Below are 55,860 nucleotides of genomic sequence, written 5' to 3' on the forward strand. Positions count from 1 at the left end.
CGGCCGCCGAGGAGAGCGCCGAGGCCAGCGCGGAAGCCAGCGCGGAGGCGTCGGCCGAGGCGACCGCTTCGGCGCACGCCGAGGCCACCACCGAGGCGACGCTCGAGGCCGCGGAGAGCACCGATCCGGACGCGGCCGATTCGGCCGAGCAGACCACCCACGAGACCGAGGAACTGCCGATCACCGGGTCCGACCTGCAGATCCCGCTGGTGGCCGGCAGCGGGGCCGCGCTCGCGGTCGCCGGGCTCGCGCTGATGCGCGTCGCGCGGCGCCGGGCCGCGGCCGCGGCCGCCGCCGGGGTGCAGCTCACCGCGGTCGAGGCGCTCTGGCTGTACCTGGAGGAGACCCGCCGCCGTCCCGACGACGGCCCGGAGCCCCGGCACCTCTCCCCCACCGACCAGACCGCCCGCCTGCGACGCGTGGCCGAACAGGCGGAGCGACGCCGCTAGGGTGTCCGCATGGCCGATGCGGACGACGTGCGGGTGCTCGCGCTGGGGCTGGCCGACGTCGTCGAGATCGAGAGCGACGGCTTCGACTTCCGGGTCGACGGCAAGGGGTTCGTCTGGTCGTACCCCGAGCGGGTCCCCGGGCAGCGCCGCCGGCTGCGCACCGACGTCGCGGTGCTCTACGTGGGCGACGAGGCCGAGAAGCAGGCGCTGGTGCTCGGCGAACCCGACCTGTTCTTCACCACGCCCGCGTACGACGGGCTGCCGCTGGTGATGTGCCGCCTGGAGCGGGTCGACGTGGCGCGCCTGACCGAGCTGATCACCGACGCCTGGGCGATGCGCGCTCAGTCGAAGTCGGCCGGCTCGGCCTGATCGCGGGCGTGGACGAGCGCGCGGCGCAGCTGGTGCGCCGTGGTGCGCGTGGTCGACAGCTCGGGCAGCCCGTCGAGGGCGAAGAACGCGACGTCGCTGGTCTCGCCGTCGAGGCCGGCCACCGGAGCGGCGTCGTCGAGCCGTTCCATCACGAAGAACAGCTTGTAGATGTGCCACGGTCCGGCCGGCGAGTGGCCGTTGTGCACGCTGCCGTCGTAGGCGGCCGCGAGTTTGGTGGCCCGCACGGCCAGCCCGGCCTCCTCGGCGAACTCGCGCTCGGCCGCGCGCGACGGCCGGTCGAGCGCGTCGGCCCAGCCGCCGGGTAGCGTCCAGCGTCCGTCCCGGGCCTCGCGGACCAGCAGCACCCGGTCCTCGTCGTCGAAGAGCGCGCCGCGGACGTCGACCTTCGGCGTGGCGTGGCCGGCCTCCAGCGCCAGCACGGCCTCCACGTCGGCCGGCTCGGCGTCGGTGATCAGGCCCATCAGCTCGGCGGAGAACGCGCGCATGCGGGTGTACCGGTCGACGTCGTAGCGGTCGGTGCTGTAGGTGAGCCCGTTCTGGGCCATCGCGGCGAGCTCGATGGCCATGCGGTGCAGGGTGGGGGCGAGCGGTGTGACCATGCCCCCATCCTGCCCACTGCGGCCGCCCGCTCACGTCAGGAAGGCCTCGACGTGGTCGGCGGCGCGGCCGGCGCCGCCCTCGGCCCGCACCTGGGCGCGCAACTCCGCGCTGCGCGCCCGCACCGCCGGGGTGGTCAGCTCCCGCAGCGCGGCGCGGAGTTCGTCCGCGGTGACCGTCGCGAGGTCGACCACCCGCCCGACGCCGAGCGCGGCCAGCTGCTCGGCGTTGGTGAACTGGTCCGCGGCCTGCGGTGCCGCGATCATCGGCGTCGCGCAGTAGAGCCCTTCGCTGCTCCCGCCCATGCCGGCGTGGGTGAGGAACGCGTCGGCCCGCTCGAGCACCGCGAGTTGCGGCACCCAGGGGTGCACCGAGACGGATCGCGGGACCTCGCCCAGCTCGGCCACCGCGACGTCCCGCCCGATCTGCAGCACCGTGTGCCAGCCCGGCAGCGACCCGAACGCGGCCACGCACCGCCGGTAGAAGTCGGGGTGCCGGGTGAACGCCGACCCCAGCGACACCAGCAGCACGTTCTCCGCGTCGGGCCGCTCCCACGTCCCCCGGTCACCGACGGCCGGGCCGACGAACGTGTAGACGGCCGGATCGACCCGGTCCGCGTGCGGCTGCAGCGCCCGCGGGATGAGCGCCAGCGACCGCGCCGGGCGCCCCTGGAAGGCCAGGCTGTCGGTCACCGACGAGCCTTCCGCCTCGAGCCACGCGGTGAACCGCCGGTGGTAGTCGGCGCCGCGCGGATCGGCGCGCAGGGCGTCGATCAGGGGTTTCGTGTCTTCCTCGTACCCGTCCCAGGCCACGAACGTCGACGAGAGCTGCAGGGAGGGGATGCCCCACCGCTCGCCGAGCAGCCGGGCCGGCGCGCCCGCGATGTCGTAGACGAACAGGTCCGGACGGTCGTGGTCGTACGCGGCGACGAGCTGCGGCAGCATCGCGATCGCGTCGTCGAGGAACACGGTGAGCTGCTCGATCGGATCCTCGGACCAGACGCCGGGCAGCGTCGAGCCGTACGGCTTGAGCTCGGCGCCGATCGCGCCGACCGCCTCGGCGAACGACGGGTCGTTGGCGTAGGTCACCCGGTGCCCGCGGGCGACGAGCGTGCGCAGCAGGTCCGCGCTCGGGTTGACGTGGCCGTGAGCCGGGATGCTCACCATCGCGATGTGCGCCATCGGTCGCTCCTCGTGTCAAGACGAGACGGTTCGTCTCGTTACTACTCAAGACGAGCCGTCTCGTCTTGTCAACGCGTTAGGATCGCGCCGTGCCCTCCCCCGATCCCGGCCGCCGCAACGAGCGCTCCCGGCGCGCGATCCTGGCCGCCGCGCTGGAGCTCCTCGGCGAGACGACGTACGCCGAGCTCACGGTCGAGGCGATCGCCGCACGCGCCGGCGTCGGCAAACAGACGATCTACCGCTGGTGGCGGGGCAAGGGCGCGGTGATCCTCGACGCGCTCTCCGAGACCGCGGCCACCGACGTCGCGCTCCCGGACACCGGTGACCTGCGCGCCGACCTGCGCGCCGTCATCCGTGCCACGGTCGCGGAGTTCGCCGACCCCCGGCTGTCGGCCACCACGCGCGCGCTCACGATCGAGACGCTCTCCGACGACGCGCTGGCCGAGCAGGTCCGCGACCGCCTGCTCCGCCCACAGCTCGACGCGGTGAAGGCGCGGTTGCGCGCCGCACCGGAGGTCCGCCCCGGCGTGGACATCGACCAGGCCGTCGAGCTGCTGTTCGGGCCGATCTACCATCGCTGGATGCTGCGCACCGGGCCGCTGACCGAGTCCTACGCCGACGGGTTGGTCGAGCTCGCGCTGGCCGCGCTGAGATGAGGTGGATCCCGGGCCTCCACGCGGCACGTACCTACCGCGCCGCCTGGCTCCCCCGGGACGTCGTCGCCGGCCTGGTGCTGACGGCACTGCTGGTGCCGCAGGGCATGGCCTACGCCGAACTGGCCGGGCTGCCGCCGATCACCGGGCTGTACACGACCGTGTTCTGCCTGTTGGCGTACGCGGTGTTCGGGCCGTCCCGGGTGCTGGTGCTCGGGCCCGACTCGTCGCTCGGCCCGATGATCGCCGCGGTGCTCGTCGGCACGCTGGGCTCGGACGGCGACCCGGCCCGCGCGGTGGCGCTCGCGTCCGGCCTGGCGCTGCTCACCGGTCTGATGCTGACGCTCGCCGGGTTCGCGAAGCTGGGCTTCCTCGCCGACCTGCTCTCCCGCCCCACCCAGATCGGTTACCTCAACGGGCTCGCGCTCACGATCCTGATCGGCCAGCTGCCGAAGCTGTTCGGGTTCTCGGTCGACGCCGACGACCTGCCCGGTGACGCGCTCGGTTTCGTGACCGGCCTCGGCGGCACCGTGCCGGCCGCGCTCCTGGTCGGCGCGGGCGGGCTCGCGCTCATCCTGGCGCTGCAGCGGTGGGCGCCCCGGGTGCCCGGCGTGCTGGTCGTGGTGGTGGCCGCGATCGTCGCCACCCGCACCCTCGACCTCGACGTGCGGGTGGTCGGGCCGCTCCCGGCCGGTTTCCCGCCCCTGCAGCTGCCGTCGCTGGTCTGGTCGGACCTGGCGCTGCTGCTCGGCGGCGCGTTCGGGATCACGCTGGTCTCGCTGGCCGACACGATCTCGACGTCGTCGGCGTTCGCGGCGCGCACCGGCCAGGAGGTGCGCGGCAGCCAGGAGATGGTCGGGATCGGCGCGGCGAACCTCACCGTCGCGCTGTTCCAGGGCTTCCCGGTGAGCACCAGCGGCTCGCGTACCGCGGTCGCGCTGCAGGCCGGGGCCAGGTCGCAGCTCACCGGGGTGGTCGGCGCCCTGGTCATCACGCTGATGCTGGTCGCGGCGCCGGGGCTGCTGCGTGACCTGCCGCAGGCGATCCTGGCCGCGGTCGTCGTCGCGGCGTCGTTCTCGCTGGCCGACCTGCCCGGCCTGGTACGGCTGTGGCGGCAGCGGCGGGTCGAGTTCGCGCTGGCGGTCGCCGCGTTCCTCGGCGTCGCGCTGCTGGACGTGCTGGCCGGTATCGCGATCGCGGTGGCGCTCTCGGTCGCCAACGTGTTCCGCCGGGTCTGGTGGCCGTACCAGGCGGTGCTCGGCCGGGTCGACGGCATCGCCGGGTACCACGACACGACCGTGCACCCGGAGGCCGCGCACCTGCCCGGACTGGTGCTGTTCCGGTTCGACGCGCCGCTGATCTTCGCGAACGCCCGCACGTTCCGCCACCAGGTCCGCGCCCTCGCCCGGAGCGGCCCGACCTGGATCGTGATCGCCGCCGAACCGATCACCGACGTGGACACGACCGCCGCCGACACGCTCGCCGACCTCGACGAGGAGCTGGACGCCCGCGGGATCACGCTGGTGTTCGCCGAGCTGAAGACCCCGGTCCGGTCGAAGATCGACCGGTACGGGCTGACCCGCACGATCGACCCGGCGCACTTCTTCCCGACGCTGGAGGACGCCGTCGCCGCCTACCGCGCCCGCACCGACACCGACTGGGAGCGCGGAGGGACGGCCTAGCCGGGGATCGGGCCCGGCCAGTGCGGCACCAGTCCCGGGGTGGCGTCCCGGGCCGAGCCCGGGAACTTCGGCGGACGCTTCTCCAGGAACGAGGCGACCCCCTCGAGGGGCTCCGGCCCGGCGCCCAGCGTGGCGATCACGTGCGAGTCGAGCCGGTGGGCGTCCCACGGCGAGGACGCGCCGAGCATCGACCACAGCATCCGCCGCGAGGCCGCCACCGAGAGCGCGGACGTGTTCTCCACGATCTCGGCGGCGATTCCCCGGGCCACCGGCAGCAGCTCGGAGTCCGGCACGACCCGCGAGACCAGCCGTCCGGCCAGCGCCTCCGACGCTCCGAACACCCGGCCCGTCGCCACCCACTCCATCGCCTGGGAGATCCCCACCACCCGGGGCAGGAACCAGCTCGACGCCGCCTCCGGCACCAGGCCCCGCCGCGCGAACACGAAGCCGAACCGCGCCGACTCCGCCGCGATCCGCACGTCCATCGGCAACGTCATCGTCGCCCCCACCCCGACGGCCGGGCCGTTGATCGCCCCGATCACCGGCTTGGTCGACGCCGCGATCCGCAGCGACGCCACGCCGCCGAGGTCCCGGGGCGCGCCGCCGATCAGGTCGCGGTCGGCGCGTTCTGGGCGTTGCGGGTCGAACGTGCCGGGCCCGCCGGAGAGGTCGGCGCCGGCGCAGAACCCCCGGCCGGCGCCGGTCACGACGACCACCCGGACCGCGTCGTCGGCGTCGGTCTCGTCGAACGCCGCCACGATCTCCCGCGCCATCGCCGGGGTGAACGCGTTCAGCTTCGCGGGCCGATCCAGCGTGATCGTGGCGATCCCAGCAGTGATGTCCAGCGCGATCGAATCCACGGCGACCCTCCCGACGGCGGTGTAATGCTCGTTAACTTATTCCTTGATCCCGATGTGCTCCACCGGTGGCGTCCGCAGCAGGCGCCCGACCGGCAGCACGGTGGTGGCCAGCGCCAGCAGCGTCGCGCCCCCCACCACGGCGGCGATGCCGAGCGGGGGCACGTACGGCACCGGGCTGCCGGTGAGCGCACGCACCACCGACGCCAGCGTCCACGCCGCGACGACCCCGCCGATCACCAGCGCCGTCCCGAGCAGGCCGACCTGCTCGGCGTGCACCATCCGCTTCACCTGGCGCGCGGTCAGGCCCACCAGGCGCAGCACCGCGAGCTCGCGCCGCCGGGCCAGCGCCGCCACGACCATCGTGTTCGCCGCGGCCAGCGCCGCGTACCCGACCAGCACACCGATCAGCAGCTTGTTCGCCCACGCGCTGATCGCCAGGTCGTCGGCCAGGCCGGCGGTGAGGTCGTCCCGGCCGACCACCCTGCTCCCGGGATGGCGCGCCGCCACCGCGGCCAGGTCGGTGCCGGGATCGGACCGGACGAGGATCTGGTCGTCCAGGCCGGTCGCGGTGTGCCCGGCGACCGTCGCCGTCGCCATCGTGACGTCGCCGAACCCGAGGCCCCGCCGGTAGATCGCGACCACCTCGAGCGTCACCGGGGTGCCGTCGGCCAGGGTGATACCGGCCTCGTCGCCGATCGTCCAGTTCGACGACGCGGCGCGCAGCGTCGACACGGCCACGGTGTGCTCGCCGAGGTGCGCGAGCGAGCCCTCGGTGACGTCCAGGTCGACGGTCCTGGTCAGCGTCGCGGGGTCGACGGCCTGCGCTCCGGCCGGTTCGATCCCGTCGAACGCCGGGACGACGACGGTCGTGGTCCGCACCGGGGTGGCGGCCGTGACGCCGGGCACCGCGCGGACGTCGGCCAGCGCCGCGGCGGGCAGCCCGGCCCCGGACACCAGCGCGTGCTGCGCCAGCGTGCCGTCGTGGCGCTGGTCCACAGTGGTGCGCTCGAGGTCGTCCTGGAGGAACCAGACCGACCCGCCGAGCCCCACGGCCAGCACCAGCGCGGTCAGCACGGTGGCCGCGCCCCGGGCGTTGGCGCGCAGGTTGGCCGCGGCCAGGTAGCCGCTGGAACCCCACACCACCCGCAGGACCGGGTCGAGCACGCGGGCGGCGAACCGGTTGATCCACGGCGCGAGCAGCCCGATCGCGATCACGAACAGGTACAGCATGCCGGTGGCGGTCGCGACCGCGACCAGGCCGCCGGTGCCCAGCGTCGTCGTGCTCAGCGTGGCCGCCCCGGCCAGCGTCACCAGGCCGGAGACCAGCCGCGCCCGGCTGCCGCGCCCGGTCTCCACCGCGGCCTCGCCGAGCGCCTCGGTGGGCCGGATCGCGGTGACCCGGCGGGACGCGGCCAGCGTGGCCAGCACCGCGACGAGCGTCGTCAGCAGCACCGCGGCCGGCGCGGCGAGCGCACCGGGCACGAGCGGGAACGAGTCCGGCACGAACCGGTGGCCGACGAGCTGACCGTGCACCCAGCGGGTGGCCAGCACACCGAGCGGCACCCCGAGGGCCGCGCCGACGCCGCTGAGCAGGACGGCTTCCACCAGCAGCAGCCGGCGCACCTGGCCCGGGGTGGCGGCGATCGCCCGGAGCAGCGCCAGGTCGCGGCGGCGGTGACGCACCGAGAGCCCCACCGTGCCGGCGACGACGAACCCGACGAGCAGCACCACGTACCCGCCGAACGCCCCGCAGAGCTGGATCAGCAGGTCGCGGGCGTCGAGCTCGGGCGACGGTTCGGCACGGCCCTTCGCGTCGCCGGCGAAGACGTGCGCCCCGGACGCGTCGGCGAGCCGGGTGACGGTGGCCACCGCCGACGGATCGGCGCGCAGCGCGATCGCCGGTACGCGGCCCGGGGTCGGGCTCAGCGCGGCCGCCCGTGCGTCGGTGAAGTAGACCGCCGTGGTGCCGTCGACGACGCCGCTGACCGTGAACCGCCGCGGCACGCCGCCGACGACGAGGTCGACGGTGCTTCCCGGGGTTCCCGCACCGCGCCCGACGACGACCTGGTCGTCCGTGGTGGGCGCGGCGCCGGCCACCAGGCGGTCGCCGGCGAAGTCCGCGCTGCTCCAGCCGTGCCCGGTGGCGTCGGAGTTCCCGAGCGGAACCGGGACGTCGGCCACGGCCCGGCGCACGCCGGGCACCCGCGCGAGCTCGTCGGCCAGCGACGAGGGCACCGCGCCGCCGTCCGGTAACCGCACGGTGGTGGTCGTGGTGTCCCCGTCGAACCCCTTGACCGTGCGCGACACCTCCGGGCGGGCCACGACGAGGTCGGCTCCGGCGTAGCGGTGGGGTTCGGCGCGGTAGCGCAGCCCGGACTCGACGAGCGTCCCCATGCCGGTCAGGATCGCGACGCCGGCGGCGAGCGCGACGAGCGTCGCGACGGCCGTTCCCCAGCGGTGGCGCAACAGCCTCCCGGCGAGCGCGGTCACGCCGTCACCACCCGGCGACGACCCAGCGACGCGAGCATCTCGGCGATCCTCGCCGCGCCCGGTTGCGGCAGGTCCTGCACGACGTGTCCGTCGGCCAGCACCAGCACCCGGTCGGCGTAGGAGGCGGCCACCGGGTCGTGCGTCACCATGACGACGGTCTGCGCCTGCTCGTCGACCAGCGCGCGCAGCAGCGTGAGCACGTCGGCCGCGGTCCGGGTGTCGAGCGCGCCGGTCGGCTCGTCGCAGAAGATCACGTCCGGGCGGGTGGCCAGCGCGCGGGCGATCGCCACCCGCTGCTGCTGGCCACCGGACAGTTCGGACGGACGGTGCCGCAGCCGGTCGTCGAGCCCGACCCGGTGGACGACCTCGGCGAACCAGGCCCGGTCCGGCCGCGCGCCGGACAGCCGCGACGGCAGCAGGACGTTCTCCTCGACGGTGAGCGCGCCGAGCAGGTTGAACGCCTGGAACACGAAGCCGATGCGGTCGCGGCGCAGCGTCGTCAGCGCGGTCTCCGACAGCCCGGACAGTTCGGTCTCGCCCAGCCACACCCGGCCCGACGTGGGCCGGTCGAGACCGGCGGCGGTCTGCAGCAGCGTGCTCTTGCCCGACCCGGACGGGCCCATGACCGCGGTGAACGTGCCGCGCCCGAAGGCCGCGTCGACACCGGCCAGCGCCGTCACCGGCTGCCGCGGCGACCCGTAGACCCGGGTGAGTTCCTCGACCCGCACGGCGGGCTCTCGTCGGTGTTCTGAAGGCATGACCCGACGCTAGAAGCGCGGCCGCCCGCCGACGATGAAGCCTACGGGCGGACCGGGGTAGCGCAGGCACTACCCCGATCCACTAGAACCTGTTCTAGAATTCGCCCATGAAGTGGACTCTCGCAGCGGCGCTGCTGCCCGCCCAGCATCTGGTCGATGTCGCTCGCACCGCGGAGGAGAGCGGCTACCACTCGGTCGCCCTGCCCGACTCGGTGTTCTATCCCGAGAAGGTCTCGGCGAAATATCCCTACACCAAGGACGGCAGCCGGTTCTGGCCACCGGAGACCGAGTTCGTCGACCCGTTCGTCGCGATCCCGGCGATGGCCGCGGTCACCTCGCGGCTCGAGTTCCACACCAACGTCTGCAAGCTGCCCCTGCGTGATCCGCTGCTCACCGCCAAGCAGGTCGCGTCGATCGCCGTGCTGTCGGACAACCGGTTCGCGTTCGGGGTGGGCCTGTCGTGGATCCCGGAGGAGTTCACGTTCACCCGCACCGACATGCGCACGCGAGGCGCCCGGGTGGACGAGGCCATCGAGATCCTGAAGCTCGTGTGCGCGGGCAACGGCCCGGAGTGGGTGGAGTACCACGGCACCCACTACGACTTCGACCGGCTGATGATCTCCCCGGCCCCGTCGGCGCCGGTGAAGATCCTGGTCGGCGGCCACAGCGAGCCCGCGTTGAAGCGCACCGCGCGGGTGGCCGACGGCTGGATCTCGGTGAACACCACGCCCGGCGCGATCATCGAGGCGTGCGCCCGGCTGCACGAGCTGCGGGCCGAGTACGGCCGGGCCGACGAGCCGTTCGAGATCATCGCCGGGCCGGTGGGCAACGTCAGCCGGGACGACTACCGCCGCCTGGAGGAGGCCGGGGTCACCGAGTGCCAGGCCGCCCCGTGGTGGCAGTACGGCGTCGACTTCCGGGACAAGGCGGCGCTGATCGAGTCGGCCCGCCGCTTCGCCGGCGAGGTCATCGAGACGTACTAGAGCACCGCGGTGGCTTCGATCTCGATCAGCAGGTCGGGCTCGGCGAGCGCGGCGACGCCGATCAGCGTCACCGCGGGCACCGGGGCGGCACCGAGCGTCGCGAACGCGCGGCCGACACCCTCGAGGAACAGCGGCATCTTCTCGGGCGCCCAGTCGACGACGTAGATCGTCACCTTCGCGACGTCGTTCAGGGTGGCGCCGGCGGCCCCGAGCGCCGTGGACAGGTTCAGGTAGGCCTGCTCGGTCTGGGCGGCGAGATCGTTCTCGCCGACTCTGGCGCCGTCGGCGTCCCGGGCGACCTGGCCGGAGACGAAGACGTGCGTGGCGCCGGTCGCGACCGCGACCTGGTGGTAGACGTCGGACTTCGGGAGGCCGTCGGGGTTCAGCAGGGTGATCGTCATGCTGAGAACTATAGCATTGCAATGCTATGGTTGAGCAATGGCGAGGACGAAGGACCCGGCGGTGCGGACGTTGCTGCTCGAGCGGGCCGGGCAGATGCTGCGGACGCGGGAGCCGATCACGTTGCGCTCGCTCGTGGCCGGCACCGGCGTCTCGACGATGGCCGTCTACACCTACTTCGGCGGCATGGACGGGCTCTGGAAAGCGCTCCGGCAGGAGGGCTTCACCCGCCTGGACACCCGCCTCGCACGGGTCCGGCCGACCGACGACCCGGTGCGCGACCTCGCGGCACTGGCCGCCGGGTACGTCGCGAACGCGCTCGAGGGTCCCGACCTGTACCGGGTGATGTTCGACGCCACGTTCGACCTGGAGGACGCCGAAGCCGCCGACTCGACGCTCGAACGGCTGGTGCGCGCGGCCCGGCGGGCGGCCGAGGCGGGCCGGTTCGACCCGGGCACCGACCCGCTGGACCTCGCGGTGCGGGTCTGGGCGGTGGGCCACGGCGTCGTCTCGCTGGTGGCCACCGGGCCGTTGCCGGCCGAGGCGCTGGGGCACTGCGTCCCGCTGCTCACCGCGGTGCTCACCGCCGCCGGCGACGAGCCGGCCCGCTGCCGGGCGTCGGTGGCGGCGGGCTGGAGCCTCGGCTGAGGGTCAGAGCGCGGCCTCGACCTCCGCCCGGGTGCGTGCCGGGTCCGGCGTGCCGGGGCGGGTGGAGGTCACCGGCGCGGTCACGCCGGCCGCCACCCGCGCCCGCGCCTCGTCGAACTCGCGCAGCGGCGAATCGGCGCCGTTCACCACCGCGCGCAACGCGGCCCGCCGTAAGCGCAGCCGCACCGGGTTCGGCCGCTGGTACAGCGCGAGCTTCTGCGCCCACCCGGGCAGCATGTCGCGCACCGCCCAGTCCAGGAACTCGCTGCCGGGTTCCCAGGCCTTGCGCCCGTTGCCGCGCAGGTTCGGGCCGGTGGCGAACGCCTTGATCGGCGTCATCGCGAGTTTGGGCAGGTAGGACTCGAGGCAGTCGAGCGTGTCCTGCTTGGTGGCGGGCAGGTCGGTGCCGCCGAGCGCCTCCCCGACACGCACGAACTCGCCGTAGTAGCGGTCGATGTCGGCCAGCGGCGCGCGGTGGTACCGCTCGTGCGCGGTGGCCAGCCCCCACACCACCGTCGCGTAGTTCCAGCGCAGCCACTCCGGCGAGTCGGCGTCGTAGGGCAGGCCGTCCGGACGGACCCCCTTCACCGTGTGGTGCATCGCCCGCACCGTGCGGGCCAGGTTCTCGGCGGTCCTCGTCGACCCGTACGCCGTTCCGATGAAGAACGCGACCGAGTGCCCGAGCCGGACCTTGCCGCCCTCCTCGTCGATCGCCCCGGTCGGCACCCCGTCCCGGCGCTCGACCAGGCGGGAGTGGTCGTACCCCATCCAGCTGATGCTCGGATCCAGCCCCTCGATGTAGGAGGCCGCGACCAGGCCGAGGATCACCGCGGGCGTGTGCGAGTGGACGTACCAGACCGCGCTGCCGGGCCCGAACCAGCCCGGGTCGCCGGCGGGAGAGCGGAAGTCCATCCCGCGGAAGAACCGCGACCGGGTGTCGGCGTCGAACGACTGCTGGAAGCGGGCGGCGAGGACGTTCGGCATGGGAGCCTCCAAGTCTGGCTACGACCGTATCCAGACTAGGCGTCTGGCAACGCCCGTGTCCAGACTTGTACGGTGGGCGCATGACCCGATGGGCAGGCGTCTCCGCGCGCGACCGGCGGGCCGAGCGCCGCGAGATGCTCGTCCGCGCCGGATACCGGCTGTTCGGCGTGGAGGCCGACCTCTCGGTGCGCGCGGTCTGCCGCGAGGCCGCGCTGCACACCCGCTACTTCTACGAGAACTTCGCCGACGTCGGCGAGTTGCTGTCCGCCGTCCACGACGGCCAGGCCACGGCACTGGGCGACGCCCTGCAGCGCGCGGTCGCGGCCGCCGGGCCCGGCGCGCGGGCCCGGACGCGCGCCGGCGTGCGCGCCGTACTGGAGTTCCTGCGCGACGACCCCCGCCGCGGCCGCCTGCTGTTCGGCAGCGACGTACCGGCCAGCCGCCGCCGCGCCACCGAGACCGAGCTGCTCGAAGGCCTGATCGCGATGAGCGGAACGGCGAGCACCCCGGTGCTGGTGGCCGCGACGATGTTCACCGGCGCGATGGCCGAGCTGGCCCGCCAGTGGGCGGACGGCCGCCTCGGCGACGACCTCGACACGGTGGTGGACAGCGCGGTGGCCCTGGCCACAGCCCTGCAGGCGGCCGCCGCTCCGATCACGTGACCCCGCGATCGGCAGCGTGGAGGCTCCGCAGTGTCCCCGTGGTAGCCGGGACCCACTGTCGCCGAACGCGCCAAAAGGCGGGCTGGCGCGCGGCGCGCCGGCCGCACACCGGGCCGGAGCTGCCTACGCCGACCGCGGGCCGGGCCGGAGCTGAACACGGTGGTGACGGCAGCGTCCGGCCGCGGCGGCCCGATGCTCCACGTGCGGACGGACGGCCATCTCCCCCCGCGCACTCGACCCGGGCGGGATCGAAGCTACGGAGACAGCCTTCTCCGGCGGGTGGCACTGGGCCGGAGCAGGGCCGCATCTTCGGGCGCGGTCTCGGCGGCGCGGGGCGGCGGCTGCGCTAGCCGGCGCTTCCGGGGGGCGTCACCGCGGGAGCCACTCCCCCAGTGCGGCCAGTGCCGGGGCGGCGATCGTGTGGCCGACCGGGTCGCGGCGGGCGGTCAGGGTGGCCCCGGACTCGTCGTGGAGGTAGGTCCAGGTGCGGTCGAGCAGGTCACGGGGGATGACCTGGTCGTGATCGCCCTGGGCGACGAGGATGGAGCGGCCGGTCAGCCGGCCGGGGGTGACCGGCACGCCGGCGTCGAAGGGCAGCGTGCCGTAGAGCAGGGCGGCGCCGTCGAAGCGGGCCGGGTCGTCGAGGATGAGGCCACCGGCGAACGCGGTGCCGCCGGAGAACCCGACCAGGTGGACGGGCCGGCCGGCCGGGGCGAAATCGTCCAGCCAGGTGCGGAACCAGTCCATCGTGGTGCGCAGCGACCCGGCCACCGGCCGGCCGATTCCCCGGTTCGCGAACCAGGCGTAGCCGCCGCCCTCGGCGATCGGCGCGCGCACCGCCGCGTACGCCGGCCCGACCGGCAGGTGCTCGACCAGCGAGAGGATCTCCCGCTCGTGCGAGCCCCGTCCGTGCAGCAGGACCACCAGCGGCGCGTCCGGGTCGGTGGAGCCACTCGTGGCCACGACCGGAACCGTCACGACCGCACCCCGGCCCCGGCCACGGCCCCGAACTCGGCCCCGGCCACGGCCCCAGCCCCGCCCACGGGCACGGCCACGGCCACGGCCACGGCCACGGCCACGGCCACGGCCCGAGAATCGGACTCGGACTCGGACTCGGACCTGGACCCGGCCACGGCCCCGGGCTTGGACCCGGCCACGGCCCCGGACTTGGACCTGGACCCGTCCACGGCCCCGGACTCGGACCTGGACCCGTCCACGGCCACGGGCCGAGACCCGGACACGAGGCGGCCCGCGGTCGGGACGCCGGACCACGTGTTCCGCTCGGCCTCGAGGTCCAGCCGGTCGATCGGCGCCGTGTGCTCGTAGGCGCCCCAGGCCTCGCGGGGCAGCATCCACATGAGTTCGAACTCGTTGCCGTCCGGGTCGGCGCCGTAGACGCTCTTCGTCGCGCCGTGGCTCGACTCCCCGGTGTACGCGCCGGCCGCGGTGAGCGTGTCCCGCGCGGCCGCGAGCTCGTCGATCGTGTCCAGCTGCCAGGCCAGGTGGTAGAGCCCGATCCCGCCCCGGCGTTTCGGCGGCGCGGACCCGCCGACCCCGAACAACCCCAGGTCGTGGTGGTTGCCGGAGCGCGGGAGCCGGAGGAACGCGGCGTCGGCACGGGGCTCGCGCGCGGCGACCTCCATCCCGAACACCTCGGTGTAGAACCGTTCCGCCCGGGCCAGGTCGGCCACGAACAACACGGCGTGATTCAGACGTACCGGACCGATGCCCATATCACCCTCCCTCACGGAACGAGCGCGAAGCCGCCGGTCCACGAGATCGTCTCGCTCGCGGCCAACGTGATCTGCAGGAACCCCAGCGCCTCGAGCTCGCGGGCGCGCGCCAGGCGGCCCGCGTCGACGGCACGCACCCCGGCGCCGGCCAGCGCTCCGGCCAGCAGCTCCTTGGCGTCGTCGTGGTCGCTCGCCAGCAGCACGGCCGTGGCGTGGTCGCCGACGACGCCCGACGCCAGCGTCGCGCCGAAGTTGGTGTTGAACGCCTTGACGACCCGCGCGGACGGCACCGCGGCGGCGAACTCGGCGGCCGCGGACGAGTCGGCGGGCACGGTCAGGCCGTCGAAGGTCTCGAAGTTCACCGGGTTGGAGATGTCGACGACGACCTTGCCGGCCAGCTCGTCGCCGCGGGTGGCCGCGATCGGGGCCAGCGACGCGTAGGGCACCGCGAGGATCACGATGTCGCCGGTGACGGCCTCGTCGGTGTCGGTGCGGCCGAGGCTCTGGACGTGGTGGCCGCCCTTGGCGAGCAGGCCGGCGAGCGCCCGGCCCATGGTGCCGGTGCCGAGGATGCTGATGTGCGCCATGCTTCTCCGTCCGCCGTAATGGTTGTTGCTTCAACTATTGCCGACCTTGAAGGTTGTCGCAACAACTATTCTCGTGGGACGCTGTGAGCATGGACACGCGGTGGTTGAGTCAGCCGGAGCTGGCGGCGTGGGTGCGGCTGGCCGCGATCCTCGAGCTGTTGCCCGCCGCGCTCGACACGCAGCTGCGACGCGACGCGCAGCTCACGCACTTCGACTACTACGTGCTGGCGATGCTGTCCGAGGCGCCCGACCGGACGCTCCGGATGACGGCGCTGGCCGAGCGCACCACCGCGACGCTGGCCCGGCTCTCGCACGTCGTCCAGCGCCTGGAGGCGCGCGGGCTGCTGGAGCGTTTCCCCTGCCCGGAGGACCGCCGCGCCACCAACGCGCGGCTCACCGACGCGGGCCGGGACACCGTCGTGGAGGCCGCGCCGGGCCACGTCGCGCTCGTCCGGGAGCGGGTGCTCGACGCGCTCACCCCCGAGCAGGTGGGCCAGCTCGCGACGATCACCGACGCGATCCTCCGCCGCCTCGACCCCGACGCCCGCCGCACCGCGATCTACGAGCGCTACGACCGCTGACGCTCAGCGGCAGGCCGAAGCCTCACGACCGCGGACGCGCGGCGGCGGTCCGGAGCGCCCACGACCGCTGACCCCGCCGCGGGCCGGAGCACCCACGACCGCTGACGCTCAGCGGCGGCCGAGCAGCGACTTCGGGCCACCGATCAGCGCGGCGACACCCAGCGCGGTGCGCGGGTCGAACGGCTGGCGCCACAGGCCGCCGTGCGCGGCGTCGACGAAGACGCTCTCGGGGTGGGCGTCCGCGGACGCGAGCGGGCGGTGCACGTCGGCGACCAGCTTCGCCGCGGCGAGCGCCCGGGCGGTGTCGGGCGCGAAGATCTCGACACCGAACGCGCCCGCGCCCGCGTAGACCGAGTTGAGCACCCGGTTCTTCGTCACCGACCGGGTCCACGACGCCGGCGCCACCGTGCTGGAGATCCGGCGGCCCGCGGAGTGCTGCAGCACCGCACGCCACCGCTGCAGCCGCTTGGCCAGCGCGTAGTTCGGCCCCTGGATCGGCACCAGCGTGTCCGAGAGGCCCCAGGCCCGGCCGGTGTCGTCGGCGTAGGTCTCCGGGTACGCGGGCCGGAACAGCCGCCGGCCGCTGACCAGCGCCGCCGCCCGGTGCGCCGGGGAGTTCCACCGCCGGGACCGCCCGCGTTCACGTGCCTCGGCGACCGCGTCCGACGGCACCAGGAAACTGTCGGTGGGGGTGTGCAGATAGGACAGCACGGCGTCGGGCCTGGCGGTGGTGAGCGCGTGGGCCAGCACGTCGGCGGCCAGGTTCACCTCCACGTGCGCGGCCCCGTCGGCGTACGCGTGGCTGCCCAGGACCGGCACCGCGTCCCCGGCCCAGCGCCCGGCGAGCCACCCGGCCAGCGCCGGCAGGTCCGAGCCGATGTCGACGCCCGGGACGTCGTCGAGCAGCGGTAACGTGAGCGTGCCGGCGGACGGGAGCGCGCGCAGTCGGTCCCAGATCGCCGGGTTCGGCACGTCCACCGCCACCACGCGCGCACCCCAGCGCAGCAGCGGCTCGATCGGGCCCATCTCGGCTCCGGCGCCGAGCAGGACCACCTCGTACCCGTCGAGCGCGAGCCGCCCCGGTTCCTCCACCACGGTCTGCACCGCGTCGGCGAAGCCCTGTTCGACGATGCCGCGGCGCACCCACTCACGCAGCTGCCGCTCGAGCGCGACGCCGTGCAGCACCTGACCCCGGTACGGCACCTCGACCCGGGTGAGCGGCTCGTCGGTGCCCTCGATCCGCGTGGTCGTGAGCCGGTCGTCGGCCGGAAGGTCACGCGCCCACGTGGTGATCGGCGTCTGGGTGCCGTCGGCCGCGCGGAACACGAGCCGGTCCCAGGCCGACTGCAGCCCGTACTCCGCGATCGCCACCGAGTCCTTCGCGAGCGCGCTCACCCGGGTGGAGGCGGCGAAGTACTCGGCGTAGTCCTTGCGCCACTCGGCCGCCTGCCGGGCCTGGCCGGCCAGCCGGCCGTCCACCCGCACGAGCGAGTCGGCCACGATGTCGGCACCGGTCCGCGAGGAACTCCGCTTGCCGTCGACGTCGGGAAAACGAACCCCATGGCGCTCGGCGGCCATCGAACCTCCTCGTTCGGCTGCGCCGGCCCGGTGGCCGTGCAGCCTCAACTTCTACCGCAGCGAGGGAAGGATCGTGCCCGCGGGCCGGTAGGACTCCTCCAGGAGCCGCCCGATCGCCCGCGCCGCCGAGGATCCGGACGGTACCCGGCCTGATCGGCCGGACGGCGTCACGTGACCGTGTTCGCCGCGGGTCGCATCACCCGCCTCCGGGTCGTGCGTGACCCGGAGCAGCTCCGCCGCCGGTGACGAACTACCGGCGCTGTTCGACGTGGATCCGGACGCCGCCGGAGGCGTCGACCCAGCCCTTCCGGGTGGCGTAGTCGATCATCTGGTCGAACCCGTCGCGCCACCCGGCCTCGTCGGCCACCGGGCCGGCCAGCGCGACGAGTGTCGACGCCGGCAGCACCAGGTGGTCGGCGTCGGTCCAGGTGCCGACGCGGCCGGCCGCCTCCTCGGCGGCCGGCCCACCCTCCACGATCAGCGAGAGCGTGGTGAAGTCCCGCGGAGCATCCAGCGACACTCCGCGAGCGGTAGCGCGAACGAGCACGGTTCTTACCCCTCCAAGACCGACGTGTCGGAGAAGTATGTCAGTAGGAGAAACGTCCGTTCGCGCGACCCGGCTCAGTACTTGCAGCGCAGCACCGCCACGCTGTGGGGCTCGATCGTCACCCCGCCGCCCGCTTTGAGGTTGCCCGCGGTCTCCGACGGCGCGAGCAGCAGCGGGTCCGCGGTGTCGACCACGACCTCCCACGCCCGCCCGTACTCCGCCTCCGGCAGCGTGCACTCCACCGCCTCGCCGGCCGGGTTGAAGACCAGCAGGAACGAGTCGTCGACGATCGCCTCGCCGAGCGCGTCGGACTCGGGGATCCCCTGGCCGTTGAGGAACACGACGATGGCCTGCGCGCCGTCGGCGGTCCAGTCCGACGGCTCCATCGGCCGGCCGTCCGGGCGCAGCCACGCGATGTCCTCGACGCCGCTGTCGCCGACCGGCTCGCCGCGGAAGAACCGGCGGCGGCGGAACAGCGGGTGATCGGCGCGCAGCCGGATCAGCGCCGCCGCGAACCGGGTCAGCACCTCGTGGTCGCGCGCGGACTCCCAGTCGACCCAGGACAGCTCGTTGTCCTGGCAGTACACGTTGTTGTTGCCCTGCTGGGTGCGCCCCAGCTCGTCGCCGTGCGCGATCATCGGCACGCCCTGGGACAGCAGCAGCGTCGCGAGGAAGTTGCGTTTCTGCTGTTCACGGAGGGCGAGGATCTCCGGCGAGTCGGTCGGGCCCTCGACGCCGGTGTTCCAGGACCGGTTGTGGCTCTCGCCGTCGTTGTTGTCCTCGCCGTTGGCGTCGTTGTGCTTCTCGTTGTACGAGACGAGGTCGGTCAGCGTGAACCCGTCGTGGGCGACGACGAAGTTGATCGACGCGATCGGCCGCCTGCCGTCGACCTCGTACAGGTCGGACGACCCGGCGAACCGGGACGCGAACTCGCCGAGCGTGCCCGGCTCACCGCGCCAGAAGTCACGCACGGTGTCGCGGTACTTGCCGTTCCACTCGGTCCAGAGGGGCGGGAACCCGCCGACCTGGTACCCGCCGTCACCGACGTCCCAGGGCTCGGCGATGAGCTTCACCTGGCTGACGATCGGGTCCTGATTGACCAGGTCGAAGAACGCGGCGAGCCGGTCCACCGAGTGGAACTCGCGGGCCAGCGACGCGGCCAGGTCGAACCGGAACCCGTCGACGTGCATCTCGGTGACCCAGTAGCGCAGCGAGTCCATGATCAGCCGCAGCGACTCGTGGTGGCGCACGTTGAGGCTGTTCCCGGTGCCGGTCGTGTCGTAGTAGTACTGCTTGTCGTCGTCGACCAGCCGGTAGTACGCCGCGTTGTCGATACCGCGGAAGCTCAGCGTCGGCCCGAGGTGGTTGCCCTCGGCGGTGTGGTTGTAGACGACGTCGAGAATGACCTCCATGCCGGCCCGGTGCAGAGCCTTCACCATCGATTTGAATTCCTGCACCTGGGAGCCGTGCCCCTGGAACGACGCGTAGCCGTTGTGCGGCGCGAAGAAACCGATCGTGTTGTAACCCCAGTAATTGCGCAGACCCTTTTCCAGCAGTCCGGAGTCGTGCACGAACTGGTGGACCGGCATCAGCTCGACCGCCGTCACCCCGAGCTTCTTGAAGTAGTCGATCATCACCGGGTGCGCGAGGCCGGAATAGGTGCCGCGCACGTCCTCGGGAATGTCGGGGTGCCGTTCGGTGATGCCTTTCACGTGGGTCTCGTAAATGACCGACTCGTGGTACGGGATCCGCAGCGGCCGGTCGTTGGCCCAGTCGAAGAACGGGTTGATGACGACCGAGCGCGCCGCGTTCGGGGCCGAGTCGGCGTCGTTGAACGAGCCCGGGTCACCGAAATTGTACGAGAACAGCTCCTGACCCCAGGTGTACTCCCCGTCGATCGCCTTGGCGTACGGGTCGAGCAGGAGCTTGTTGGGGTTGCAGCGCAGCCCGGCGCCCGGGTCGTAGGGGCCGTGCACCCGGTAGCCGTAGCGCTGCCCGGGCACGATCCGGGGCAGGTAGCCGTGCCAGACCAGGGCCTCCCGCTCGGGCAGGTCGATCCGCGTCTCGGTGCCGTCCTCGTCGAACAGGCACAGCTCGACCCGTTCGGCGACCTCCGAGAACAACGCGAAGTTGGTGCCCCCACCGTCGTAGGTGGCACCCAGTGGGTACGGCGAACCTGGCCAGATCGTCGACATCGCTCCCCTGTCTCAACTTGCTCGATCACGCTCCGGAGGGCTTTCCACCGCGGCCGACCGGCAAACGGTCAGCGCAGCAGCGCCGTGGCGAGCACGATCACCACCGGCGCGAACACGGTCGTGAGCAGCACCGATTCGCGCGCCAGCCGGGGTGCGGCCGAGTAGTGCCCGGCCCAGACGGCGACGTTCTGCGCCACCGGCAGCGCGCTGAGCACGACCGCGGCGTAGACGGTGGCCGCGGGCGCGCCGAGGACCGGGCCGGCGAGCACCCAGGCGGCGACCGGCCGTACCAGCGCGGAGCAGACGACCACGAACCCCAGCGCGGCCCGGTCGCCGCCGCGCCCGGGCAGCGGGCTGCCGACCAGCGAGAGACCGAACGCCAGCAGCACCGACGGCACCGCCACCTGGGACAGGATGCGCACCGGCTCCGCGACCACCCAGGGCACGGGCAGGCCGGCGAACGCCACGACCAGCGCCAGCGCGGTGGCGATCAGCACCGGGTTGGCCAGCGCGCGGCGCACCGCACCGCCGGTCTCCCCGGCCCCGCGCAGCTCCAGCGTCGTCATCGCGATCGGCGACTGCACGGCCAGCTGGAACAGGATCAGGGGCGCGACCAGGGCCGCGTCCCCCAGCACGTAGGACGCGACCGGGATCCCGAGGTTGCCGAGGTTGGGGAAGCCGGCGGCGATCGTCGTCATCACCCGCACCTCGCCGCGCCAGCGTCGGACGGCCCCGGCGACGACGGCGAGCACCATCGCCAGCAGGCAGGTCAGCAGCGGTACGACCGAGGTCGGCGCGGTCAGCGACGACGGGTCGGCCGACGTGACGGTGGTGAAGAGCAGGCAGGGCGTGGCGACGGTGAGCGAGAGCCGGGCGAGCACCGCGCGCGCGTCCGGGCCGAGCGTGCCGCGGCGGCCGAGGACGTAGCCGATCGCGATCAGGATGCCGATCGCGGCGAACCCGGAGAGGGCACCGCTCACCGAATCGCTCGTCCGCGCACTCCGAGGACGTTATCCGGCACTTCCCATCTGACCAGCGCGAAGAGATCGAGTTCACGTCGTTTGACCAAGCGCTAGCATGGTGCATGGAACTGACGAGCGGCGATTTCTGGGGCGGCGATCCGCACACCGCGCTCACCTGGCTCCGCGCGAACGACCCGGTCCACTGGGACGAGGCCGGCGGCGTCTGGGGCCTCACCCGCTACGCCGACGTCAAAGCGGCGTCACTGCACCCGGAGCTGTTCTCCAACGCCGGCGGCATCCGCCCGGAGACCCCGGCCACCCCGATGATGATCGACCAGGACGATCCCGCCCACCTGCTCCGGCGGCGGCTGATCAGCAAGGGCTTCACCCCGCGGCGCATCGCCGACCTGCGCCCGCGTATCGAGGAGGTCAGCCACGGGCTGATCGACCGGGTCGCCGAGCGCGGTTCGTGCGACTTCGTGCGTGACATCGCGGCCTGGCTGCCGCTGATCGTCATCGGTGACCTGCTCGGCGCCCGGCCCGAGCACTACGACGCCCTGCTGCGCTGGTCCGACGACATGATGGCGGTGCAGGGCCAGCGCGCGGACCCGGTGCGCACGGCCCGGATGGCCACCGCGCTGGCCGAGTACCGCGAGTACTTCACCGCGGTGCTCGCCGACCGGCGCGCGAACGCGACCGACGACCTGATCGGCGTGCTCGTGCGCGCGGAGGTCGACGGGGCCCGGCTGGACGACGAGACGCTGTACTTCGATTCGCTGCTGCTGCTCATCGGCGGCGACGAGACGACCAGGCACGTGCTCAGCGGTGGCCTCTACCAGCTGCTGGCCGACCGGTCGCGCTGGGAGCGGCTGCGTGCCGACCGGAGCCTGCTGCCGGGGGCGATCGAGGAGTCGCTGCGCTGGGCCAGCCCCATCCGGAACATGGCGCGAACGCTCACCCGGGACCACGTCCTGCACGGCACCGTGCTGAAAGCGGGCCAGAAGGCATTACTTCTCTATCCCTCGGCGAACCGTGACGAACAAGTATTTCCGAACCCCTTCGAGTTCGACGTCACGCGCGCTCCGAATCCGCACCTGGCCTTCGGAATCGGAACGCACTTCTGTCTCGGTAGCTCGCTGGCCCGGCTCGAACTCGAGGTGCTGTTCACCGCGTTGCTCGATCGGTTCCCCGCGCTGCGCCTGGCGTCGGGGACCGAGCCCGCACTGCGGCCCGCGATGTTCGTCAGCGGATACGAGCAGTTGCCGTTGCGGTTTGACTGAACCGTCGAGATTGGAGACTCTACCGGCGCATACGTGGACATTAGCGCGGAGGCCGACAGTGTCGTCATTGTCCGTGGCTGTACGGGGCACGATCACGATCGCCCGCGAAATGGCGCGGTGCGGAATCAGCCGGGCCGTGCCCGGGCGATTACCGGATCGGGCCGACCGGGTCAGCGCGGAGTGGCTCTCCTCGGCGCTCGGGCGGCCGGTGCGCAGCGTGTCGGTGCTCAGCCAGGACTCCGGCACCGCGGCCAGGGCCCGGATCGCGCTGGACGCCGAACCCGGCCGGGTCTTCGTCAAGCTGACACCGCGCGACGTCCGGCAGCAGGTGCTGATGAACGTCGTCGGGCTGGGGCACCGGGAGGTGCTGTTCTACCGCGCGGTGGGCGCGGACGTCCCGATCCGGGTGCCGCGCTGTCACGCCGCGTTCGAGGACCCGTCGCTCGGGCGGATCGTCCTGGTGCTGGAGGACCTCACCGGCCGGGCCACGTTCCGCGACGTCCGGGACGGCGTCGGCGTGGCCGAGGCCGAGGCGGTCGTGGACGCGTTGGCCGGCCTGCACGCCGCGCTCTGGGAGTCACCCCGGCTGACCGGCGCGCTCGCCGGGCTCGGGCCGCTGCGCCGCTCCCCGGTGGTCGGCGTGTTCGGGCGCGCACTGGTGCGGCGCGCGCTGGGCCGCCCGGCCGGGCCGGTCGCCGACCTGGTCCCGGCCGACCTGGTGCGGCGCGGCCGGGTGGTGGCGGAGAACCTCGAGGCCATCGACGAGTTCTGGGCGGCGCAGCCCCGGACGCTGACGCACGGCGACCCGCACCTGGGCAACCTGTTCTTCGAGGGGGACGCGCCGGGCTTCCTGGACTGGCAGGTCGCGACGGTCTGCCCGGGCATCCGCGACGTGGCGTACTTCCTGGTGACGTCCCTGGCGCCGACGACCGCGCGGGAGCACGAGCGCCGGCTGGTGGACCGGTACGCCCAGCGGCTGGCCGCCGCCGGCGTCGAGGCCGACCCGGCCCCGCTCTGGACCGCCTACCGGGCGATCGCCGCCGAGCCCTACATCGCCGCGCTGGCCACCGCCGGAGCCGGCGAACGCATGCAGCCGCGGGCCGTCGCCCGCTCCGCCGTGGCCAGGGCGGCCGCCGCCGTGCAGGCGCTCGACACGTTCGACGCGATCGCCGATCTGGTCGGTGTCCGCCGCGGCTGATCCGGCCGCTACGTCCAGGGCCCCACGCCGCCGACGCGTCCGACGCGGTAGCGGACGACGAAACCCGGTCCCCTCGGGGCCGGGAACGTGTCCTGCGGTGACATGTAGACCTTGGTGAGGCGGTCGAGCAGGTCCCAGGCGTCGTCGGAGGGGTGGACGGTCGCCCGGGCCGTCAGCACCGCGTACTCGTTGAGCACGACGCTCGGATCGCGCGGCGCCAGGAACGACAGCACCACCCGCGGGTCCCGCTCGATGTTGCGCAGCTTGACGTAACGGCCCAGGTGTCCACTGACGAGCTCGTCGCCGTCGAGACCGATCCAGACGACGCTCACCTGCGGGCTGCCGTCCGGGTTCACCGTGCTCAGATGGGTCAGCGGGCCGGACTCGATCAGCCGGCGGAGTTCGGGTGGGAGGGTGCTCACGGCGCCGACCGTAACCGCGCACCGGGCTCGGGGGCGGTTCTGTCGGAAAGTGACGGCAGGCTGTCCGGAACCGGTGCATCTCATCAGCCTTCCGGGTGAAGGCGGAGCCTTCGGGTCCTCGCGCCGAGGGGGTGCGGTACCGTCGCGCAGTGCTCGATGGGCAAGGAACGACTGCCGGGACGGAAGAGCGGGAAAGTGATCTCGTTCCTAAGGTGCCTACTGCGGCGACTCCTGTCAGCTGGTGGGGCGGAGAGCCGGCCTCTCGCGCCGGCGGCCGGAGCGCTGACCCCGCCGGTCCGGTAGCGTCCTCGGCCCCGGTGCTCCCGGCGCCCCGCCCGGCTCCGGACGGCGACGGCACCGTCCCCCTCCGGCACGTCTCCGCGACGCCCGGCGCCGGCGACGGGCCCCGGGCCTACTCACCGGGCGACGACCGGACCGCGGAGTTATCCGCCGCGCCGGTTCCGCCGGCCTACCGTCCCCCGGCGCAGCGCGGCCCGGCCGAGGCGGCGACGATCCCGGACGCCGCCTCCGCGCCCACCGGCTGGACCCAGCGCCCGGCGCCCGACCGCACCGCCGCCGCACCGGGCCGGGGCCCGGACTCCCCGGCCGCGGCCGGCTGGTCGAGCGGGCCCGCCGCCCCGGCCGAAGCCCCGGCCGGGCCGGGCCACCCCGCGGCGCAGCCCGACCCGAACCGGTACGGCGCCGACGCGCCGGTGCCCGAGGCGCCGCCCTCGTACCCCGGTCAGCACCGGGCTCCGCGCCCCAAGTACTTCGCCCTGCGCATCGCCGCGGTCGTCGTCCTGGTGTTCGGCGCCGCGGTCGGCGTCGCGTTCACGGTCATCGGGGACTCCGACCCCGACACCGTGCAGGTCGCCGACGACCTGTCCCCGGACGACCCGGCCGTCTCCCCCACCGCCGGCCCGGAAGCGGCCACACCCTCCCCCACCCAGCCGGACCCGGCCGAGCAGCAGCAGGCCATCGACGACGCCCGGAGCCGGGCCGAGGAGAAGGCCGCGGACGCCCAGGCCGACGCGGCCGCGATCGCCGACGACGCCGCCGAGGCACGCGAGAAGCGCGCCAAGGAGACCGGCTCGACCGGCGCCCCGGTGCCCACCGCCCCGGTCGACTGCGAGACGCTGAGCGGCAACAAGAACACCGGCTGCGCGCTGCTCTCCGAGTTCGGGTTCCCCACCAGCGAGATGACCTGCCTCGAACAGCTCTGGACCAAGGAGAGCGGCTGGAACGAGAAGGCGGAGAACACCAGTTCGGGTGCGTACGGCATCCCGCAGGCGCTGCCCGGCAACAAGATGGCCACGGTCGCCGACGACTGGCGCACCAACCCGGCCACCCAGATCCGCTGGGGTCTCGGCTACATCAAGGGCCGCTACCAGACCCCCTGCGGCGCCTGGAACTACTTCCAGAACAACGGCAGCTACTGACGCTTCAAGCGCGCCCCGCGTCGGCCGATAGGAGAACCAGGCCGACGAGAGGGGTGGCATGGAGGGGTCCACGCGCTGGACGCTGCGCGCTCGCCGCTCCGTCGTCGTTCTCACCGGCATCGTCGTCGCGGGCCAGATCGTCGGCTTCACCGTCGACGGGGCCCGTAACCCCGTGTTCGGCCTGTCGCTGCTCACCCTGGACACGCTCGGGCTGATCTACAGCGCCAGGGCCGCCCGCCGGTCGGCCTCGCGGCGCATCTGGGCCACCACGGCCGCCGGTCGGGGCCTCTCCGTGCTGGCCACCCTCTCGTTCACCGTCGCCGAGCTCACCGGCAACTCGGGCTGGCCGTGGTTCTTCGCGATCGTCTCCGGCCTGGCGATGTTCACCGCGCTGTCGGCGGCGTGCCTGGCGGTCACCACCGAGCGCTACGACCCGCGCCAGCGCCGGGCGTTCCTCGCCGAAGCCGTCACGGTGCTGAGCAGCGCGTTCGTCGTCGCCTGGTACTTCATCCTGCACCCGGCGATCGACCGGAGCACCCCGTCGGAGCTGCTCTACGACATCGGTTACCCGCTGGGGAACCTCCTGCTGCTGGCCGCGGTGTGCGCGGTGCTGCTCCGCGGCGCGGTCGCCCACCTCACCCGGCCGGTCGCGCTGCTGCTCGGCGGCATGCTGCTCTACGCGGTCGGCGACATCGCGTTCTCGGCGATGCGTGTCCACGGCGAGCAGGGCAACGCCAACACCCCGGCGGGCGTCGCGCTGGTCTTCGCGTCGCTGCTGATGACGGTCGGCGCGATGGAGGAGTGCGCGTTGCCGCCCACCGTCCGCGACGCCCGGCTGACCCGGATGCCGGCCTGGTCGATGGCCCTGCCGTACGTGGCGGTGGCCGTGGGCAACGTGATGATGCTGGTCGCGACCGTGCACGCGGACAACCGCGACCTGTGGGGCGGCCTGCTGCTCGGCCAGGCCCTGATGACGACGGCGCTCGCGGTGCGTCAGCTGATCAGCCTGCGCGAGAGCAGCGAACGCAACGTGGTGGACCCGCTCACCGGCCTGGCCAACCTCACCGGGCTGCAGGCCGCCGCGCGCCGCGCCCAGCAGCGCCGGGAGCCGGTCGCGCTCCTGCTGCTCGACCTGGACGGCTTCAAGCAGATCAACGACCGGTACGGCCACGAGGTCGGCAACACCGTGCTGATCGAGTTCGCCCGTACGCTGCGCGGCGCGATCCGCGGGCACGACACCGCGGCCCGGGTCGGCGGCGACGAGTTCGTCATCCTGCAGACCGGCGCCACCACCGAGGCCCAGGCCGTCGTCGTGGCCGAGCGGGTGCTGGCCGCGCTCGCGGCCACCAAGGTGCGCTTCGGCGACGAGACGATCCCGATCCGTACCAGCATCGGCCTGGCCGTCGGGTCGGCCACCGACTCGCCGCAGGAGCTCCAGCACAAGGCCGACCTGGCGATGTACGAGTCGAAGCGCGCCGGGACGCACGGCTGGAAGGCCTACGACGAGTCGATGACCGACCGGCGCAACCGCGACGCGCTGCTGGCCGCCGAACTCGAGCAGGCCGGCGACCAGCTCTCGGTGCTCTACCAGCCGCTCGTCGACCTCTCCACCGGCACCGCGGTCGCGGTCGAGACCCTGCTGCGCTGGCACCACCCGACGCTCGGCCCGATCTCGCCGGCGGAGTTCGTGCCGATCGCCGAGCGCAGCGGCGCGATCGACGACATCGGCCGCCGGGTCCTGGACCAGGCCTGCCGCCAGGTCCGGGCCTGGGTGGACGCCGGTGCCGACCCGGCCTTCTACGCCAGCGTCAACGTCTCACCCCGCCAGCTCGAGGACCCCGCGTTCCTCGACGACGTGCTCGGCGTCCTGGAGCGCAGCGGCCTGGCCCCGCGCAACCTCGTGCTGGAGATCACCGAGACCGCGATCGTCGACCAGCGCACCGCGATCCCGGTGCTCACCGCGTTGCGCGAGCGGGGCATCCGGATCGCGATCGACGACTTCGGCACCGGGTACTCGGCGCTGCACTACCTGACCCGGCTGCCCGTCGACGTCCTCAAGATCGACGGGAGCTTCGTGGCGCAGCTCAACGGCACCCGGCAGGGCGCGGCGGTCACCGAGGCGATCATCCGGCTCGGTCAGATCCTCGAGCTCACCACCGTGGGCGAGGGCATCGAGACCGCCGCGCAGGCCGCGGAGCTGCAGGCCCTGGGGTGCGCGATCGGGCAGGGTTACCTGTTCGCGCGCCCCGCGACCGCCGCCGACCTGGACCCGATGATCACGGGGCGATCGCCAGGAACAGGAACGCGGCCAGCAGAACCAGGTGGACGCCACCCTGCAGCCGCGTCGCCCTCCCCGGGACCACGGTGAGCACGCTGACCATGACGGTGAGCGCGAGCAGCACCATCTGAGTCGCCCCCAGGCCCAGCGACAGGGGTCCGTCGAGCCAGATCGACGCGATCGCGATCGCCGGGATCGTCAGGCCGATGCTGGCCATGGCCGAGCCGAGCGCCAGGTTGAGCGTGATCTGGATGCGGTTGCGCAGCGCCGCGTTGGTGGCGGCCAACGTCTCGGGCAGCAGCACCAGCAGCGCGATCACCACACCGACGAACGACTGCGGCAGGCCGGCGCCCTTCACGGCCGCCTCGATCGCCGGGGACTCCAGCTTGGCCAGACCCACGACGCCGACCAGCGCGACGACGAGCAGGGCCAGGCTGATCGCGGCGGCCCGGCCGGACGGCGGCGCCGCGTGCTCCTCGCGCGCGTCGACGACCTCGCCCTCCAGCGTCACCGGCAGGAAGAAGTCCCGGTGCCGGACGGTCTGGGTGAGCACGAACATGCCCCAGAGCACCAGCGACGCGACCGCGGCGAAGGCCAGCTGCGCCGGGGAGAACTCCGGGCCGGGGCGGCTGGTGGTGAACGTCGGCAGCACCAGGCTCAGCGCCGCCAGCGTCGCGACCGTGGCCAGCGCACCGCCGGTGCCCTCGGCGTTGAACGCGAGGATCCCGTGTTTGCGTGCCCCGACCAGCAGGCCGAGGCCGACGATGCCGTTGAGCGTGATCATCACCGCGGCGAACACGGTGTCGCGGGCGAGCACCGAGGCCTCCGACCCGCCCGACGCCATCAGCGTGACGATCAGGCCGACCTCGATCACGGTGACCGCGACCGCCAGGATCAGCGACCCGAACGGCTCACCCACCCGGTGCGCGACCACCTCGGCGTGGTGCACGGCGGCCAGCACCGCTCCGGCCAGCAGCAGGGCGACGACCGTCACCGCGACCGGCCCGAGCTCGCGGCCCCAGGCCAGCGCGAGCGCGACGAGCGCGGCCACGGGTACCGCCGCGGTCCAGTGTTTCAGGTAGGCAGCCACGTCCCAACCCTGTCAGACCGTTCGCGGAATGGCCCGTCAGCGCGTCCGTCGGGTGACCAACAACGCTAGACCGGCCAGGCTGAGCACCGCCGCGGCCGCGAACCCGAACCGGTAGCCGACCTGCTGCGCGATGCCCAGCAGCGGGGCCGCGAGCGTGGATCCGATCGGGAACGCGTTGCTGAAGAGCGTCGACGCCCGGCCCGGTCTGCTCGGGAGCAGGTCCTGGAAGTACGTGATGCCGATGCCCTGGATCAGCGCGATGCCCGACGCGTTGAGCAGCTGGGCGACCGCCACCTGCCCGGTGCCCGCCGAGAGCGCCGCGGTGCCGAGGTAGAGCGCGGACACCAGCGGCCCGACCAGGAACAGCCGCCGCACGCCGACCCGCCCGGCGAGCGCTCCGAACGCGAGAATCAGCGGGATCTCCAGGAACGCGCAGAGGCCCAGGATGAAACCGGTGTCCCGGACGTCGCCGTTCAGGTCGGCGTTCACGAACAACGGCAGGATCTGGACGCTGAGCGTCGCGGCCGTCTGAATCAGGACGAGCGCGACCACGTTGAGCCGCAGGACGCCTTCGGAGACGTCGGCGCCGCGCTTCTCCGTGTTCTCCACCGGCGCTCCCGCGGCCGGGCGCGCGTCGGCCGGGTCGGGCTCGGGGAGGCCGAAGCGGGTGAGCAGCGCGACGGCCGCGAAGATCGCCGCCGCGACGCCGAAGATCAGCGTGTAGCCCCCGACCTCGATCAGGATCGCGGCGACCAGCGGCCCCGCGACCCAGCTCGCCGACATCAGCGTCCGCAGCACGCTCACGCTGAACGTGCCCCGGTCGCCCCCGCCGACCACCACCCGGGCGTACGCGAACAGCTGCGGCAGCGCCGCCGTCGAGACCGCGATCGCCGTCGCGGTGACGAAGAGCAGCACCCAGTAGTTCCGGACGAACGCGCTCAGCCCGCTGCCGACGACACCGGCCAGCGCCGCCGCGACGATCAGCCGGCTGCGGTACGGACCGGTATCGGAGAGGCGGCCGATCAGGCTGGCCGCGACCACCCCGCTCACCGGGGCCACGATCAGGAACACGGTGACCAGCAGCGGCCCGGCGTGCACCGCGTCGGTGAGGAAGAGCGCCCGGAACGGGAACATCATCGCCATCGACAGGCCGACGGCGAGGAACACGAGCGAGAGCGGTACCCAGAGCCGCGCGCCCTCGCGGGTGCGGGCTTCGGCGACCGCCGTCATCGGGGCGGGCGCCGGACTATATCCGTCTTTGGGGGCACTGGGGTGACGAACGCGGCAAGCACGTACCCATCATGCCCGCTGCCCCGCCCCCGCGCGCAACGGGATATGGGAAGCTGTGAGAGCGCTATCATACTCCCAGGGAGAGCGAGGACCAGAGATGCAGTTCCCCGCTGAGTTCGTGTTCGGCTCCGCGACCGCGTCGTACCAGATCGAGGGGGCCGCTCAGGAGGACGGCCGCGGCCCGTCGATCTGGGACACCTTCAGCCACACGCCCGGCAAGGTGCTCAACGGCGACACCGGTGACGTCGCCGACGACCACTACCACCGGCTCGACGCCGACCTCGACCTCATGGCCGAGCTCGGCCTCGAGGCGTACCGGTTCTCGATCGCCTGGCCCCGGATCATCCCGGCCGGCCGGGGCGCGGTGAACCAGGCCGGCCTGGACTTCTACTCCCGCCTGGTCGACGGGCTGGTGGCCCGCAACATCCGCCCGGTGGCCACGCTTTACCACTGGGACCTGCCGCAGGCGCTCGAGGACGAGGGCGGCTGGACGGTCCGGAGCACGGCCGAGGCGTTCGCCGCGTACGCCCGGGTGGTCGGCGAGGCCCTCGGCGACCGCGTCCACACCTGGACGACGCTGAACGAGCCCTGGTGCTCGGCGTACCTCGGCTACAGCTCCGGTGTCCACGCGCCCGGCCGCACCGAGCCGCTGGCCGCGCTGACCGCGGTGCACCACCTGAACCTGGCCCACGGGCTGGCGCTGCGCGAGCTCCGCCAGGTCGTCCGGGCCGACGCCGAGTTCTCGGTGACGCTCAACCTGCACGTCTTCCGCCCGGTCGGCGCGACCGGCGAGGAGGCCCGGCGCAAGGTCGACGCGCTGGCCAACGGCGTCTTCCTGGGGCCGATGCTCGAGGGCGCCTACCCGGCCGACTCGCTCGAGGTGACCAGCGGCATCACCGACTGGTCGTTCGTGCGGGACGGTGACCTGGAGATCATCCGCCAGCCCATCGACGTCCTCGGCGTGAACTACTACAGCACCAACCGGGTGCAGCTCTGGGACGGCAGCGGCGAGCGCCTGCGCGCCGACGGGCACGGCGCGTCGTCGGCCACCGCCTGGCCCGGCGCCGACGACGTCGAGTTCCTGCCCACCGACCCGCCGCACACCGACATGGGCTGGAACATCGACCCGCAGGGCCTGGAGGACCTGCTGGTCGAGCTGGGCGAGCGCTACCCCGACCAGGCGCTGATGGTCACCGAGAACGGCGCCGCGTTCCCGGACGTCGTCGCCGAGGACGGCCAGATCCACGACGCCGACCGCACCGACTACGTCCGCCGCCACCTGCGCGCGGTGGCCAACGTCCGCGCGAAGGGCGTGGACGTGCGCGGCTACTTCCTGTGGTCGCTGCTGGACAACTTCGAGTGGTCCTACGGGTACTCGAAGCGCTTCGGCATCGTCCGGGTCGACTACGACACGCTCGAGCGCACCCCCAAGGACAGCGCCCGCTGGTACGCCTCCCTGGTCCGCTCCCGCACCCTGGACTGACCCGCACCCCCGGCCGGCGCCCCCCGTCGGCCGGGGCCGCGCCGTCCGCTCAGCTCGGTGTCGAGACGTACGCGAACGGGGCGGTGACGTTGCCGTTGAACGCCTCGGCCGCCTCCAGGGCGAGCTGTAAGCGCTTGCGGGGGCTCATCCGGGTGCGAGCGGTCGCGTACAGCGCGCCCAGCGCCACCTCCTCGCCGGCGCCGACCGCGTCGTAGCCGTGGGCGGACTCGCCGACCTGGTAGTCCGAGTCGACGTTGAACAGCCGCCCCGCGACGCCGACCAGGAACACGCCGCCGCATTCGCGTTCGTTGTCCTTGCTCGCCCAGCCGCCGGTCTTCAGGCATTCACGCAGCCCGTCGACGAACGTCGTCGACAGGAAGCGCTCGAGGTCGGTGGCCGGGGGCTCGGGTGGTGTCCAGGCCCAGCGGATCAGCTGGCCCATCCGGAAGCTGGTCGTGAAGCCGAACGCGTACGACCCGGTCACGAACACCTTGGAGTCGGCGCGGGTGTGCACGACGTAGCCGGAGACCCCGGCCGAGTCACCACCGATGTGGACGGTTCCGCCGCTGGCGATACCGACGATCGCAGTCATGCGCGCGATCCTAGGGGTAGGGGTGGGTGATGCCATCCGCGCGAATCCGCCACACCGACCGGCGCGGCGGCGGCCCGGTGACCGTCCGCTCCGGCGCCGGCGGCAGCGCGGGCAGGGTGAACGCGCTCCGCACCGGCTCGACGACAACCGCGGATCAGCGCGCGTTTCCGGGGCGGCGGGCGGGTCGGACGCGGGTGCGGATCCGGATCGGGCCACGTACCGTCTCCGGGTCGACCACCTCGCCGCCCTGGGTGATCTCGACCCGTCCGGCCGCCACCAGGCGCCGGGCGGCCGCCCGCACCGGTTCCATCAGCGGCCGCCAGTTTTCGCCGCCCAGCTGCCGGGCCACCTCGGAGGGGCAGATGGTGGCCCCGGTGGCGCGCCGGGCCAGCAGGTCGAGGATCGACGACTCGAGCCGCCCGTCCGATCCGGTCGTCCCGCTCACCGCGTGCGCCCGGGGCCGGGAGGCGGGCCGGGCTGGCAGCGCGGGCACCACCAGGTGCGGCGGCGTTCGGGGTCGCCGCTGACCTCGGCCACCACCTCGATCCGGGTGCCGCAGCGCCGGCACGGCCGCCCGGCCCGGCCGGACACCCAGTGGCTGTTCCCGGGCCGGGTGTCGCCGGTGGTGACCTGGGTGGCGCCGGGCGTGCTGACCGAGAACCGCAGCAGCCGGGCGGCCAGATCCACCAGGGCGGGCACGTCGACGTCGCGCACCGGCGTCCACGGCGAGAGCCCGCGCAGGTAACACAGTTCGTTGACCCAGAGGTTGCCGAGGCCGGCCATCCGGGTCTGGTCGAGCAGCGCGGCGCTGACCGCCCGGTCCGCGTCGGCGGTGAGCCGGTCGATCGCCAGGGCGCGGTCCCAGTCCTCGCGCAGCGGATCGGGGCCGAGGTGCGCGGTCAGCCCGCCCTCGTCGGCGGTCCGCACCAGTTCGACCACCGGAAGCTTGATCCCGGCGGCGCTGCGCCCGTTCGCGAAGTCCAGCCGGACCCGCACGTCCGGCTCGATCCGGCGCGGCAGCCGTTTGCCGGGCCCGAGCACCGTCCAGGAGCCGTCCATCCGCAGGTGGGTGTGCAGGGTGAGCGGACCGCTGTGCGGGTCGTCGAACCGGGTCAGCAGGTGTTTGCCGTGCGTGTGGGTGGCCAGCAGGGTGGCGCCGGACAGGTCGGCGGTGGCGTGGCGCGGTACCCGGAAGTCCGAGCGGCGCACGACCTCGCCGCGCAGCCGGTCGTTCAACCGGCGCGCGAGCAGGAACACGGTGTCTCCCTCGGGCACCGCCCCATCATCCCTGACGACCAGCGGAGTCGGGGCAGACAACCACTCACGGTCGGGGCCGCGCGACGCTCGCGCGACAGTGCTCCACTTCCGGAGAATTCGCGGAGAACCCCGGTTACCGTGTCGCGTTCGATCAGCTCACTCCCACGGGGGAAAGCGCGATGCGCGAGGCATTACAGACCAAGGCGTTCCAGATCGTCGCTCCGGTGCTCCAGCCCGGAGAGCAGCCGGTCGCGGCGGTGCGCACGAACGTCGGCAAGTTCACCGACAGCCGGGCCGGCACCGTGCTGAAGAAGGGACTGGTCATGGAGGGCGTCGGCGGGGTCGGCGCGGCGGTGCTCATGGCCAGGAAGGAACAGTTCGTGGTGCTCACCGACCGCCGGCTGATCTTCCTGCAGCAGACCATGCTGGGCGGGCCGGGCAAGAAGGTGCTCGGCGAGGTGCCGCGTCACCACGTCTCGCTGGTGGAGGCCCAGATCGGGCTGTTCACGCTGCTGCGTCTCGCGTTCGGCAACCAGGGCGACGGGGTGGCGCTGACCTTCCCGCGCCAGGACAAGCGCAACGCGGTGGCGCTGGCCGAGGCGCTGGGCCACCGGCAGGCCTGATCCCCCGGTGTCGACCGGTCCGGCCGAACCGGTCGAACCGGTCGACACCGCGCCCGATGTGAGCTTCGATCACCTGATGACAGCGGTAGAGCCGGGCGCCCGGCTGGAGCGGGTCTGGACCGGCGGGAGCTGGGGTGAGGGCCCCGTCTGGCTGCCCGGCACCCAGAGCGTGCGGTGGAGTGAGATCCACGGCAACACGATCTACGAGTACGACTCGCGCACCGGGCGGACCCACGTGCACCGGCGGAACGTCGAGTTCACCAACGGGCGCACGCTCGACCTGGCCGGGCGGGTGCTGCAGTGCTCGCACGGGCGCCGCTGCGTCGAGATGGAGGTCGACGGCGAGCCGACGACGCTCGTCGACCGGTGGGGCGAGCACCGGCTCAACTCACCCAACGACATCGTCGTGGCCTCCGACGGGGCGATCTGGTTCACCGACCCGCCGTACGGCATCACCGAGCCCGACGAGGGTCACCCGGGCGAGATGGAGTACGGCGGGTGCTGGGTGTTCCGCTACCGGCCCGGCCCCGGAGTCCTCGAGCCCGCGATCACCGAGCTGCGGCGCCCCAACGGGCTGGCGTTCTCCCCGGACGAGAGCCTGCTCTACGTGTCCGACACGGTCGACACCGCTCGCGGCCTGATCCGGGTCTACGACGTGGCCGGGGGCACGGCGAGCAACGGACGTGACTTCGCCACCGTGCTGCCGGGCTGCTCCGACGGCTTCCGCGTCGACGTGACCGGGCGGATCTGGACGTCGAGCCTGGACGCGGTGCAGGTGCTCTCGCCCGACGGCCGGCTGGTGACCCGGATCCCGGTGCCGGAGAAGGTGTCCAACCTCTGCTTCGGCGGCCCGGACGGCACCGACCTGTACGTCACCGCGTCCACCAGCCTCTACCGGATCCGCACGCTCACCACCGACGCCACCTGGGGCCGGACGCAGCGGTGAGCGGCGCCCGCCACCCGGCGGGCGCACTCCGACCGGGGCTCAGCGGCGGTGCTTCACCGCCCAGTCGACCGCGTAGTCGGCGACCGCCTCCCAGCCCGGCTCGGCGCACGTCCAGTGCGAACGCCCCGGGAACTCGTGGTACTCGGTCAGCGCCGACGACTTCGCGTAGTGCTTGGCGTTCGACCTGTTCACCGACGGCGGCATGATGTGGTCGGAGCCGCCGCCGATGAACAGCAGCGGCGCGCGGTCGTCCCGGTCGTAGTCGACCCAGGTCTCCTGGTGGCCGGGCGTGAGGTTGGCGAGCAGGCCGTAGGCCCAGATCCAGTTGCCCGGCGCCGGGATCGCGTAGCGTTCGAACGCCTTGTCGGACTCCTCGCGCGGCAGCGTGTTGGCGAACGCGTAGTGGAACTGTTCCGGCGTGAAGCCCACCGCACGGTGGTAGGTGGCCGGGTTGCTCAGCGTCGGGAACAGCGAGCGCACCTGGGAGAGCGGCGTGACGTGCACACCCTCGGTGGGTGCCGAGTCGATCACCACCGCCGCGCTGCCCAGGCCGCGGGCGACCAGGAGCTGGGTCAGCGTCCCGCCGAAGGAGTGTCCGATCAGGATCGGCGACTCGTCGAGCGACTCGACCACCCCGGCCAGGTGGTCGACGGTCCCGGGCACGGTGAGGTTCGCGATGACGTCGGTGTTCGTCCGCAGCGCCTCGACCTCGATCTCGAAGCCGGGGTAGGCCGGGGTGACCACGCGGTGGCCCTTGGACTCGAGGTAGGGAACCCACGCCTCCCAGCTGCGCGGGGTCATCCAGAGGCCGTGGATCAGGACGATCGTGCTCATGCGTCGTACTCCTTGGGGAAGGCGAGCCGGTGCCCGGGTGGAACAGCAGGAAATCAACGGTTCAGCGCTCTCCACTCGCGGGCGGTCACCCCGTAGGCGGCGCGGAAGCGCTGGGCGAAGTGCGAGCGGTTCACGAAACCCCACCGGTAGGCGACCGCCGCGATCGTGCGGTGACGGGCCGCCGGGTCGGCCAGCTCGTCGCGGACGCGCTCCAGCCGGCGGGTGATGATCCACTGCTCGAGCCGGATCCCGGCCGCCGCGCAGACCTTGTACAGGTGCCGCTCGGACACGTGGTGGGCGGCCGCGATCGCCGTCGGCGTCAGGTCGGGGTCGGCGAGGTTCGTGTCGACGAAGAACTTCACCTGCTCCAGGAAGACCGCGTCCAGCGCCGGCCGGGCGTGCCGCCGGTCGTGCGCGGCCGAGGCCACCAGCGCACGCACCAGCTCGATCGTGGCCGCGCCGAGCTGCGCGGCCGCCGGGTCGGCGGTCAGCGCGGACTGGTCGCGGAACAGCTCGCGCAGGTGCCGGGACATCAGCCGGTACAGCGGGCTGCTCGCGAGGGCACCGCGGGCCCGGTGGACGGAGTCGAGCGGCAGACCCAGCTGGTCGCCGGGCACGTGCAGCGTGTACGCCCACGTGGTGGTGTGCCGCTCGTGCTCGAACGGGGCGCTCATCTCCAGCAGGTAGAGCGCGTTGCGGGCCGAGGCCACCCGGGTGCCGGACTGGGTCTGGAACCCGTCGCCGCGCAACGTCACGCCGAGGGCGACCACCGGTGGGCCGGACGAGCCCCGGGCCTGCCGCCGGGTGCGGAACGCGCGGTGCGGCGAGGTGCGCGTGTTGAGCAGCCGCACCGGGCCGAGGTTCCACGATTCGAGGCGCAGCTCGGCCTCGTGCGCGGTCGGCGGCTGCTCCCAGACCGAGGCGTGGGCCGCCTCGCGCATCATCGTCGCGATCGCGTCGGCGCGCTCGTGCCGCGCGAGCGACGCCGTGTCGTAGACCTGCAGCACTCCCGCCCCCTCCACGTGTTCCGCCCAGCCTCCGGTGCCGGTGGCACCGCGCGGACCACGTGGGGCGCGTAGTCCGTTACCCGAGGCGCCCCCCGAGCTGGCGCCGGGAGGTGATGCCGAGCCGCTGGTAGATCTTGCGGAGGTGGTAGTCGACCGTGTTCGGGCTGATGAACAGCGCCGCGCCGATCTCGGCGTTGGTGGCGCCCCCGGCGGCGAGGCGCGCGACCGAGAGCTCCTGCGCGGTCAGCGGCGCACCGTCGGACGACGGGGTCAGCGCCGCCAGCTCGGCGCGGGCCCGCTCGGCGAACGCGGGCGCGGCGGCGTCCTCGAACATCTCCAGCGCGCGCCGCGCCTGCTCGCGGGCCTCGCGCCGCCGCCGGACCCGGCGCAGCCACTCGCCGTAGACCAGGTGCGCGCGGGCCCGCTCGACCGGCGGACCGGCCACGCTCACCGCCTCGGTGTAACACGCCTCGTCGTCGGTGATCAGCGCGCGCGAGCGCCGCGCGATCAGCGTGGCCCACGGTGCTCGGTTGGCGGCCGCGATCTCCTCCAGCCGCGCGGTGATCGCGGCGGCCTCGTCCGGGTGACCGCTGCGCGCGGCCGCCTCGGCGAAGTCCCCGTAGTTCAGCGGCGTGACGTGCAGGAACGGGTCGTCGACGAACGGCTTCAACCGGGCGTAGGCGTCCTGGTAGCGGCGCTCGGCCAGGTCGCGGACGCCCAGCGCGGACACGCCGGCCGCGTGCACCCCGCCCCACCCGACCGCGAGCGCGCCGTCGGCGATCGCCTCGACGTGCTCGCGCGGCCCGCCCGACCAGGCCAGCAGCGCGCCGTTCACGACGTGCTCGGCGTCCCAGCCGAGGGCGCGTCGCAGCCGGCGGACCCGGGCCATGTGTTCCTCGGACTCGCGTGGTGTGCCGATGCTCAGCAGCGACAGCGACATCGTCCACAGCACGGTGTCGATGACCTGCAGGGAACCCAGTTCCCGGGCGGTCTCCACGACCCGGTCGACGGTGCGGCGGATCGCGTCGGCGTCCCAGAGCGCGGTGTGCAGCGGTACCCCGACCAGGCCGTACCGGATCAGGTCCGGGCCGGTGAGCGAGTCGATCACCGCGGCCGCGGCACGCAGGTCGGGCACCGCCTCGCGGTAGGGGCGCAGCAGCAGCGTGCCGAACGCGCGCAGGATCGTGCCGGCGACCCCGTCGGCGAGCGCGGCGCCGTCGAGCATGCGCCGCCCGAGCGTCGTCAGCGGCACGTCGGTGGTGCTGCGCTCGACCGGGAGCAGGCGGTTGAACGCCATGATCAGCGCGTCCTGCTCGGCGGCGACGTCGTGCCCGGAGAAGCACGCGGCCGCGGTGAGCATCTCGGCGGCGCCACGCACGATCGCCGGTTCGCCGGTGAAGAACGCGTGGCCGACGCGGACGCTGATCAGGCGGCCGCGGGTGACGTGGTCGACCGCGTCGTCACGCAGGTCCTCGACCAGGCTGCGGGCGAGCCCGGCGGCGCCGGCGGCCAGGGCGGCCTCGGCCGCGGTGAGCAGGCGGCGGTCGCGGACCGGGCCGGGTGGACTCAGCCGGGCCGCCTCGGTCAGCACGTCCGCGCGGGACCGGAAACCGCCGCGGCGCCCGGCCAGGTCGGCGACCTGCTCCAGCCGGTCGGCGACGTCGGGGTCGGTGCCGACGGTGGCTTTCGCGGCGTGCCAGGCCGCCTGCTCCACCAGCCCGAGCTCGGCGGCGCTCGCGGAGAGCGCCCGGTGCGCCCGCCGCCGCTCCGCGCCGGACACGCCGTTGTAGACCGCCGAGCGCACCAGCGCGTGCCGGAACCGCAACGTGCTTCCCAGCTCGACGAGGCCGGTGAGGTCGGGTTCGTCGCCCGCGGTGTCGGGGAGGCCGAGCGCCGCGGCGGCGGCGCGGACGAGGTCGACGTTGCCGGTGGAGTCGGCCGCGGCGATCAGCAGCCACTCCTGCCGCTGCGACGCCGTGCCGCGCACCTGGCGCAGGTACAGCTGCTCGAGCCGGCTGCCGACCGGGATCGGCTCGTCGGCGACCGTGAGCTGCTTGACGCTCAGCTCGCCGGCCAGGTCGATCAGCGCGAGCGGGTTCCCGCCGGTCGCGGCGACGATCCGCGCGGCGGTCGCCGGGTCGATCGGGTCCGCCGACACCGAGCGCAGCAGCGTCGCGGCCGAACCGGCGTCCAGGCCGCCGAGGCGCAGCAGCGGCACGCCGGCCAGCGCGAGCTCGCCCCGGGCGGCGAACACGAACGCGACCGGCTCGGCCTCCAGCCGTCGCGCGACGAAACCCAGCGCCTCGAGCGACTCGGCGTCGAGCAGGTGCGCGTCGTCGACGAGGCCGAGCAGCGGCTCCCGGGCGGCGATCAGCAGCCCCAGCACGCCCAGGCCGACCAGGTAGCGGTCGGGTGCCGGCCCGTCGGCCAGGCCGGCCGCGACACGCAACGCCTCCTGCTGGCGTCCGGGCAGGCCGGGGAGGTGTTCACGCAGCGGGAGCACCAGCCGGTGCACGCCGGCGTACGGGATCGCCGACTCGGCCTCGTAGCCCTCCAGCCGGATCACCCGGGGCCCGGTCACGGCGCTCAGCAGCGCGGTCTTGCCGATCCCCGGTTCGCCGACGACGAGCAGCGCCCCGCCGTGTCCGTCCCGCGCCGCGGCGACCAGCTCGTCGAGCCGCCCCAGTTCCTCGTCCCGGCCGTGTAACCGCTCTCGCACGGCCACATCCTGCCGGTTACCGGGGCGCGGCGGTAGCGGTCACCCGGCCGGTGCCGCCAGCGCGTCCTCGGCGACCACCGGGAGCTCGGCGTAGGCCAGCTGGTGCTCGCGTGCGTGGCGGCACGCGTCCTCGACGTTGCCGGCTCGCATCACGTCGAGCAGGTCCCGGTGCTCGGCCGCGACCGCGGTGAGCGACGGTTCCAGCGTCACCAGCGCGATCATCGTGCGCGCCTCGATCTGCAGCGCCTCCCACGACCGGCGCAGCAGCAGGTTGTCGCCGGCCTCGACGACGTGCCGGTGGAACGCGACGCTGGCCGCGCAGACGCCGTCCCGGTCGCCGTCGGCCGCGCAGCGCGACATCTCGGTCACCGCCGCGGCGAGCACGTCGGCGGAGAACGAGCCACGCAGCATCGCCAGGCGGGTGGCGGCCTCCTCGAGCGCCGCACGCACCACATAGGCCTCGCGGATCGTCTGCTCGGCGAACGGCACGACGGTGCGGCCGTGGCGCGGCCGGCTCTGGATCAGCGCGAGACCCTCCAGCTCGCGCAGCGCCTCGCGCACCGGGGCCTGACTGGTGCCGAACTCGGCCGCGATCCGGGTCTCCACCAGGCGTTCGCCGTCGGTGAGCTCCCCGGTGACGATGCGGTGGAGCAGCGCGTCCCGGATCTGTTCGCTCAACGTCGGCTTGGTCACGTGTCGATCATGCCTTGACCGCGGCGGCACGCCGTTCCTAGGGTGTTATCGATATCGATAATTTTATCGGAGGTCGCACGTGTTCAGCGCAGTGCACGTCCCCCGAGATCCGGCCGCCGCCCACCAGGCCTTACGCGACGGTGGCACGGTGCTGGCCGGTGGCACCTGGCTCATGCCCCGGTTCAACGAGCGCGCGTTCCCGCCGACCGGCCTGATCAGCCTGCGTCGCGCCGGGCTCGACGGCGTCGAGGTCGACGGCACGGAGGTCCGGCTCGGCGCGGCCACCACGCTGGCCACGCTCGAGGCCGACGACCGCCTGGCGTTCCTCCGGCCGTGCCTGCGTGCCCTCGCCTCTCCCCCGGTACGCAGCCTGGCCACCGTCGGCGGCAACCTGTTCGTCCCGCAGCCCTACGGTGACCTCGCGGTGGCGCTGCTCGCGCTGGACGCCACCGTCGAGGTGTACGGCGGCCGGCGCGTGCCGCTCGCCGACGGTGTCCCCGCCGGCGAGCTGGTCACCGCGGTGACGTTCGCGGTGCCGGCGCGCTTCCGCTTCCACAAGGCCACCCGCCGCCGCCACAACTCGGCCGCGATCGTCAGCGTGGCGGTCGACGGCGAACGCATCGCGCTCGGCGGGGTGGCCCCGCGTCCGCTGCGCGCGCACGCCGCCGAGGCGGTGCTGCGTGCCGACCCCGGCGCGGTCGAGGCCGCCGCCGAGGCCATGCGTGCGCACCTGGCGCCGGCCGACGACGCGTACGCCTCGGCCTGGTACCGCCACCGCGTCTTCCCGGTCCACCTCCGACGAGCCCTGCTCGGCCGCTGAAGGAGCACCGCATGGCTTCTCATCTGGTCACCCTGACCGTGAACGGCGCGCCGACCGAGCTGATCGCCCGCCCGGCCACCACCCTGCTGCTGGCGCTGCGCGAGTCGCTCGGCCTGACCGGGGCCAAGCGCGGCTGCGCCCAGGGCAGCTGCGGCAGCTGCACGGTGCTGCTCGACGGCGCACCGGTGGTGTCCTGCCTCGTCCCGCTGGCCACTGTGGACGAGGCGACGGTCACCACGATCGAGGGCGTCGCCGGCGCGGACGGCACGCTGGACGACGTCCAGCAGGCCTTCCTGGACGGGTTCGCGATGCAGTGCGGGTACTGCACGCCGGGCATGATCATGTCGGCCGAGGCGCTGCTGGAGCGCAACCCCGATCCCACCCGGGAGGAGGTCGAGGAGGCGCTCTCCGGCAACGTGTGCCGGTGCACCGGCTACACGCCGATCGTCACGGCCGTCCTCGACGCGGCGCGGCGGCGGACGGCGGCGTCATGACGACGATCGACCACGACTACTTCCGCGACGAGCGCGCGGGCTCGTTCCACGTCATCGGGTCGACGGTGCAGCGGGCGGACGCGCGCGGGCACGTCACCGGCCGCACCGCGTTCTTCGAGGACACCAACCCGCCCGGGCTCACGCACCTGAAGATCCACCGGTCCACCCGGCACCACGCGCTGATCAACTCCGTCGACGTCGCGCCGGCCTACGACGTGCCCGGCGTGCTGCGCGTGATCACCCACGCCGACGTGCCGTCGAACTGGTACAACGTGCTGCGCCTGATCGGGATCGAGCCCGACGACGAGCCCGTGCTGGCCGAGGACCGGGTGCTCTACCGGGGCGAACCGATCGTGGCCGTGGTGGCCACCACCGAGGAGGCGGCCCGGGAGGGCGCCGCGCGGGTCACCGTCGACTACACCGACCTCCCACCGGTGTTCGACGTCGAGGAGGCCCTGACCGCGCCGCCGTTCAAGCGCAGCGGCACGAACTGGTTCGTCTACGAGGGCCACCACTGCCGCCGGGTGCGCTTCGGCGACGTCGAGGCGGGCTTCGCGGCCGCCGACCACGTCTTCAGCTGGCGCTACAGCTCGGCCCCGATCGAGCACGCGCCGACCGAGACGACCGGCTGCGTCGTCGTTCCGCAGGGCAACGGGCGGCTGCGCATCCACAGCAACACCCAGGCGTGTTTCTTCACCCTGGACAACACCGCGCTGATCATCGACCGGCCGTTCGCCGATCTGCAGGTCGTCGGCGGCACGGTCGGCGGGGGGTTCGGCGGCAAGGTCGACGTGATGGTCGAGCCGCTGGCCTGCATCGCCGCGTCGCTCACGAACCGGCCGGTCAAGTTCGTCTACAGCCGCGAGGAGGAGATGCAGGTCTCCTCGCCGCGGGCGGCCGAACGGCTCTACATCACCGACGGCGTGACGGCCGACGGGCGCATCGTCGCGCGCAAGGTCGTGCTCTACGTCGACGCGGGCGCGTACCAGCGGCACAGCCCGTACGGCACCACGAAGGCCGCGGCCCACCTGCCCGGCCCGTACGCGATCCCCAACGTGTACGTCGACGCCCACTGCGTGTTCACGAACCGGACGCCGTCCAGCGCGATGCGGGGGTTCGGGGTGACGATCGCCGACTTCGCGCTGGAGTCGCAGATGGACCGGCTGGCCCGCGAGCTGGGGATCGGGCCGCTGGAGTTCCGGCTGATCAACGCGTACCGGGACGGGGACATGAAGGCGCACCGGAAGGTCGCCGAGGGCACCGCGCTGATCGAGGTCGTGCAACGCGCCGCGGACCTGGTGGCGTATCCGCTGGCGCCCGAGTTCCGCGCCCTGTCCTCCGGGAAGGAACGCTGATGGCACTGCGTCGCGGCCGGGGTTACGCCTCGGTCAACTACCCCACCGGCATGAACCTCGGCGGCGACCCGTCGCAGGCCCTCGTGCACGCCACCACGATGGGCGCGTTCGTCGTCACGCTCTCCTCGGTCGACCTCGGGCAGGGCATCACGACCGTCGCCCGGCAGTGCGCGGCCGAGACGCTCGGGGTGCCGGTCGAGAGCGTGATCGTCGACACCGCCGACACCGACACCGGCCCGCACTGCATGGGCACGTTCGCCAGCCGCGGCACGCACCGCGTCGGCAACGCGGTGATCATGGCCGCGAACGAGGCCCGCGCGGTGATGCTGCAGGTCGCGGCGGACGAGCTGGAGACCGACGCCGAGGACCTGGAGACCGACGGCACCGGCTACATCGTGGTCAAGGGCGCCGCGCAGCGCCGTATCCACGTCAGCGACGTCGCGCTGGCCGCGCACTTCGCCCAGGGCCGGACGATCTCCGGGCGCGGGATCTACCTGAAGGAACGCAACTATCCCGATCCGGAGACCGGGGAGATGGACCCGGACTCCTGCCAGGCCCACGCGTGCACGGTGGCCGACGTCGTGGTCGACGACGAGACCGGTGTCGTCGAGGTGGTCAGCCTGCACAACACCTACGAGGTCGGGCGCACGATCAACCCGGGCCTGGCCACCCAGCAGGTCGAGGGCGGCGCCTGGATGGGCGTCTCGCACGCGCTGTTCGAGTCGTGCGAGCCGGGCTATCCCGCGTCCCGCGACCACGGGCCGACCAGCTTCAGCGACTACCTGATGCCCGGCCCGGCCGACTGCCCGACCCAGGTCAGCGTGCTGCTCGAACGCCCGGCCGGCACCGGCCCGTTCGGGGCGAAGGGCATCGGGGAGATGACCGCGAACGCACCGATCCCGGCCATCGCCAACGCGATCTACGACGCGGTCGGCGTCCGCCTCACGGTGATGCCGTTCACCCCGGAGTCGGTGCTGCGCGGACTGGATGCGCTGCGTGAACCGCGCTGAGCTGGCGGACGCGCTCCGGCGCCGGCGCTACCTGGCCGACGACGGGCTGGTCACCGCGATCCACCTGGCCGGGAAGCTCGAGCTGCCGCTGCTGCTCGAAGGCGAGCCCGGCGTCGGCAAGACCGAGGTGGCCACCGCGCTCTCCCAGGTGTCCGGCCGCACGCTGGTGCGGCTGCAGTGTTACGAAGGGCTCGACGCCGCCCACGCCCTGTACGAGTGGGACTACCCGAAACAGCTCCTGCAGCTGAAGTCGGGTGCCGACATCTACTCGGCACCGTTCCTGCTCGAACGGCCGCTGCTGGCCGCGCTGCGCACCCCGTCGGTGCTCCTGATCGACGAGATCGACCGGGCCGACGCCGAGTTCGAGGCGTTCCTGCTGGAGTTCCTGGCCGACTTCCGGATCACGATCCCCGAACTCGGCCCGGTCCACGCCGGGACCCCACCGATCGTCGTGCTGACGTCCAACCGCACCCGCGACCTGCACGACGCCCTCAAACGCCGGTGCCTCTACCACTGGATCCCCTACCCGGACGCCGCCCGCGAACGCGAGATCGTCCGGGTCAAGGCCCCCGGCCTGGACACCGAGAGCGCCCGGCGCCTGGTCGACGCGGTCAACGCGGTCCGCGACCTCGGGCCGGTCAAACGGCCGGGCATCGCGGAGTCGATCGCCTGGGCCCGGGGCGCGCAGGTGCTCACCGACGAGGGCGTCCCGTGGCCGGACGCGCTCCGGCGCGCACTGGGGCTGCTGGTGAAGTACGAGGAGGACGTCCGGCTGGCGCAGGGGGTGCTGACGTGATCGGCCCGATGACCGACCACCTGCACGGGTTCGTCGGTGACCTGGCGGCCCACGGCGTCGGCGTCACCCCGGAGAAGACGGTCCGCTTCCTGCGCGCGGTCGACCCGGCCGACCTGTACTGGACCGCCCGGATCACGCTCACCGCCTCGCCCGCCGAGCACGAGATCTTCGAACCGATCTTCTGGCGCTGGTTCGCCGACCTGCCGGTGGCCCCGGTACCGACGCCCGGCACCACCGAGACCCCGGCCCCCGGTGGCGAGCGCGGCCACGACGCGACCGAACTCCACCCCGACCCCGGCAGCGGCCTCACCGCGAGCCCCACCGCCCGCCCCGGTCACCTCCGGTTCGCGGTGACCACCCAGCACCACCTCCTCGCCCGGATCCGGCGTGACCTACCGTCGGCCCTCCCCCGGGTGACCGACCGGCGGCGCCGCCCGGCCCGGCGCGGCGACACGCTCGACGTCCGGCGCGTCGCCCGCGAGGCCGCACGCACCCACGGCGAGGTGGTCCACCTGCGCTGGCGGCGACGCCCCACCCGGCCGCGCCGGCTCGTGCTGCTGATCGACGTCTCCGGGTCGATGAAACGGCACACCGCGGACCTGCTCCGGTTCGGACACGCGGCCGTGCGCTCGTGCGAGCGGGCCGAGGTGTTCACGTTCGGCACCGAGCTCACGCACGCCACACCGGCCCTGCGCGTCGCCGACCCGGACGCGGCGCTGGCCGGGCTCGCGTCGAGCGTCCTCGACGCCGAGGGCGGCACCCGGATCGGGCACGCGCTCACCGGCTTCCTGGCCGACCACCGGGCCCTGGTCCGCGGTGCGGTGGTCGTCGTGTTCTCCGACGGCCTGGAACGCGGGGATCCCGCCGCGATGGTGGCCGCGGTCCGGCACCTGCGCCGGCTCGGCCACCGCCTGGTGTGGTGGTCGCCGCTGGCCCGCGACCCGGCGTACCGGCCGGTCACCCGGGCGATGGCCGCGGTCGCCGGGAACCTCGCCGCGCTGGAGGGGGTCGACGACCTGGAGTCCGCGTACCGTGCCCGGAAAGGACTGTGCCCGTGACCTACACCGGTCCGATCGTCGACGCCCACCACCACGTCTGGCGCCGGGACGACCTCGAGTGGCTCTCCGGAGCACCGGTGCCCCGGATCTTCGGTCCGTACGAGCCGATCCGGCGCGACTACCTGATCGACGAGTACGTCGCCGACGCGACCGGCGCGGGCATCACCGAGTCGGTCTACGTGCAGACGAACTGGCCGCTGCCCCGGGTGCTCGACGAGGTGCGGTGGCTCGCCGACGTGCACGCGGCCAGCGGGTGGCCCACCGCGGTGATCGGCGCCGCGAACCTCTTCGAACCGGCCGCCCGGATCCTGCGCGCGCAGGCGTCGCTGTCGCCGCTCCTGCGCGGCACCCGTCATCAGCTGCACTGGCACGAACGCCCCGAGTTCCGGTTCGCCGCGCGCCCCGACGCGCTGCTCGACCCGGTGCTGGCCCGGAACCTGGCCGTCGTCGAGGAACTCGGCTGGCTGTTCGAGCTCCAGGTCTTCCCCGCCCAGATGGCCGACGCGGCGACGCTCGTCGCCGCCTTCCCCGGGCTCACGTTCGTGCTGGTCCACGCGGGAATGCTGATTCCCGGCGAGGACGAGGCCTGGCGCGCCGGCATGAGCCGGCTGGCCGAGCAGCCGAACGTCGTCGTGAAGCTCACCGGCCAGGGCACGTTCGTGCACCGCGTCGATCCCGGCCTGCTCCGGCTCGTCACCGACACCGTGCTGGAGCTGTTCGGCCCGGAGCGCGCGATGTTCGGCACGAACTTCCCGATCGAGAAACTCTGGACCACGATGCCGACGCTCGTCGACGCCTGGCGGGCCGCGCTCGCCGGGCTCCCGGCCGAGCAGCAGCGCTGGATCTTCGCCGAGAACGCCCGACGCGTCTACCGCCTGACCGACTGAGAGGAACACCCCCATGGCCACGTTCGTCCTCACCTACGGCTACCACGACACCCCGCTGCGCGCCGAGCGCCGCGACGACCACCTCGCGCACCTCGCGTCGCTGACCGAGCGGGGTCAGCTGCTGGCCGCCGGCCCGCTCGCCGACCTGAGCGGCGGCATCATCGTGCTCGAGGCCGACGACGAGGCCGCCGCGCAGGCGCTGGTCGACCAGGACCCCTACACGGTCGCGGACGTGACGAAGGACCGTAGTCTGCGGGAATGGAAGCTGACCGCGGGCCGGGTACTGACCAGCTGACCGATCTGCGGTCCGCGATCGACGGGCTCGACCGCGAGATCGTCGGGTTGCTGGCGCGCCGGGAGCAGCTCGTCCGGCGCGCCGGCCGCCTCAAGGCCGATTCCGACGCCGTGCGCGCGCCGGCCCGCGTCGAGCAGGTGATCGCCAAGGTCCGCGCGCTCGCCGACGAGTCGGGGGCCGACCCCGCGGTCGTTGAAGCCACCTACCGCGCGATGATCGGCGCGTTCATCGATCTGGAGCTCCGCGTCCACCGCGCCGGCGACTAGTCGAACGCGCCCACTCCGATGGGTGGGGCATCGGCGCCAGGGCTGATCCGGTTCTGCGCGGCGAGGTCCCGCCCGACCACCACGCGGCGGTCGCCGGCGAGATCCGCGGCCGATCCGGCCACCCGCACCCGCTCCCGCTCCCGGCGAATCTGTTGGCCGCCATGGTCGCCTATCTCGACGGCCGGTGGCCGGTGGCCATCACCCGCAGCGTCGCCACCGCCCGCGCACTCCCCCGGGGCCTGCGCGGCGACGCCTAGGCCCTGGCCTGCGCCGCCCACGGCGACCCGTCCAGCGCGGCCCACTACCGCCGGGCCGCCGAACACGACGATCCCATCGCTCCTCTCCTCGCCGCCTGACCACCGAGGACTCTTGGAGCGCCGCCGTGTCGCCGCGCGCACCAGTTCCCGTGGTGGCCGGCGCCGACCGCGGCGATCGCCGCGTCGGTGCACGGCGCGTCGCCGTCCGCGGACACCAGAGCGCCACCCCACCGTCGGTGCCGCGCACGTGCGTCACCGGCCGCCCCAGCCCGACGTCCGCTCCGGACGCGAGGTGGTCGACGAGCCGCCGGTGGCTGCCGACGATCCGCCGGTCGGCGGGCGAGCCGGTGGGTCCGGTCGGGCTCCACGACCCGCGGGAGCACGGATCGGTGCCCCAGCGGGACACCGCGAACGCAGGCGTCAGCTCTCCAGCAGGGCGAACGCCTCGCCGAGCAGGCGGCGGGCGTTGTCGACGGTGCGCTGGTCCTCGGGGAGCTTGGTGTGGGTCTCGATCGTGCTGTGCACCGCGGCCGTCGCGGCCTTCGAGAGCACCGAGGCGGGCAGCCCCGCGGCGACGCCCCGGGCGACGAACGCGGCCTCGAGCGCCTCCTCGACCTGGTGGATCACGGCCAGCGCGGACGGCGTCGCGCCCTCCTCGCTCGCGAACAGGATGCCGATGCCGCGGTCGAGCCCGTCCAGCAACGCGAGCAGCGCGGAGCGCACGGCCTGGTACGGCGCCTCCCCGGCGGGGCGTCCGATCACCGCCTCGCGGATCACCGGCAGCAGGTCGAGCACCTCCCCGAGCACCAGCTCCTCCTTGGTCGCGAAGTACCGGAAGAACGTGCGCTCGGTGACGCCGGCCGCGGCCGCGATGTCACGCACGGTCGTGCGGTCGTACCCGTCCTGCTCGAACAGCCGGACCGCGGCCTCCTGCAGTGCTCGGCGGGTCTCCTGCTTGTGCAGCTCGCGGCGGCCGACGGCGGTCATGCGCGCAGTATCCCAAAATTTTATTCTGTCAGTACTGACACTTTGCGTTAGTGTCAGTACTGACAGATTTTCGCGACGCGCGAGGGGTTACGCATGGCCACGCTTCTCCACCGACTCGGACGCGGTGCGTTCCGGCACCGCGGTGCCGTGCTCGGCTCCTGGGCCGCCGTCCTGGCGTTACTGATCGGACTCGTGGTGGGCTTCGGCGGCTCGCTCGACAACGACTTCTCGATCCCCGGGTCGGAGTCCCAGCAGGCCCGCGACACGCTCAGCCGCGAGTTCCCGGCCGCGGCCGGTGCCACCGCCCAGATCGTGTTCACCGCCCCGGCCGGCGAACGCATCGCCGACTACCGGACGGTCGTCACCCGGACCCTCGACCGGGTGGACCGCGCACCCCAGGTCGAGGCCGTCCAGACCGGCGCGGTCTCGGCCGACCAGCGGACCTCGCTGGCCCAGGTCGAGTACGCCGTCGCGCACCCCGGCGACCCCGAGGCGCTGGAGCGGGCCGTCGCACCGGCGCGGGACGCCGGTCTCACCGTGTCGGTCGGCGGGCCGGCGTTCACCGAGAACGGGGTGTCGGTCAGCGCGCTCGAACTCATCGGCGTCGGCGTCGCCCTGCTCGTGCTCGTCGTCACGTTCGGCTCGCTGCTCGCCGCCGGGCTCCCGCTGGTGACCGCGTTGATCGGCGTCGGAGTGGGGCTGCTCGGGCTGCTGGCCACCGCGGCGGTCGGCGACATCTCGTCCACCGCGATCACGCTCGCGCTGATGATCGGCCTCGCCGTCGGCATCGACTACGCGCTGTTCATCGTCTCCCGTCACCGGGCGCAGCTCGCGCGGGGCCTGTCCCCGGAGGAGTCGGCGGCCCTGGCCAACGGCACCGCGGGCAGCGCGGTCGTGTTCGCCGGGCTGACCGTGATCATCGCGCTCGCCGGCCTGTCGGTCGTCGGGATCCCGTTCCTCACCGTGATGGGGCTCGGCGCGGCCGCGACCGTGCTGGTCGCGGTGCTGGTGGCGCTGACCGTGGTGCCCGCGCTGCTCGGCTTCGCCGGTGACCGGCTGACCCCGCGGCCCGGGTCGCGCGCGGCTCGCCGCGGTGCCCCGGAGGCGTCCACCGGGGGTGAGCGCTGGGCCCGGATCGTCACCCGGCGTCCGGCGTGGACGGTGCTCGCCGTCGTCGTCGGCCTGCTCGTGCTGGCGATCCCGGCCAAGGACCTGCGCCTCGCGCTGCCCGACGGCGGTTCGGCCGCCGAGGGCACCCACCAACGCGTCACCTACGACGCGGTCAGCACGACGTTCGGCCCCGGCTTCAACGGTCCCCTGCTCGTCCTGGCCCACGGCGACGCCGACCGGGCCGCCCTGGTGGCGAAGGACCTCGGCGCGCTGCCGGACGTCGTCGCGGTGACGCCGCCGGCCCCCACCCCGGACGGCCGGTACGCGCTGATCCAGGTGATCCCGGAGACCGCACCCGACGACCCGGCCACGACCGACCTCGTCGACACGATCCGTGACCGGGCCGGTGCGATCGAGGCGCAGACCGGCGTCCGCATCCAGGTCACCGGCAACACCGCGATCGCGATCGACGTCTCCGACCGGCTGTCGGCCGCCCTGGTGCCGTTCGCCGCGGTCGTCGTCGGACTGTGCCTGGTGTTGTTGCTGGTGGTGTTCCGCTCGCTGGTGGTGCCGCTGAAAGCGACGATCGGGTTCCTGCTGTCGGTCGCGGCGTCGTTCGGGGCCACCGCGGCGGTGTTCGAGTGGGGCTGGCTCTCCGACCTGCTCGGGGTGGGCCGGACCGGGCCGGTGATCAGCTTCCTGCCGATCATCCTGATGGCGGTGCTGTTCGGGCTGGCGATGGACTACGAGGTGTTCCTGGTGTCGGGCATCCGCGAGGAGTGGGTGCGCACCGGGAAGGCGCTGCCGTCGGTGCTCGGCGGCGCCCGGCACGCGTCCCGGGTGGTGACCGCGGCGGCGCTGATCATGTTCAGCGTGTTCGCCACGTTCGTCATCCCGGACGACGCGATCATCAAACCGATCGCGTTCTCGCTCGCGGTGGGCGTGCTGATCGACGCGTTCGTGGTGCGGATGACGCTGGTGCCGGCGGTCCTGGCGCTGGTGGGGCCGGGCGCGTGGTGGCTGCCGCGGTGGCTGGATCGCGCGCTGCCGAAGGTGGACATCGAAGGGGAGTCCCTCCGGGCGCCGGAGACGACCGAACCGAAGGAGCCGGTGCCCGTCGGCTAGGGCCGGGCGAAGGCCCGCCCCGGGTCGACGGGGCGGGCCGTCAGCACGGCGCCGCGCGGCCGGGTCAAGACGTCACCAGCAGCGGGGGTTCGGTCGCGGCGCGGACCTCCGCCTCGGTGACGCCGGGAGCCAGCTCCACCAGCCGCAAACCCTCCGGGGTCACGTCGAGGACGGCCAGGTCGGTGATGACGCGGTGCACCACCCGGCGGCCGGTGTAGGGCAGCGAGCACTCGTTGACGATCTTGAACGAGCCGTCGCGGGCGACGTGTTCCATCAGCACGATGACCTTGGCCGCGCCGTGGACGAGGTCCATCGCGCCGCCCATGCCCTTGACCATCTTGCCGGGGATCATCCAGTTGGCCAGGTCACCGGCGGCCGAGACCTGCATGGCGCCGAGGATCGCGGCGTCGATCTTGCCGCCGCGGATCATGCCGAACGACGTGGCCGAGTCGAAGAACGACGCTCCGCGCCGGACGGTCACGGTCTCCTTGCCGGCGTTGATCAGGTCCGGGTCCACGTCGGACTCGGCCGGGTACGCCCCGACGCCGAGGATGCCGTTCTCGCTCTGCAGCACCAGCTCGACGTCGTCGGGGACGTAGTTGGGCACCAGCGTGGGCAGCCCGATGCCGAGGTTGACGTACGAGCCGTCGGTCAGTTCGGCCGCGGCCCGCGCGGCCATCTGCTCCCGGGTCCAGCTCATCGCACGGTCCTCTTCTCGATCCGCTTGTCCGACGCCTGCTCCGGGGTCAGCGCCACCACCCGGTGCACGTAGACGCCCGGCGTGTGGACGTCGTCCGGGTCGATCTCGCCCGGCTCGACCAGGTGCTCGACCTCGGCGATCGTGACCCGGCCGCACATCGCGGCGAGCGGGTTGAAGTTGCGTGCGGCCCGGCGGAAGACCAGGTTGCCGTGGCGGTCGCCCTTCCAGGCCCGCACCAGGCCGAAGTCGGCGACGATCGCCTCCTCGAGCACGTGCTCGCGGCCGCCGAACTCGCGGGTCTCCTTGCGCGGGGAGGCCACCAGCACCGACCCGTCGGGGCCGTACTTCCACGGCAGCCCACCGTCGGCGACCTGCGTTCCCGCGCCGGTGACGGTGAAGAACGCGGGGATGCCCGACCCGCCGGCGCGCATCCGTTCAGCGAGCGTGCCCTGCGGCGTCAGCTCGACCTCCAGCTCACCGGCGAGGTACTGCCGGGCGAACTCCTTGTTCTCCCCCACGTAGGAGGCGACGATCCGGCGCAGCCGGTGGGCGCCGAGCAGCACGCCGAGCCCCCAGCCGTCGACCCCGGCGTTGTTCGACACCACCTCGAGGTCGCTCGTTCCGGCCTCCAGCAGTGCCTGGATCAGCACCGACGGAATGCCGCACAGCCCGAACCCACCGACGGACAGCGTGGCGCCGTCCGGAACGTCAGCGACCGCCGCGGCGGCGCTCTCCACGACCTTGTGCATGGCCGACGATGCTGGCCGCCCGCGCGGCCGGCGTCAACGTCGCGCCGCTCACCGAACGCCAACAGACCGGCCAGCGGACGACGAGCGCGAGTAGCGTCCACTCAGTGAACGCACCGATCGACGTGCTGGGCCGTGCCGCCGCCGTGCTGCGCGCGCTCTCCACCCACGAGCCGGACGGCGCGACGACCTCGGAGCTGGCGCGCGCGACGGGTCTGGCCCGACCGACCGCCCACCGGCTGCTCTCCGGGCTGCTCGGCGAAGGGCTGGTCGACCGCGACCCGGCCGGCCGCTGGCAGCTCGGCCCGGAGCTGTACCTGCTCGGCACCGCCGCGGCGGCCCGCTACGACGTCACCGCGCTGGCCCAGCCCTCGGTGCGCCGGCTCGCCGACGCGACCGGAGAGAGCGCGTTCTTCTCCGTCCGGCGCGGCGACGAGACCGTCTGTCTGCTCCGCGAGGACGGCAGCTTCCCGATCCGCTCGCACGTGCTGCACGAGGGCATCCGGTTCCCGCTCGGCGTCGCGTCCGCGGGTCTGGCGATCCTCGCCTACCTGCCCGATGCCGACGTCGAACGCTACCTGTCGCACGCCGAGCGCACCGCCGCCTACGGCCGGGAGCACGCACCCGACGCGCTCCGCGGCCGGATCGCCGAGACCCGCCGGGACGGCTACGCGGTCAACCCGGGCCTGATCGTGGAGGGCAGCTGGGGCATGGGCGCCGCGGTGTTCGACGCGCGGTCGGAGCCGGTCGGCGCGTTGAGCCTCACCGGGGTCGAGCACCGGTTCGCGGCGCACCGGCGGCCCCAGTTGGGCCGGCTGCTGCTCGCCGAGGCGCACCGGCTCTCGGCGGCCGTGCGTTAATCCCGGCGAAATCTCCTCGGGAGACACTTGGTTTCTCGACAGGAGACAGCGGAGGCGCGCATGGCTGACGTGGTCGTCGTCGGTGGCGGGCTGGCCGGCACCGCCACCGCCTGGAGCCTCGCCCGGCGTGGCGTCACCGACGTCACCGTGCTGGAGCGGTCCACGGTCGGCTCCGGGGGGACCGGCAAGTCCAGCGGCGTCGTGCGGTGCCACTACGGCGTCCCGTCGCTGGCCGCGATGGCCACGGTGGGCCTGGAGCTGTTCGAGAACGCCGAGGAGATCCTGGGGACCGACATCGGGTTCCGCTCGACCGGCTACGTCGTCGGGGTGGGCGCGCCGAACGTCGACGCGCTGCGGGCGAGCCTCGCCGACCAGCGCGCGGTCGGGGTGCAGACCGAGGAGATCGACCACGCCCGGGTCGCCGAGCTGTGGCCGGCCGCCCACCTGGACGACTTCGCCGCGTTCGCCTGGGAGCCGCGCGGCGGGTACGGCGACGCGTACTCGACCGCGCAGGCGTTCGCGGCCGGTGCCCGCCGCGCCGGGGTCCGGATCCGGCAGGGCGCGGCCGTCGCGGAACTCCTGGTCACCGGCGGCGCGGTCGGCGGCGTGCGCCTGACCGACGGCGAGCTCGTGCCCGCCGGCACCGTGGTCGTCGCCGCCGGCCCGTGGTCCGTGCCGCTGCTCGGCGCCCACGGTATCGCGCTGCCGATCGTCGTCCACCGGGAGCAGATCGTGCTGATCGACCCCGGCCGGGACCTGGGCGCGGTGCCGGTCTTCTCGGACCTGGTGTCGCTGCAGTACGTCCGGCCCGAGGGTGCGGGCCGGATCCTGTTCGGCAACAGCGACCTCGCCACGCTCGAACCCGCCGACCCGGACCACTACCCCGACCGCGCCACCGAGGCGTTCGTCGAGCTCACCGCGGCGAAGGTCGGCCACCGCTTCCCCGGCCTGCCCGACGCCGCGGTCACCGGCACGTACGCCGGGTGTTACGACGTCACGCCGGACTTCAACCCGGTCGTCTCGGCCACGCCGATCGAGGGGCTGATCGTGGCCGCCGGGTTCAGCGGGCACGGGTTCAAGATCTCCCCCGCGGTCGGCGCGCTCGTCGCCGACCTGGTCCTCGACGGCGTCAGCACCGACGCGCGGATCCCGGCGTCGGACTTCCGGCTCTCCCGGTTCGCCGAGGGCGACCTGCTGACCAGCCGCCACCCCTACGCCGGAGCCGGGGAGATGCGCTAAGCCCGCAGGTCGGGCCGCCGATGAGAGGAGTGTGCGGGAGCAGGTCCTCTACCGGAGTGAGCGCACGTGGGTGACCCGCGCCCTGACTCGGGACGGCTCCGGCGTCATCCGCAAGGAGTACTTCGGGGCCGACGCGGCCCGCCGCCTGGAGACCGAACGGGCCGTGCTCGAACGCCTGGCCGGGGTGCCCGGCGTGGCCCAGCTGGCCGGCCACACCAGCGGCTACCTCGAACTGCACGACGACGGCGGCGGGGCGCTCGGGCCGGTCGACGTGCCCGCGCTGCTCCGCCTGGCGCCACGGCTGGCCGAGGCCGTCGCGGGGATGCACGCACGCGGGGTCACCCACAAGGACCTCAACCCGGCGAACATCGTGGTGGCCGGGGAGCGGCCGACGCTCGTCGACTTCGATCTCGCGACGACGTTCGCCGAGGAGCGACCGGCCTTCACCGCCGAACGGGAGATCACCGGATCGCTGCCCTACCTCGCGCCCGAGCAGTCCGGTCGCACCGGCAACCCGATCGACCAGCGCACCGACCTGTACGCCCTCGGCGCGACGCTCTACGAGCTGGCCACCGGCGAGCCGCCGTTCGGGCGCGGCGAGCCGATGCGGCTGATCAGCGACCACCTGACCCGGACCCCCGACGCACCGGCGCAGCGGGAGCAGGCGGTGCCGCCCGCCCTCTCGGCGATCATCCTGCGGCTGCTGGAGAAGGAGCCGGACCGCCGCTACCAGAGCGCCCGGGGGCTGCTGTTCGACCTGTGCCGGGTCCGCGACGACCCGGCCGCGCGGTTCACGCTGGGCGAGCGGGACTTCCCGCTGCGGCTGGCCGCACCCTCGACGCTCGTCGGCCGGGACACCGAGGCGACGGCGCTGCGCCGCGCGTTCACCGACGGCGACACGCCGCTGCTCCTGGTCAGCGGCGTGTGCGGCACCGGCAAGACACGGCTGGTCGACGAGCTGAGGCCCACCGTCGCGGCGGCCGGGGGCTGGTTCGTGCGGGGCAAGTTCGACCAGCTGCGCCAGGATCCCGCGGTGGGGGGCGCGGTGGCGGCGATCCGCGCGGTGGGCCGGCTGCTGCTCGCCCAGCCCGAGGCCGAGCTCGCCCCGGTGCGCGAGCTCCTCCGGGCCCGGCTGGGCGCGGCCGTCGACTTCCTCGCGCCGCTGCCGGAGTTCCGTACGCTGCTCGACGCCGAACCGTCGCTGCCGACGACCGACCCGGCGACGATCCGGGCCCAGCTCATCCACGCCGCGACCGAGATCCTGCGTGCGGTGGCCCGGCCGGACCGTCCGGTCGTCGTCGTGATCGACGACGCGCAGTGGGCCGCGGCCGCTCCGCTGGAGCTGCTCGACCGGCTGGCCTGCGACGCGCCGATCCCCGGGCTGTTCGTGGTCGTCGCCTACCGCAGCGACGAGATCGACGACGCGCATCCGCTCGGCCCGCTGCTGACGCGGTGGCGGGAGCGGGGCCTGCCCCGGATCGAGCTGCGCGAGCTCGCCCCGGACGACGTCGGCGCGCTGCTGGCCGACATGCTCCGGATGCGCCCGGACGAAGTCGGCGACCTGGCCACCGCGATCACGTCGTACACCGGCGGCAACCCGTTCGACGCGGTCGAGGTGATCAACCTGCTGCGCCGGGACGGTGCCCTGGTCCTCGACGAGCACGGCTGGACGTGGGACCCGGACGTCGTCCACCGCACCGTGCAGCTGCGGAGGCTGACCGACGTGGTCGCCGCGCACCTCGACCGGCTCCCCGACGACACCGCCACGCTGCTGGAGGTGCTCGG

General features: G+C 73.5%; 55 protein-coding genes and 1 pseudogene (1 of these 56 only partly in view). 28 read left to right on the plus strand and 28 right to left on the minus strand.

What is annotated here, in order from left to right; translation table 11 throughout:
- Nucleotides 1-449, plus strand: a pseudogene (locus ABD437_RS09440) (hypothetical protein); the annotation flags it as partial.
- Nucleotides 450-458: 9 nt separating this feature from the next.
- Complete coding sequence (locus ABD437_RS09445; protein ID WP_344648380.1) at nt 459-818, plus strand: MmcQ/YjbR family DNA-binding protein; 360 nt, start codon at nt 459-461, stop codon at nt 816-818.
- Here ABD437_RS09445 and ABD437_RS09450 read toward each other — a convergent pair.
- Both ABD437_RS09450 and ABD437_RS09455 read right to left on the minus strand, forming a co-directional pair.
- Entirely contained in the window at nt 791-1,438 is a 648-nt protein-coding gene (locus tag ABD437_RS09450; protein WP_344648381.1) for an NUDIX hydrolase, read from the minus strand. The genes ABD437_RS09445 and ABD437_RS09450 overlap by 28 nt on opposite strands.
- A gap of 30 nt (nt 1,439-1,468) precedes the next feature.
- Nucleotides 1,469-2,617 carry a macrolide family glycosyltransferase gene (locus ABD437_RS09455; protein ID WP_344648382.1) on the minus strand — a complete coding sequence of 383 codons (1,149 nt, stop codon included), beginning with the start codon at nt 2,615-2,617 and terminating at the stop codon, nt 1,469-1,471.
- Between the two features lie 89 nt (nt 2,618-2,706).
- Here ABD437_RS09455 and ABD437_RS09460 point away from each other — a divergent pair, with 89 nt between their 5' ends.
- Together ABD437_RS09460 and ABD437_RS09465 are read left to right on the plus strand one after the other, a co-directional pair.
- Nucleotides 2,707-3,273, plus strand: coding sequence for a TetR/AcrR family transcriptional regulator (locus ABD437_RS09460; protein ID WP_344648383.1), 567 nt, complete (start codon nt 2,707-2,709; stop codon nt 3,271-3,273).
- Nucleotides 3,270-4,952, plus strand: a complete 1,683-nt coding sequence (locus ABD437_RS09465; protein WP_344648384.1) for a SulP family inorganic anion transporter — start codon at nt 3,270-3,272, stop codon at nt 4,950-4,952. Before ABD437_RS09460 ends, ABD437_RS09465 begins: the two co-directional genes overlap by 4 nt.
- Here the strand turns inward: ABD437_RS09465 and ABD437_RS09470 are convergent.
- Genes ABD437_RS09470 through ABD437_RS09480 form a run of 3 tightly spaced genes read right to left on the minus strand, consistent with a single transcriptional unit; the run spans nt 4,949 to nt 9,060 of the window.
- Nucleotides 4,949-5,812, minus strand: coding sequence for an enoyl-CoA hydratase-related protein (locus tag ABD437_RS09470; protein WP_344648385.1), 864 nt, complete (start codon nt 5,810-5,812; stop codon nt 4,949-4,951). The two genes, ABD437_RS09465 and ABD437_RS09470, sit on opposite strands and share 4 nt — an antisense overlap.
- A gap of 36 nt (nt 5,813-5,848) precedes the next feature.
- Nucleotides 5,849-8,302 carry an ABC transporter permease gene (locus tag ABD437_RS09475; RefSeq protein WP_344648386.1) on the minus strand — a complete coding sequence of 818 codons (2,454 nt, stop codon included), beginning with the start codon at nt 8,300-8,302 and terminating at the stop codon, nt 5,849-5,851.
- Nucleotides 8,299-9,060: an ABC transporter ATP-binding protein gene (locus ABD437_RS09480; RefSeq protein ID WP_344648387.1), complete on the minus strand. Its 762-nt coding sequence runs from the start codon at nt 9,058-9,060 to the stop codon at nt 8,299-8,301. Before ABD437_RS09480 ends, ABD437_RS09475 begins: the two co-directional genes overlap by 4 nt.
- A 107-nt stretch (nt 9,061-9,167) precedes the next feature.
- Here ABD437_RS09480 and ABD437_RS09485 point away from each other — a divergent pair, with 107 nt between their 5' ends.
- Nucleotides 9,168-10,043 (plus strand): TIGR03619 family F420-dependent LLM class oxidoreductase, encoded by an 876-nt coding sequence (locus ABD437_RS09485; protein ID WP_344648388.1) that lies wholly within the window; start codon nt 9,168-9,170, stop codon nt 10,041-10,043.
- Here ABD437_RS09485 and ABD437_RS09490 read toward each other — a convergent pair.
- Nucleotides 10,040-10,444, minus strand: coding sequence for a RidA family protein (locus ABD437_RS09490; protein ID WP_344648389.1), 405 nt, complete (start codon nt 10,442-10,444; stop codon nt 10,040-10,042). The two genes, ABD437_RS09485 and ABD437_RS09490, sit on opposite strands and share 4 nt — an antisense overlap.
- A gap of 37 nt (nt 10,445-10,481) precedes the next feature.
- On the opposite strand from ABD437_RS09490, the gene ABD437_RS09495 reads away from it, so the two are divergent.
- Nucleotides 10,482-11,090: a TetR/AcrR family transcriptional regulator gene (locus ABD437_RS09495; protein WP_344648390.1), complete on the plus strand. Its 609-nt coding sequence runs from the start codon at nt 10,482-10,484 to the stop codon at nt 11,088-11,090.
- A gap of 3 nt (nt 11,091-11,093) precedes the next feature.
- Here the strand turns inward: ABD437_RS09495 and ABD437_RS09500 are convergent, their stop codons facing one another.
- Nucleotides 11,094-12,074, minus strand: a complete 981-nt coding sequence (locus tag ABD437_RS09500) for an oxygenase MpaB family protein (protein WP_344648391.1) — start codon at nt 12,072-12,074, stop codon at nt 11,094-11,096.
- A gap of 80 nt (nt 12,075-12,154) precedes the next feature.
- Here ABD437_RS09500 and ABD437_RS09505 point away from each other — a divergent pair, with 80 nt between their 5' ends.
- The gene (locus ABD437_RS09505) at nt 12,155-12,736 is read left to right on the plus strand and encodes a TetR/AcrR family transcriptional regulator (protein WP_344648392.1); all 582 of its coding nucleotides are present in this window, start codon (nt 12,155-12,157) and stop codon (nt 12,734-12,736) included.
- A gap of 369 nt (nt 12,737-13,105) precedes the next feature.
- Here ABD437_RS09505 and ABD437_RS09510 read toward each other — a convergent pair whose 3' ends face one another.
- Genes ABD437_RS09510 through ABD437_RS09520 form a run of 3 tightly spaced genes read right to left on the minus strand, consistent with a single transcriptional unit; the run spans nt 13,106 to nt 15,056 of the window.
- Complete coding sequence (locus ABD437_RS09510; protein WP_344648393.1) at nt 13,106-13,714, minus strand: alpha/beta hydrolase; 609 nt, start codon at nt 13,712-13,714, stop codon at nt 13,106-13,108.
- Entirely contained in the window at nt 13,711-14,469 is a 759-nt protein-coding gene (locus ABD437_RS09515; protein WP_344648394.1) for a VOC family protein, read from the minus strand. The genes ABD437_RS09510 and ABD437_RS09515 overlap by 4 nt, the downstream gene beginning before the upstream one ends.
- Nucleotides 14,470-14,480: 11 nt before the next feature.
- A complete protein-coding gene (locus ABD437_RS09520; RefSeq protein ID WP_344648395.1) occupies nt 14,481-15,056 on the minus strand; it encodes an NADPH-dependent F420 reductase in 576 nt (191 codons plus the stop codon).
- Between the two features lie 89 nt (nt 15,057-15,145).
- Here ABD437_RS09520 and ABD437_RS09525 point away from each other — a divergent pair, with 89 nt between their 5' ends.
- Nucleotides 15,146-15,637 carry a MarR family winged helix-turn-helix transcriptional regulator gene (locus ABD437_RS09525; protein WP_344648396.1) on the plus strand — a complete coding sequence of 164 codons (492 nt, stop codon included), beginning with the start codon at nt 15,146-15,148 and terminating at the stop codon, nt 15,635-15,637.
- Between the two features lie 108 nt (nt 15,638-15,745).
- On the opposite strand, the gene ABD437_RS09530 is transcribed toward ABD437_RS09525, so the two are convergent.
- From ABD437_RS09530 to ABD437_RS09545, 4 genes are all read right to left on the minus strand, one after another.
- Nucleotides 15,746-17,215, minus strand: coding sequence for a hypothetical protein (locus tag ABD437_RS09530; RefSeq protein WP_344648397.1), 1,470 nt, complete (start codon nt 17,213-17,215; stop codon nt 15,746-15,748).
- 250 nt (nt 17,216-17,465) lie between these two features.
- Nucleotides 17,466-17,735 (minus strand): hypothetical protein, encoded by a 270-nt coding sequence (locus ABD437_RS09535; protein WP_344648398.1) that lies wholly within the window; start codon nt 17,733-17,735, stop codon nt 17,466-17,468.
- Between the two features lie 101 nt (nt 17,736-17,836).
- Complete coding sequence (glgX, locus tag ABD437_RS09540; RefSeq protein ID WP_344648399.1) at nt 17,837-19,957, minus strand: glycogen debranching protein GlgX; 2,121 nt, start codon at nt 19,955-19,957, stop codon at nt 17,837-17,839.
- A gap of 68 nt (nt 19,958-20,025) precedes the next feature.
- Nucleotides 20,026-20,937, minus strand: a complete 912-nt coding sequence (locus ABD437_RS09545; RefSeq protein ID WP_344648400.1) for an AEC family transporter — start codon at nt 20,935-20,937, stop codon at nt 20,026-20,028.
- 104 nt (nt 20,938-21,041) lie between these two features.
- Between ABD437_RS09545 and ABD437_RS09550 the strand changes: the two genes are divergently transcribed.
- Both ABD437_RS09550 and ABD437_RS09555 read left to right on the plus strand, forming a co-directional pair.
- The gene (locus ABD437_RS09550) at nt 21,042-22,199 is read left to right on the plus strand and encodes a cytochrome P450 (RefSeq protein ID WP_344648401.1); all 1,158 of its coding nucleotides are present in this window, start codon (nt 21,042-21,044) and stop codon (nt 22,197-22,199) included.
- A 73-nt stretch (nt 22,200-22,272) separates the two neighbouring features.
- Nucleotides 22,273-23,397 (plus strand): phosphotransferase, encoded by a 1,125-nt coding sequence (locus tag ABD437_RS09555; RefSeq protein ID WP_344648556.1) that lies wholly within the window; start codon nt 22,273-22,275, stop codon nt 23,395-23,397.
- An 8-nt stretch (nt 23,398-23,405) separates the two neighbouring features.
- Here the strand turns inward: ABD437_RS09555 and ABD437_RS09560 are convergent, their stop codons facing one another.
- On the minus strand, nt 23,406-23,819 hold the full coding sequence (locus ABD437_RS09560; protein ID WP_344648402.1) for a PPOX class F420-dependent oxidoreductase: 414 nt from the start codon (nt 23,817-23,819) through the stop codon (nt 23,406-23,408).
- A gap of 317 nt (nt 23,820-24,136) precedes the next feature.
- Between ABD437_RS09560 and ABD437_RS09565 the strand changes: the two genes are divergently transcribed.
- Nucleotides 24,137-25,258 carry an aggregation-promoting factor C-terminal-like domain-containing protein gene (locus tag ABD437_RS09565; RefSeq protein WP_344648403.1) on the plus strand — a complete coding sequence of 374 codons (1,122 nt, stop codon included), beginning with the start codon at nt 24,137-24,139 and terminating at the stop codon, nt 25,256-25,258.
- Nucleotides 25,259-25,316: 58 nt separating this feature from the next.
- A complete protein-coding gene (locus ABD437_RS09570) occupies nt 25,317-27,626 on the plus strand; it encodes a putative bifunctional diguanylate cyclase/phosphodiesterase (protein ID WP_344648404.1) in 2,310 nt (769 codons plus the stop codon).
- Here the strand turns inward: ABD437_RS09570 and ABD437_RS09575 are convergent.
- Nucleotides 27,535-28,626: a calcium:cation antiporter gene (locus tag ABD437_RS09575; protein ID WP_425558126.1), complete on the minus strand. Its 1,092-nt coding sequence runs from the start codon at nt 28,624-28,626 to the stop codon at nt 27,535-27,537. The genes ABD437_RS09570 and ABD437_RS09575 overlap by 92 nt on opposite strands.
- 36 nt (nt 28,627-28,662) lie before the next feature.
- Nucleotides 28,663-29,856, minus strand: a complete 1,194-nt coding sequence (locus tag ABD437_RS09580) for a sugar efflux transporter (protein WP_344648405.1) — start codon at nt 29,854-29,856, stop codon at nt 28,663-28,665.
- Between the two features lie 157 nt (nt 29,857-30,013).
- On the opposite strand from ABD437_RS09580, the gene ABD437_RS09585 reads away from it, so the two are divergent.
- On the plus strand, nt 30,014-31,399 hold the full coding sequence (locus ABD437_RS09585) for a GH1 family beta-glucosidase (protein ID WP_344648406.1): 1,386 nt from the start codon (nt 30,014-30,016) through the stop codon (nt 31,397-31,399).
- A gap of 49 nt (nt 31,400-31,448) precedes the next feature.
- Here the strand turns inward: ABD437_RS09585 and ABD437_RS09590 are convergent, their stop codons facing one another.
- Genes ABD437_RS09590 through ABD437_RS09605 form a run of 4 tightly spaced genes read right to left on the minus strand, consistent with a single transcriptional unit; the run spans nt 31,449 to nt 33,266 of the window.
- Nucleotides 31,449-31,991, minus strand: a complete 543-nt coding sequence (locus ABD437_RS09590) for a hypothetical protein (RefSeq protein WP_344648407.1) — start codon at nt 31,989-31,991, stop codon at nt 31,449-31,451.
- A 10-nt stretch (nt 31,992-32,001) separates the two neighbouring features.
- On the minus strand, nt 32,002-32,124 hold the full coding sequence (locus ABD437_RS09595) for a hypothetical protein (protein WP_344648408.1): 123 nt from the start codon (nt 32,122-32,124) through the stop codon (nt 32,002-32,004).
- A gap of 21 nt (nt 32,125-32,145) precedes the next feature.
- On the minus strand, nt 32,146-32,436 hold the full coding sequence (locus ABD437_RS09600; RefSeq protein WP_344648409.1) for a DUF3253 domain-containing protein: 291 nt from the start codon (nt 32,434-32,436) through the stop codon (nt 32,146-32,148).
- Entirely contained in the window at nt 32,433-33,266 is an 834-nt protein-coding gene (locus ABD437_RS09605) for a DNA-formamidopyrimidine glycosylase family protein (RefSeq protein ID WP_344648410.1), read from the minus strand. Before ABD437_RS09605 ends, ABD437_RS09600 begins: the two co-directional genes overlap by 4 nt.
- 161 nt (nt 33,267-33,427) lie before the next feature.
- Between ABD437_RS09605 and ABD437_RS09610 the strand changes: the two genes are divergently transcribed.
- Complete coding sequence (locus tag ABD437_RS09610; protein WP_344648411.1) at nt 33,428-33,871, plus strand: hypothetical protein; 444 nt, start codon at nt 33,428-33,430, stop codon at nt 33,869-33,871.
- Between the two features lie 76 nt (nt 33,872-33,947).
- Nucleotides 33,948-34,817 carry an SMP-30/gluconolactonase/LRE family protein gene (locus tag ABD437_RS09615; protein ID WP_344648412.1) on the plus strand — a complete coding sequence of 290 codons (870 nt, stop codon included), beginning with the start codon at nt 33,948-33,950 and terminating at the stop codon, nt 34,815-34,817.
- A 39-nt stretch (nt 34,818-34,856) separates the two neighbouring features.
- On the opposite strand, the gene ABD437_RS09620 is transcribed toward ABD437_RS09615, so the two are convergent.
- The 4 genes from ABD437_RS09620 to ABD437_RS09635 form a co-directional block, all read right to left on the minus strand.
- Nucleotides 34,857-35,651 carry an alpha/beta hydrolase gene (locus tag ABD437_RS09620; protein ID WP_344648413.1) on the minus strand — a complete coding sequence of 265 codons (795 nt, stop codon included), beginning with the start codon at nt 35,649-35,651 and terminating at the stop codon, nt 34,857-34,859.
- 53 nt (nt 35,652-35,704) lie between these two features.
- Nucleotides 35,705-36,658: a helix-turn-helix domain-containing protein gene (locus ABD437_RS09625; protein WP_344648414.1), complete on the minus strand. Its 954-nt coding sequence runs from the start codon at nt 36,656-36,658 to the stop codon at nt 35,705-35,707.
- A 76-nt stretch (nt 36,659-36,734) separates the two neighbouring features.
- The gene (locus ABD437_RS09630) at nt 36,735-39,377 is read right to left on the minus strand and encodes a helix-turn-helix transcriptional regulator (RefSeq protein ID WP_344648415.1); all 2,643 of its coding nucleotides are present in this window, start codon (nt 39,375-39,377) and stop codon (nt 36,735-36,737) included.
- A 39-nt stretch (nt 39,378-39,416) separates the two neighbouring features.
- Nucleotides 39,417-40,070: a GntR family transcriptional regulator gene (locus ABD437_RS09635; protein WP_344648416.1), complete on the minus strand. Its 654-nt coding sequence runs from the start codon at nt 40,068-40,070 to the stop codon at nt 39,417-39,419.
- Nucleotides 40,071-40,149: 79 nt separating this feature from the next.
- Between ABD437_RS09635 and ABD437_RS09640 the strand changes: the two genes are divergently transcribed.
- The 9 genes from ABD437_RS09640 to ABD437_RS09680 are packed head-to-tail and all read left to right on the plus strand — an operon-like array spanning nt 40,150 to nt 47,051.
- On the plus strand, nt 40,150-40,890 hold the full coding sequence (locus ABD437_RS09640; RefSeq protein WP_344648417.1) for an FAD binding domain-containing protein: 741 nt from the start codon (nt 40,150-40,152) through the stop codon (nt 40,888-40,890).
- A gap of 11 nt (nt 40,891-40,901) precedes the next feature.
- Nucleotides 40,902-41,384 carry a (2Fe-2S)-binding protein gene (locus ABD437_RS09645; protein WP_344648418.1) on the plus strand — a complete coding sequence of 161 codons (483 nt, stop codon included), beginning with the start codon at nt 40,902-40,904 and terminating at the stop codon, nt 41,382-41,384.
- Nucleotides 41,381-42,739, plus strand: a complete 1,359-nt coding sequence (locus tag ABD437_RS09650; RefSeq protein WP_344648419.1) for a xanthine dehydrogenase family protein molybdopterin-binding subunit — start codon at nt 41,381-41,383, stop codon at nt 42,737-42,739. Before ABD437_RS09645 ends, ABD437_RS09650 begins: the two co-directional genes overlap by 4 nt.
- A complete protein-coding gene (locus ABD437_RS09655; protein ID WP_344648420.1) occupies nt 42,739-43,749 on the plus strand; it encodes a xanthine dehydrogenase family protein molybdopterin-binding subunit in 1,011 nt (336 codons plus the stop codon). The genes ABD437_RS09650 and ABD437_RS09655 overlap by 1 nt, the downstream gene beginning before the upstream one ends.
- Nucleotides 43,736-44,545, plus strand: a complete 810-nt coding sequence (locus ABD437_RS09660) for an AAA family ATPase (RefSeq protein WP_344648421.1) — start codon at nt 43,736-43,738, stop codon at nt 44,543-44,545. The genes ABD437_RS09655 and ABD437_RS09660 overlap by 14 nt, the downstream gene beginning before the upstream one ends.
- Nucleotides 44,542-45,603 carry a vWA domain-containing protein gene (locus ABD437_RS09665; RefSeq protein WP_344648422.1) on the plus strand — a complete coding sequence of 354 codons (1,062 nt, stop codon included), beginning with the start codon at nt 44,542-44,544 and terminating at the stop codon, nt 45,601-45,603. Before ABD437_RS09660 ends, ABD437_RS09665 begins: the two co-directional genes overlap by 4 nt.
- Nucleotides 45,600-46,490, plus strand: coding sequence for an amidohydrolase family protein (locus ABD437_RS09670; protein WP_344648423.1), 891 nt, complete (start codon nt 45,600-45,602; stop codon nt 46,488-46,490). The genes ABD437_RS09665 and ABD437_RS09670 overlap by 4 nt, the downstream gene beginning before the upstream one ends.
- Before the next feature lie 13 nt (nt 46,491-46,503).
- Nucleotides 46,504-46,785 (plus strand): YciI family protein, encoded by a 282-nt coding sequence (locus ABD437_RS09675; RefSeq protein WP_344648424.1) that lies wholly within the window; start codon nt 46,504-46,506, stop codon nt 46,783-46,785.
- Nucleotides 46,749-47,051 (plus strand): chorismate mutase, encoded by a 303-nt coding sequence (locus ABD437_RS09680; RefSeq protein WP_344648425.1) that lies wholly within the window; start codon nt 46,749-46,751, stop codon nt 47,049-47,051. Before ABD437_RS09675 ends, ABD437_RS09680 begins: the two co-directional genes overlap by 37 nt.
- Before the next feature lie 677 nt (nt 47,052-47,728).
- Here the strand turns inward: ABD437_RS09680 and ABD437_RS09685 are convergent.
- Nucleotides 47,729-48,295 carry a TetR/AcrR family transcriptional regulator gene (locus tag ABD437_RS09685; RefSeq protein ID WP_344648426.1) on the minus strand — a complete coding sequence of 189 codons (567 nt, stop codon included), beginning with the start codon at nt 48,293-48,295 and terminating at the stop codon, nt 47,729-47,731.
- A 93-nt stretch (nt 48,296-48,388) separates the two neighbouring features.
- On the opposite strand from ABD437_RS09685, the gene ABD437_RS09690 reads away from it, so the two are divergent.
- Nucleotides 48,389-50,530 carry an MMPL family transporter gene (locus ABD437_RS09690; RefSeq protein ID WP_344648427.1) on the plus strand — a complete coding sequence of 714 codons (2,142 nt, stop codon included), beginning with the start codon at nt 48,389-48,391 and terminating at the stop codon, nt 50,528-50,530.
- Nucleotides 50,531-50,594: 64 nt separating this feature from the next.
- Here the strand turns inward: ABD437_RS09690 and ABD437_RS09695 are convergent, their stop codons facing one another.
- Nucleotides 50,595-51,230 (minus strand): CoA transferase subunit B, encoded by a 636-nt coding sequence (locus ABD437_RS09695; RefSeq protein WP_344648428.1) that lies wholly within the window; start codon nt 51,228-51,230, stop codon nt 50,595-50,597.
- The gene (locus ABD437_RS09700) at nt 51,227-51,979 is read right to left on the minus strand and encodes a CoA transferase subunit A (protein ID WP_344648429.1); all 753 of its coding nucleotides are present in this window, start codon (nt 51,977-51,979) and stop codon (nt 51,227-51,229) included. The genes ABD437_RS09695 and ABD437_RS09700 overlap by 4 nt, the downstream gene beginning before the upstream one ends.
- A gap of 104 nt (nt 51,980-52,083) precedes the next feature.
- Here ABD437_RS09700 and ABD437_RS09705 point away from each other — a divergent pair, with 104 nt between their 5' ends.
- The 3 genes in view from ABD437_RS09705 to ABD437_RS09715 are tightly spaced (at most 60 nt apart) and all read left to right on the plus strand, a layout consistent with a single transcriptional unit that may run on beyond the window.
- A complete protein-coding gene (locus ABD437_RS09705) occupies nt 52,084-52,836 on the plus strand; it encodes an IclR family transcriptional regulator (RefSeq protein WP_344648430.1) in 753 nt (250 codons plus the stop codon).
- 60 nt (nt 52,837-52,896) lie between these two features.
- Nucleotides 52,897-54,075 carry an NAD(P)/FAD-dependent oxidoreductase gene (locus ABD437_RS09710; RefSeq protein ID WP_344648431.1) on the plus strand — a complete coding sequence of 393 codons (1,179 nt, stop codon included), beginning with the start codon at nt 52,897-52,899 and terminating at the stop codon, nt 54,073-54,075.
- A 31-nt stretch (nt 54,076-54,106) separates the two neighbouring features.
- Nucleotides 54,107-55,860, plus strand: partial view of a diguanylate cyclase gene (locus tag ABD437_RS09715; protein WP_344648432.1) — the 5' portion only. The gene runs 2,941 nt beyond the window's last position; only the first 1,754 of its 4,695 coding nucleotides appear in the window; it begins with the start codon at nt 54,107-54,109; its stop codon lies beyond the right edge, outside the window.

Origin of the sequence: Cryptosporangium japonicum (genome assembly GCF_039524755.1) — a bacterium.
Taxonomy (GTDB): Bacteria; Actinomycetota; Actinomycetes; order Mycobacteriales; family Cryptosporangiaceae; genus Cryptosporangium; species Cryptosporangium japonicum.

Bases quoted from the DNA above. Each gene is read 5' to 3' on its own strand.
- ABD437_RS09485 (WP_344648388.1), top strand. From the start codon at position 9,168: ATGAAGTGGACTCTCGCAGCGGCGCTGCTGCCCGCCCAGCATCTGGTC.
- ABD437_RS09680 (WP_344648425.1), top strand. From the start codon at position 46,749: ATGGAAGCTGACCGCGGGCCGGGTACTGACCAGCTGACCGATCTGCGG.
- ABD437_RS09620 (WP_344648413.1), bottom strand. From the start codon at position 35,651: ATGAGCACGATCGTCCTGATCCACGGCCTCTGGATGACCCCGCGCAGC.
- ABD437_RS09690 (WP_344648427.1), top strand. From the start codon at position 48,389: ATGGCCACGCTTCTCCACCGACTCGGACGCGGTGCGTTCCGGCACCGC.
- ABD437_RS09500 (WP_344648391.1), bottom strand. From the start codon at position 12,074: ATGCCGAACGTCCTCGCCGCCCGCTTCCAGCAGTCGTTCGACGCCGAC.
- ABD437_RS09505 (WP_344648392.1), top strand. From the start codon at position 12,155: ATGACCCGATGGGCAGGCGTCTCCGCGCGCGACCGGCGGGCCGAGCGC.
- ABD437_RS09685 (WP_344648426.1), bottom strand. From the start codon at position 48,295: ATGACCGCCGTCGGCCGCCGCGAGCTGCACAAGCAGGAGACCCGCCGA.
- ABD437_RS09695 (WP_344648428.1), bottom strand. From the start codon at position 51,230: ATGAGCTGGACCCGGGAGCAGATGGCCGCGCGGGCCGCGGCCGAACTG.
- ABD437_RS09490 (WP_344648389.1), bottom strand. From the start codon at position 10,444: ATGACGATCACCCTGCTGAACCCCGACGGCCTCCCGAAGTCCGACGTC.
- ABD437_RS09450 (WP_344648381.1), bottom strand. From the start codon at position 1,438: ATGGTCACACCGCTCGCCCCCACCCTGCACCGCATGGCCATCGAGCTC.
- ABD437_RS09710 (WP_344648431.1), top strand. From the start codon at position 52,897: ATGGCTGACGTGGTCGTCGTCGGTGGCGGGCTGGCCGGCACCGCCACC.
- ABD437_RS09455 (WP_344648382.1), bottom strand. From the start codon at position 2,617: ATGGCGCACATCGCGATGGTGAGCATCCCGGCTCACGGCCACGTCAAC.
- ABD437_RS09615 (WP_344648412.1), top strand. From the start codon at position 33,948: ATGACAGCGGTAGAGCCGGGCGCCCGGCTGGAGCGGGTCTGGACCGGC.
- ABD437_RS09550 (WP_344648401.1), top strand. From the start codon at position 21,042: ATGGAACTGACGAGCGGCGATTTCTGGGGCGGCGATCCGCACACCGCG.
- ABD437_RS09525 (WP_344648396.1), top strand. From the start codon at position 15,146: ATGGACACGCGGTGGTTGAGTCAGCCGGAGCTGGCGGCGTGGGTGCGG.
- ABD437_RS09445 (WP_344648380.1), top strand. From the start codon at position 459: ATGGCCGATGCGGACGACGTGCGGGTGCTCGCGCTGGGGCTGGCCGAC.
- ABD437_RS09570 (WP_344648404.1), top strand. From the start codon at position 25,317: ATGGAGGGGTCCACGCGCTGGACGCTGCGCGCTCGCCGCTCCGTCGTC.
- ABD437_RS09580 (WP_344648405.1), bottom strand. From the start codon at position 29,856: ATGACGGCGGTCGCCGAAGCCCGCACCCGCGAGGGCGCGCGGCTCTGG.
- ABD437_RS09520 (WP_344648395.1), bottom strand. From the start codon at position 15,056: ATGGCGCACATCAGCATCCTCGGCACCGGCACCATGGGCCGGGCGCTC.
- ABD437_RS09645 (WP_344648418.1), top strand. From the start codon at position 40,902: ATGGCTTCTCATCTGGTCACCCTGACCGTGAACGGCGCGCCGACCGAG.
- ABD437_RS09515 (WP_344648394.1), bottom strand. From the start codon at position 14,469: ATGGGCATCGGTCCGGTACGTCTGAATCACGCCGTGTTGTTCGTGGCC.
- ABD437_RS09495 (WP_344648390.1), top strand. From the start codon at position 10,482: ATGGCGAGGACGAAGGACCCGGCGGTGCGGACGTTGCTGCTCGAGCGG.
- ABD437_RS09465 (WP_344648384.1), top strand. From the start codon at position 3,270: ATGAGGTGGATCCCGGGCCTCCACGCGGCACGTACCTACCGCGCCGCC.
- ABD437_RS09530 (WP_344648397.1), bottom strand. From the start codon at position 17,215: ATGGCCGCCGAGCGCCATGGGGTTCGTTTTCCCGACGTCGACGGCAAG.
- ABD437_RS09610 (WP_344648411.1), top strand. From the start codon at position 33,428: ATGCGCGAGGCATTACAGACCAAGGCGTTCCAGATCGTCGCTCCGGTG.
- ABD437_RS09700 (WP_344648429.1), bottom strand. From the start codon at position 51,979: ATGCACAAGGTCGTGGAGAGCGCCGCCGCGGCGGTCGCTGACGTTCCG.
- ABD437_RS09590 (WP_344648407.1), bottom strand. From the start codon at position 31,991: ATGACTGCGATCGTCGGTATCGCCAGCGGCGGAACCGTCCACATCGGT.
- ABD437_RS09675 (WP_344648424.1), top strand. From the start codon at position 46,504: ATGGCCACGTTCGTCCTCACCTACGGCTACCACGACACCCCGCTGCGC.
- ABD437_RS09480 (WP_344648387.1), bottom strand. From the start codon at position 9,060: ATGCCTTCAGAACACCGACGAGAGCCCGCCGTGCGGGTCGAGGAACTC.
- ABD437_RS09585 (WP_344648406.1), top strand. From the start codon at position 30,014: ATGCAGTTCCCCGCTGAGTTCGTGTTCGGCTCCGCGACCGCGTCGTAC.
- ABD437_RS09655 (WP_344648420.1), top strand. From the start codon at position 42,739: ATGGCACTGCGTCGCGGCCGGGGTTACGCCTCGGTCAACTACCCCACC.
- ABD437_RS09650 (WP_344648419.1), top strand. From the start codon at position 41,381: ATGACGACGATCGACCACGACTACTTCCGCGACGAGCGCGCGGGCTCG.
- glgX (WP_344648399.1), bottom strand. From the start codon at position 19,957: ATGTCGACGATCTGGCCAGGTTCGCCGTACCCACTGGGTGCCACCTAC.